The following is a 57,671-nucleotide window of genomic DNA, read 5'->3' on the forward strand; positions in this document are numbered from 1 at the left end:
GAAAAAGAGCTGCAAGCCGCTCATCAAAAGCTGTCTCGACATTCGAGCTACGCCGGCTTTGCGATTCATGAATACAAGAGCTGGGCCGCGATGAAATATGAATAAGATGAATCATATATTAGTTGAATGGGTTGAATGATAGGAAAACACCTCTTCATTTAGAGCGGAAGCGTCAAGCAAGAGCCGCCTAGCAGGAAGAGGTGTTCTGTGCATGAGTTACGATGTTACGCCTTCTTATCCCTGAAATATTCTTGATACTGGCTTGGCGTGACGTGGGCGTACTTTTTGAAAATGCTGATAAAGTATTTGTAGTCGCTAAATCCGATATCCTGCGCGATCGTATAGACTTTGTTATCGCCAGATTTCAATAGTTCCATCGACTTGTGGATGCGATAGCGGTTGAGAAACTCATTGAACGTGTAGCTTGTTTCAGCCTTGAATTTCTGATTCAAGTAATAGGCGCTTAAGTCAAGCTGGTCCACGAGGTCATGGATGCTGATTTTTTTCGCATAATTCTCCTGTACATAGGCGATCATTTGGGACACATACTTCGATGTCTTCGTTTCTTTCTCCAAAAATTTGCTGTGCAGAATCTCTTCGGTTTCTTGCGGATGATTGGAAATGATTTCGTATTTGCGTATGAGATCGACTTTTGCTTTGGCCGATTCCAGCGCCGCAATCAATTGGTCATCCTCTAATGGCTTCACGAGGAACTCGGTCACGCCTAATTGTAATGCTTGCTTGGCGAGATGAAATTCATTATAGCCGGAAATGATAATGCTGCTAAAGGTATGCTTCTGCAGTCCTTCTCGAATCATGGCGATGCCATCCATAATCGGCATGTTGATATCGGTAATAACAATATCCGGCTCAAGCTCGCAGATCTTCTCATAGCCGTCCTGTCCGTTAAGCGCTTCTTCAATCACGATACAATCGTATTCCAGCCAATCTATGCTGAAGCGTATTCCCCTGCGGATCATATCTTCATCTTCAACCAGCAGAACTTTGAACATCATGTCCACTCCCTTCGTAAGGAATTGTCAGGGTCACACAGGTGCCTTTTCCTTGCGTGCTGTCGATGTGGATGCCGGAGTCCTCGCCATAGAGAAGCACCAGACGGCGATGAACGTTGTACAGCCCGATATGCTGCGTCGTGTTATTTTGGCTTTGCAAGAGTTCGTTTACCTTCTGCAGCGTCTCTTCATCCATGCCTCGGCCGTTGTCGCAGACCTCCAGCATCAGCTTTCCGGCAGAAGGGTAGATCCGAATGTCAATAAGCACATTGCTTTGGTTCCGATAGCCATATTTGATAGCGTTTTCAATGATTGGCTGAAGCACAAGCTTGGGGACATATACATCCTGGGTTTCTTCCGCTACGGAAATCCGGTACTCCAGCCGTTCATTGAACCGAATGTGCTGCAGCTTCAAATAATCCCGCACATAATTCATATCATCCTTCAACTGGACGCTGCGATCAGGTCCGATGCTGTAGCGAAGCAGTCTGGATAGCAGCATGACGATTTCCTGCGCTTGCTTGGCATCGATCTTAATCGCATAGCGCAACGTCTCCAGCACGTTAAATATAAAATGCGGATGGAATTGGGATTGCAGCTGCTTCACTTCAATAATGGTGCGGAGCTCGGACAGCTCTTTATTTTTCTCCATCAAATCCTTTAACCGATCAAGCATCGCATTATACTCGCCGCCGAGAATTTCGAACTCGTCATTCGTCTGGATGTCGACATAGCCATTGAAATTCCCCTCGCGCAGCTGTGCCAGAGCCAGAATTAATTTCTCGATCGATTCGGAATTGCGGGCAGACATCTTGTTCGACAGAAAATGAATGATAACCCATAACAGCAGGCTGGCCGCAAGGACAAAGACAGACACCGTATAGTAGGTGTATTGCTCGGATTTGTAGGAGTTGAGCGTGAGCACTTGAATGGGCGTGTCCGGTATCCGTTTGGAATACATATAGTACTTGCCGCCGTTCAACAGAACATGCCCTTTACCGTCGAGCTTGGGGCTGAATTTGTTCAGCACGCCCTTGGTGACATTGCTGGTCGTGGCAATGATCGTGTTATGCTCGTCGGTGATCATCGCAATTTCATTATTTTGTTCAAAAATAAGCTTCTGCATGTCGGATTCATACAGTTGATAGACGATATAGCCTATCGTTTGCTTGTCTTTGACAATCGCTTTGCCGAACGTATAGCTCGTATCGCGATCATGCGAGTAACGAAAGCTGTTCATCTCGGTCAGGGTGTCGTCCGGTCTCTGATTAATCCGGTTAATGAGATTGCTGAAGGCAAAGCTGGCGTACAGTGCATCCGGCGACTCGGTGCTAGCCCGGAAGATGCCATTCGTATCGACGATATGGAAAATACTCTTGACCTTCTGGTGATTGTTGAATTCATAAAATTCGGAGTACACCTTTTCGCTGCCCAAATGCGTGGTCATATAATTCATCACAGCAGGCGAGGCGGCCATCCGATTGATTTCTTCGTAGTACTGTTGAAATACCTCTGCCATGGACTGGCTGATGGATTGGGCAGCCTCTGTTGTTTTTTGCGTCAAGTTCATTCTTCCATTAATGATGGTGAAAATGAAAAACAAGACGATTAAAATGGCAAACGGAATAATCGTATAGAGTCGAAATAAGTGACGGGTTGACTCTTTGAAGTTACGAATCTTTTTCTGTTCCATGTCATCCCCCTCCACCTATGATAAGCCCCTCGATCCTTATTATAAGGACTTGCCGTTGACAGCTGATCATCCAAATACAACCAAGCCGGCCCTCATGCTGCAGGTACCGGCTTGGATGTGGGTGAAGCTATAATGAAACTTCTTTTTGTCCGGATAATCGAAGGAAGACGAGCAGCGAGACGACCGTAATGACGGTAAGGATCGTGGACAGCGCTGCGGCCACGCCATAGTTCCCGCGTATGACCTCGGTATAGATAGCCACCGTAACGGTCTTCGTCTTGCCTGTATATAAGATGATAGAGGTGCTTAATTCGGTAATGATCGTAATCCAGCTCAATATCGCTCCGGACACGACGCCTGCCACCATCATCGGCAGGGTAATCTTGAAGAACGTTTTCATCTTGGAAGCTCCCAAGCTGATCGCGGCTTCTTCAATCCCATCGCTAATCTGATGCAGAATGGCTGCACTCGATCGAATCGTATAAGGCAGACGCCGAATGACGAACGAGATGATCATGATAAGTGCGGTTCCGCTTATTGCCAGCGGCTTATTGTTGAACGTAATCAACAAGGCAATCCCTAGAATGGAGCCAGGCACGATATAAGGGAACATCGTGAAAATATCAAGTGTGTTCGTTAACGCATTCTTCCGGCGAACGGTTACATAAGCGATCAGAATCGCTAACAGGATAATGACGACGAGCGACACGATGGCCAGGAAGAACGTGTTCGTAATGACGCCGCCAATATTAGTGAAGGCATCCCGATAGCTTTGCAGCGAGAATCCGTCAACGAAGATTCGGCCGTTCGATTTCAGGAAAGAAGTATAGATGACATAGAGCTGCGGCAAAAGCGCGATTAATGTATACAGGTAAATGACAGCATGTGCCGCAATGTTGCCGATTCCTTTTTTCTTCTTGGCTTCAATAGGGTGCAACGCACTCATCGTGAAGGCTTTGCGATTGGCCACGAATTTTTGCAGCAGGAAGATCGTGGTTGCGAACAATACGACAATGACGCTGATTGCGGCTGCAAAGCCGTCATCGCCGCCGACCTCACTGATGAATTCATTAAAGATCAGGACAGGAACGGTCTTGTATCCTTCCCCAATCAACATCGGCGTACCGAAATCGGCGAGCGCGCGCATGAATACGAGCAGGCCGCCTGCGAGCAAGGTTGGCGTAATGAGCGGAAGCAGCACCTTGCGCATTTTGCTGAAGCCTTTATAGCCCATGCTTTCCGCCGCTTCCATTAGCGATTGGTCGACATTCTTAAGCGCTCCCGATACATACATGAAGATAAGAGGCACCATTTGCAAGGTCAATACCACCAAAATACCCGTAAAGCCATATATGTCAGGCATCGTAATTCCAAATACATTGCTTACGAACTTGGTAATGACGCCGTTTCTGCCTAGCAGCAAGATCCAGGAGTAAGCTCCAATGAACGGAGCCGACATCGACGAGAGCAGGATCAATATCCGAATGGTTGAATTCCCTTTAATCTTAACGGTAGCCATGATATAAGCCAGTGGTGTTGCAATAATAGCCGCGAGGGCGGTTACACAGACGGTTACTTTTATACTGTTGAATAGTGCATTGGTATAGTAAGGCTTACTGAAAAACTTCGTGAAATAGGCGAGTGAAAAGTCGCCCGTCGTGCCGTTGTAAAAGCTTTTGAACAGCATCGTAAATAAAGGCAGGGCCAGGAACAAAATATAGAAAGCAAAGATCAGGAACGAAATGTTAGTCCAGACGTCAAATCGTTTGTGCGCCCCCTTCATAGCTGACCGCCCCTTGTATAATTCAATTCACCTGTAGCGTCATACACATTGATTTTATCCGTTTTCACTTTCAGATAAATGCTTTGGCCAGGCTCTAGTATTTGCGCGGTTTTCGATTCCTGTGTAATCTCTACGCGCTGGCCGGATTCCAGATCGACGAAGTAATGCGTGTTCTGTCCCAAAAATACGCTGTGCACAATCGTCGCCTTCATGCCGGTTTGATCTTCGGTTATGATGAATTCTTCAGGTCGAACCGAAATTTTAACGTTAAGCTCCGCTTGCTTATTCGATGCGGGCACTTGAATGTTAGAGAGCTCTTCGGAATAGGTTGAACCGATATGCAGGTGATAGCTGCCTGCTTCTTGCGACAAGCTTCCTTCGATAATATTCGTGCGGCCGATAAAGGTAGCAACGAATACGTTCGCAGGACGTTGATAGATTTCCTGAGGCGTGCCCAGATGCTGAATCACGCCTGATTTCATTACCGCAATGCGATCGGATACGGCCATCGCTTCTTCCTGATCATGCGTGACGTAGACGGTGGTGATTCCGACTTCTCGTTGAATGTCTTTGATCGCGTTCCGCATGTCGACCCGCAGCTTGGCATCGAGGTTGGATAGCGGCTCATCCATCAGCAGCACATCCGGCCGGATAACAATCGCTCTGGCAAGCGCAACACGCTGCTGCTGGCCGCCGGACAGGTTCTTCGGCATGCGATCCTTGTATTGTTCGATTTGAACGACCTTCAAGATTTCATCCACTTTTGAGCTAATCTCCGCCTTGGATAATTTTCGATTCTCCAGCCCGAATGCGATGTTTCCTTTGACCGTGAGGTGAGGGAAGATGGCATAGTTCTGAAAGACCATCCCGATATTCCGCTTCCCCGGTTCGACCTGATTAATGACACGGTCGTTAAAGTTGATCGTTCCGCCTTCAATACTGTTGAAGCCGGCAATCATGCGCAGCAGTGTGGTCTTGCCGCACCCCGAAGGACCAAGAAGGGTGAAAAATTCACCCTTCTTAATCTCCAGGGACAACTCAGGAATGACGGTGGTATCGCCATATTTTTTGACTAGATCTTTGATGTTTATTGTCACGCTCATTGTTGTCACCTAAATTCTCGTAAATTTTATTTGATGCTTGTGAACAGATTGATATACTGCTCGATGATTTCGGCTTTATGCTCACTCACATAGTCTGTATCTTCATCGATCATGTGGATGTCGGCAAGTGGCGTCATGTAGTCTCCAAGCTGCGTATCGATACGAAGCGGACGGTTCGTCAGCTGCGTGCCGAATGCGTCTTGCGCTTCTTTGGACAGGATGAAGTCGATGAACTTCTTGGCATTGTCCATGTGCGGCGCGTCTTTAATAATGGCGGATGCCGCATCCAGGAATACGGCGCCTTCCTTTGGATACACGACTTCTACGGGTGCGCCGTTTCTGACATAGGTGCTGGCAGGATCTTCATAAGTCAAGCCGACTACATATTCACCGTCAGCCACGCTCTTATGAACGGCGCCAGAACCGCTTGCAATTTTGCCGTCCAGGTTCATGATCAATTTGGCAACATAGTCCCAGCCTTCTTGACTTTCATAATCGCCGCCCATTGCTTTCAGCATATTGGTGAGTTGGGCGAAGGCGGAGCTGGAGCTTGCCGGGTCGGCAGACGCAATCTTCCCTTTCAGCTTTGGATTCAGCAAATCTTCATAGCCCTCGATTTTGATATCGCCGATCAGGTTCTTATTTACGAGCAGCACGCTTCCGTCTGAAATGTAAGGCGTGGCGAAGCCCGTCGTATTGCGGTGGCCTTCAAGTAAATATTGGTCTTCCGGCGATACGTAAGGCTCATAGAGGTCGGCATGCTCACGGAACCCCGCCATGGAGCCGCCGAACATCACGTCTGCGTAGGGATTTTGTTTTTCAGACTGTAAGCGCTTAAAAATCTCGCCCGTTCCAGCCGTTACAAGCTCAACCGTAATCCCTGTTTTCTTTTCGAACATCGGAATGATGGTCTTGATGATTTCTTCGCTATTCGGACTGTAGATAACGAGTTTATTGGATGATGCTGCATCCGACTCGCTATTTCCGCAACCACTAAGCGCCCCGACAACTAGCATGCAAGCTAACAGCAACATAGAAAACCTTTTCATATTTATTCCCCCCGAACGAAAATCGTTTAGTTGCAAGTTCATTGTAGCAAGCTTGGTATCGCTTACAAAATCCCACGATCCGAAAACATTGTCTAAAATTCGCAAGTGAATTTGGTAGACAGGATGATAGGGGCGTACTGATCACTTATGCGGATCTAGGTGTCCAGTTAGAGAGTGTCGGTTATTAATTTTACTCGACATAAAGTGAGTTGATGATCAAGAACTAATGGATAGTGTGATGGTGGTAAAAGAGGTATACGAAGAAAAACTTCGTATTAAAAGCAATTTTGCAAATGGTATGATAATTACAAATAGTTTTCGTGTCGAACTTACATTGAATGACAGGAACTATACCAAAAAAATTATTCCACAATGTATGTAGAATGATTAATGAAAACGCTAATGCGATGATGAGAGAAGCCTCGACTCTTAACAAGCAAGTGATCATTGGTGTAGAAACTGATAAAAATTTGGAGAGTTATCGGACATCATTCTATTCCAAGACTATAGAACTAATGAAAAAAGAGCTACGAGCAACTCATAAAAAATTGTCTTAACATTAGAGCTATGCCGGCTTTGTAATTTTGATTTAAGTAATTGGCGCTTAAGTCAAGCTGTTCTACAAGGTCATTAATGCTGATTTTTAGGGGAACATCAGGGCACGATTAGTATTGTAGGAAGGATCATTGTGTGTAATTAATTGAGAATAATTTGCATTTAAATTGGCAAGTTCAAAAGAGTCTAAAATAAATGATAAGTAAGGTTGATCATAATAAAATGGGATCATATTTGTTGAAAAAGTATTAAATTATATTGTAGATAATAAAATGTCGATTTTGAGCGAGAATTTAATTTCTTCGTCAATCTGTTTTATGGTTCAGATAACTTTTCTCATGTATACTTAAATTATTATGGTAAATATGGAGTGTTTATAATGGAAGCGGATCGTTACAACCATCTAAATAAAGAAGAATTAATTGCGCTTTTAAAAAAGAGAGATAGTTCACGCAAATTAGGACTTGTTTGGGAACGTGATGATATTGAGTATGAGAGAGCATTAAATGATGATTTTGTCGTACTTTCACTAGATGAGCAATTATCAATAGGTGAAGCCCCTTATGAGAACTTCTTGATTGAGGGAGATAATTTCGATGCGTTACGCTTTTTGAATATGACGTATAAAGGTAGGGTTAAATGTATCTATATAGACCCGCCGTTTAATCTTGGGCGCAGAGATTTTATATATAATGACAGGTATATTGACGAAGAAGATTCTTACCGACATTCCAAGTGGTTGGAATTTATGTATCGGAGAATGATTCTAGCAAAAGACTTGTTGTCAGATGATGGTGTGATATTTGTGTCAATTGGAGAAACTGAATACGCTCATTTAACATTATTAATGGATCAAGTATTTCCAAACATGCGAGTAACTACTTTTGTATGGCGTAGAAGAAGTGGTGCAAATGACTCGAAAGAAAGATTCGTCAGTGCGGATCATGAATATGTTCTATGTTATGCAAATAAAGGATTCACATTTTCTGGTACAGAAAAAAGTAGTTCATCTTATACAAATCCCGATAATGATTCACGAGGCAAGTGGATCAACGATAACTTAGTTCAAGCAAAAAACTATAAACAAAGACCGGAAGCTTATTATCCAGTTTACAATCCGGCAACAGATACATGGTATCCTTGTGACCCAGGAAATGTTTGGAGGTTTTCCACTAAAACAAGAGTAACAGGGAAGAAAATTAGAACTAAAACAATGGAACAGCTGATTGAGGAAAAACGAATACTCTGGCCCACAGATGAAGCAACTGTTGTATACAATAATTTATGTGAGTTAGAGACGGCTATTAAGAATGGAGATGCACCCAAAAATCTACAAGTTTATTTAGAATTGGACGAACTTATATCACAGGTATCTAAAGGTCAGGCACCAGAAAAATTATTGAACTATTTAGAACCTTTAGAAAATTGGGTAGGAAGAAAAATTGGATACGGAAAACCACGGTACAAGCGGTTTTGGTCAGATCTTAAACGTACAGAAAAACCTTTGTCAACTTGGCTTCTTCCTTCATCTATCAGCAAATCTGATTTAGAAAGCATTAACATAGATGAAATAGAGACAATAGAGGTTGGATATACAAGCGAAGGAACTACACTACTCTCCCAAATGCTTGGTAATAAGGATTTTCCTTATCCTAAACCTATGAGTCTTATTAAAGGATTAATCGCTCAGTCAACTGAGCCGGATAGTCAACACATTGTTATGGACTTTTTCGCTGGTTCTGGGACCACTGGTCATGCAGTTATGGCACTAAACGATGAAGATGGCGGAAATCGTAAATATATTTTAGTTTCTTCTACTGAAGCGAACGTAGAAGAACCAGAAAAAAACGTATGTCGAGATATTACGTCAAAACGCTTGCGTGCAGCAATCGAAGGCTATTCTTATCGTTCACCTAAGGGAGTAATAACTGTAGATGGTTTGGGTGGTGACTTTGCATACATGCGAGCATCTAGAGTTAAGCGTGAGAGATTAATTATGGATGTTAAACACGATCAAATTTGGTATGCATTGCAGCAGTTACATTCAAATTCCATTATCCCTTTCGTTGAAGATAAGTATTACCAGACACTAAAAAATGAACATGTTCATATTATATATATTCCAAAGCTGAATGAAGTGGTATTAAAAGAATTGAAAACTCATATAGAAAACTCATTAAAACCAACTTTCATTTATTCGTGGCAACCAGGATTAATAAAACAACACTTTGAAATAACCTATATTCGAATTGAGAAAATTCCTGACTTCCTGATTCAATGCTTTGGAGGGATCGCAAGATGAAGAGTGTCGAAATATTTGGAACTGTATTGAAGGGATTCCAACAAGAAGCTGTTAGAAATGGAACTGCTGTCTTAACTACCTGTCTAACACAAACATCAAAGCTAAACAGGGAATCTAAAAGATATGAATATAATCGGAGACAGGTAATCGGAGATATGGGGGCTGTACTTTTTGAAGCACCTACGGGCACTGGTAAAACACTTATGGCTGGGCATGTTGCCGAAAATATTAGTAAGCTATACACTATCCGAAATGTTCCCCGTGTTATTTGGTTTTGGTTTGCACCGTTCTCAGGACTTATAGATCAAGCAATTCAAACTATTAGAGCAGAGTATAAGACCTTACGTCCTAAAGATCCTGTTAATGATCGAGATCCCAATGATCTTAAATCAGGTGATGTATTCGTTACGACTTGGGCGACAGTGGCAGTATCAAAGGAAAGCAGTCGAAAGGCCAGAACAAGAACTGAAACTTTGTTATCGATAGATGATCTTATAGCATTTGCACGATCGCAAGGATTTATGATAGGTGCAATTATTGATGAAGCACACCATTCATTTAGAGGACAGACGCAAGCGTTTACGTTTTATAAAAACGTGATAGATCCAGAATTAACGTTGTTAGTGACTGCAACTCCGCGTGATAAAGATATTGTTTCGTTTACAAACAGCACTGGAGTGACTAATTTAAGACGTATATCAGTATCTAGACAACTTGCTATTGCTGACAGACTAATTAAAGAAGGGGTAAAAGTTGCGGTATTTAAGGCTCCTAATGATGTGAAAAGTCTCATCGATTTTAAGAAAACTGCTTTAAAACAAGCAGTCGCGACGCATAGAAGAATAAAGAAAATCCTTAAAGATTCTGGTCAGACAGTAATCCCTTTGTTGCTCGTACAAGTTAATTCAGAACAAGGTTCTGTTGAAGAGGCGGCTAATTGGCTAAAAGATATGGGATTTAAGACAGAAGGCGAAAATGAATTGATTCGGATACATACAGCGGATGAACCAGATAAATATCTCTCAACTATTGCGGCAGATGAAACGGTAGAAGTATTAATCTTCAAAATGGCTGTGGCTACTGGCTTCGATGTACCACGTGCTTTTACTCTTGTTTCATTTAGGCCAAATCGAGATGAAGATTTTGGAGTTCAAATTGTTGGTCGCATACTAAGAGTTGACCGTCGTTTGCAAATAGCAAGGGATTTACCTGAAGAATTAAACTACGGATATGTCTTCCTTTCTGATAATACAAGTCAAGTTGGATTAACACTCGCTGCTGATAGGATAAATCAAGTTAAAACCGAGTTTGCATCTGTTACATCCAATATTACTGTAGTTGAATATGATCCAATTTCATGGGAAATTACTAATGATGGATCGTCTACTTTTTTAATATTGGATAATCAAAGTGATGACAGGAAAATTGAGAACCAAAGCGTCGAGTCAACATGCAACCAGACATTTGAAAAAACGGAAGGTTCATCGAAGAGTAACAATTTAACGAATCAAGCTGATGAATGTTCGCAAGATTTTTTATTCAAAGAATGGGGATTTATAGATATAAGTGGGGATAAATTAAGCCAGAATGGTAGAAAGAATGTTAAATCTTATCGCTATGATCGAAACATAGAATTAGGCGCTCCGAATGTATTTCATCGAGCGATGCTTTCACTAAATAATGTAGATATTGTAAAACACATAGTATCAACCTTTAGATTTAATGATGATTTACTTTTAGTTGCGCAGCAGAGCGCAACAAAGATAATAAAAGAAGAAGTGGAGATATTCGGAAATAAAAAAGATCGCCCTGAGGAAATACGTGCTGACTTAGCACAAAAAGAGATAGATACACTTGCTCAAATGACACTGTTTACTGCGGATGATTTTGATGTTATTGATATGAAAGAATTATATACTGCACTGGAGAAACAGTTGAAAATTGAGGTTGAACGAAAGGGAGTAGATCATATTTTTGATAGTGAAGAAAAATTGAAAGCAGGTCTACATAAAATACTTGCCCTTCGCCCGCTCCAATTAAAACGCGCTATTTCAGAAACCGTTGCAAAGTTTACTATAAGTAGAGAGTCTGAGCCTATACCTGAGTTTTTACTCTCTCAAAAACAATTAGACCCAGCACGATTAAATTTGTATGGCATATTCCCAGATGATCTCAATACATGGGAGCGACCTTTTGCAGAATACCTCGATGATGATGTAACAGGAACGATTTTATGGTGGCATCGAAATCCACCGCGAAAACCATACTCGGTAACAATGCCCCTTCCCGGGCAACCTGATTTTTATCCAGATTTTATAGTTGGTGTTAAAGGTAGAATAAGGGGAAATGGTATTCTATTAATGGAAACAAAAAGAGTTATAAACGATCAAGAACGCAATGCTTTAGTAAAGGCACAGGCTGTACATCCCGATTATGAAAAAGTAATGATGATCTACTGGCATGACAAAAGAGAATGGCAAATTGTTGAGTACGATCCTAAAACAGATAAAAATTTTTTAGATCGTGTCTTCCGTATGGAATTGTTACTAAATTACTGATATATTCTTATGTTGCTTTTGAGATTTTTTAAATTTAAGATGAGTAGTAAGCTTCCAAAAGTAAAATAGGAAATTAAAGGACTCACACATATGCTGAGTCTTTTCTTTTATTACAACATACATAGCAATATAAACAAATTTTTGATAAATAATTATTTCAAAATTGTGATTTTGAAGGGTTGATGAATCTTCTTTCTTTGATAAGGAGTACATTCATTGTAAGGTAGCTTTTTGGCATATAAAGAATTTCTTAAAGCAGCAGAATTTTTTTTAATGTGCAACTCAAGCAAAATTTACAGGATCGTAATTTTGGTTTATTTATTAATTTTTATGGTGTATACTTTATATATGTCTTTAGGAGACAAACGGTAGCCCCTGTAAGTTGGTAATTTAATTACTAGCTTTTGAAAGTTGGTTTATCAAAGACCTGCTTAAGTGAGAACTTATTTTTAAGTGGACGGCAACCGTGGAAACTCTCGCGTTATACGCGAGAGTTTTTGTTATATCAAAGGGGGATGAATAATTTGCTGGAGAAGATTCTTAAGAAGATGATTGAAGATGAGTGTGATAAATTGGGTGCGAGATACCATAACTATCACAATGCCATGGAAATAGAATATCAAAGAAATAAAAGAAGAATCAGCAATCCACCCCCAAAAGATATTAAAAAGCCAAGATACTGGAGTATTGATAAAAAATATAATCCATTTTATGTAAAAAAACATAGCGCTCAAATTGCTCGTTCTTTAGCTCGTAAATTAGAATCAAAAACATACATGCCTTATAGTCCTTACATAATGGAAGTAGATAAGAAGGATGGTGGTAAGCGTGAAGTTGTGATTTTTCAAATACCTGACGCTGTTGTTTCTAAATATATTTATAGAAGATTGATATCCAAGAATAAACATAGATTTAGCTCAACATCTTATGCATATAGAAATGATCGCAATGTTCACTTTGCTATACAAGATATTTCTATAGAACTGAAAAATTACCCACGTGTTTTTATTGCAGAGTTTGACTTCAAAAATTTCTTTGGTTCGATTTCCCATGACTATTTATTCTCGCAGTTAGATAAAAATGGGTTTGTTATAAATAAATTCGAAAAATTCGTGATCTCGAAATTTCTATGTTTAGTTGATAGAGGTGTGCCACAAGGAACATCAATTTCACTTTTTTTAGCGAACCTGGCCTGTTGGAAATTAGATAGAAGGTTAGAAGATAAAGGACTACGTTTTGCCAGATATGCTGATGATACAGTTATTTGGTCGAATAGTTACGAAAAAATAACGAAAGCATATGACATAATATATGAGTTTTCTAAAGAAACTGGGATAGAAATAAACTTCAATAAATCAGATGGTATTAGTTTATTGTCCCCAAGCGGTATGCCTGCTGAATTTGGAGAAATAAAGTACCATATTAATTTTCTTGGTTATAAACTGTCTGGACAATCGACAAGTATTAAAGAGGAAAAAATATCAGAGATAAAGCAGCAAATTAGTTACATATTATACAGAAATTTAATTCAACCTATTAAGCCAGCTGTTTTTAGAGCATTAACGATACCTAATAATGATCAAGATCCAGCATTTGTTACTGCAATAATGCAAGTTAGAAGATACTTATATGGAAATCTTAATGACCAAATTATCCGATTGTTTTTGCTTGGACATTATAAGAGATTAAAATTTAAAGGTTTGATGAGTTTTTACCCATTATTAAGTGATGAAAAACAGTTAATTGAGTTAGATGGATGGCTTGTCTCTACAATTCTTCATGCAGTCAAGTTAAGAGGTAAAATTCTATCTTCAAGAGGTCACAGGGTAAATCATCAGTTTCCATTCAATCTTAATAAAGAAAACATATTGGAAGAATGTAGAAAGAAAAGGGTCAATAATAAAGTTGGACTAATTCAAATACCAAGTTTTTTAAGGGTTTATCGTGCTATACAGCTTGGTATTGAGAATGACGGAATAGAATATACAATGAATCCGAGTTCAAATGTATATAACTATTAGTGTGCTAAGAATAGATTATTTAGTACAAATTCTACGCATTATTCATTTTATCTAAGAAAAGACGAATGTTTAAGTGGGAGTTTGTGGATTAGTTTCACTTTAAATATATAAACTCAATTAATTACATGTGATTTATTAGTGGTACAAAATTGCATATCGGATTGAAACAGAGGCTGTATATATACTGAAGTTGAAAACAAACTGCTTTACCCGCTACTATAAAGTTTTTAAAAACGTAATAATTAAGTAGTAATATACCCCACTGGTGCACATAGTAGGTATACGTGTGGCAACATCCACCTATGGTATGACAGATAACTGGGTACGTAACCTGTTGGGTATTCTCGAATAATTTTTTCTCGTCTCGTCAGCGAGGTGGTAACTCATCAATAGCATCGTATACAATGTGATAACGAAGCCGAGTCTACCAGCAACGATCCAGTGGGCGTAATAAACATAAGTCTCTACTAAAATTTAATATATACGTGAAAGGTGGAGGAGTGAACGGAACCCAGTACTCCTCTTTTAGTTTTTTTATTAAAGTTTAGTTATATACGGTCGAATGAGCTCAAACTTATATTTAATGTACTTTTCACTTTAGGATATTCTTTTCCTATGTAAAATAGTACGTAAAAAGTGATATTCAGCATTCTTCTAATCTGTTAGTGTGACAAAGAGGGTAACTCTATTGATAGAGGTGACAAATGTCTAAGAAAATGTGGTTGGTTCGTGCTGGCGAGGGAGCCTATCTGATTAATGAGTTCAAAGATAAACAGGCCGTGGCTATTGGATGGGGAGAGTTAAAGGATATTAGCAATGTAAACTCGCTTCAAGACATCAAGGATTTGCTGAAATCTAATTATCCAGAATATAAAGACGGTAAGACTAATATCACTGCAGGACAAATTTATAGATTTGTCTCTGAATTTCAGGTAAATGATGAAGTAATAACCTACGATCCTGAAGAGCGTCTTTATTACATCGGTAATATCACTTCAGGTTATAGTTACAACCCGGAAATTATTACAGATAGCCCTCATGTTCGTAAAGTCGTTTGGCAGAGCACTATATCGCGAGATTCATTATCTGCTGGCGCTAGAAATACGCTAGGTTCTATTATGACGATTTTTTCTATACCTGATGGGGTGAGAAAAGAAATATACACCCAGTTAGGCAAGAAGCCGAGTCCACAGGAAGAGGAAGCCGAGGAAGAAGCAGCTGAACTGGATCTCATTAAAGATGATGTTACCGAGAAATCCAAAGAGTTTATTAAAGATAAAATTGTTAATCTTGATTGGGAACAGATGCAGGAGTTAGTTGCTGGTATACTTAGAGGGATGGGATATAAGACTCATATCTCTCGCAAAGGGCCGGATCGAGGAAGAGATATTCTAGCTTCGCCAGATGGTTTAGGATTAGAGGAGCCAAGAATTATCGTTGAGGTGAAGCACCGAGCGGGTCAAATGGGTTCACATGAGATACGTAGCTTTACTGGGGGACTTCGTTCGGGAGATCGCGGTATTTACGTTTCTACAGGCGGCTTTTCTAAAGAGGCAAAATATGAAGCAGATAGATCGAATCATCCTTTGTCTTTACTAGATTTGGATTTTTTGGTTAAGCTGGTAATACAATATTACGATCAATTTGATTCGGAGACTCGAACATTAGTGCCTTTAAAGAAAATTTATTGGCCCGTTTGATGGTTTCAGAAATATAGTCAGTCTTGGAATAATAAAATTATGTATACGTAATCGAATTATTACGTAAGGGCAGTTACATCAGAGATGAATTTCGGAATTAAAAAAGAGGGGGAGCCCCCTCTTTTTTATTGAATCTTTCCTAGGAATCTCCGCCGACTGTCCTATTTTTTTGACAAAACATACAATACGCCGTTACATCGATTTGTGTTTCTCTGCTTAATGTAAATCCAAACCTCCGTAAATTTTTACATTCTCTTTGTTTTCCGTATCGAGACCGACTCCCTGCGATTTCTGGTCCGTATTTACTGTATTCATCAGGTGATGCAGCAGGGCTTTATCGATTCCTTTGCCTTGCTCTTCCTGTTTTACTCCAACCATAATCAAGTAGTGATGCATGAATGGAGGAGCAGCGGATCTGGTGACTCGTATATAGGAATTCAGGAGACTCAACGTTTTGCCGGATAATTGAAATAACAAAGGAATTAACCTCGCGATAAGCAGTAAACCTTTCATTTTCTCCAGCATGCTTGGATGCGGTTTCTCCACGATGTAAGCACCCAGAAGTTTTTCATAGAGACAGAATGTGAGCCTTAATCGCCCGCAAGCAGTAGGCAAAAATAAAAAAGAGGGGCAGCCCCCTCTTTTCGAACTCCTTAATCTGTGTATTGACCCTTATTCGGGCTTATTCATGCCTCCGCATCTGCAAACTTCTCGAATAGATTATTCAACAGAACAAAGGTCTGTTCGTAGGTAAGCACTCCGTCGGGATTGAATTTCTGTCCGTTCGCTCCCGACATCAACGATAGGCTGACCGCCTTGTACACATTCTCCTTCGCCCAAGGCGCAATAAGGGCATCATCGGCAAACGCCGGCTTCACGGCCTGCAGCGCGGAGGCGCTCTGCCCCGTCCGCTCCGATAACAGCGCATGCGCATTCATAAGCAGCGTTGCCGCCTGCTGGCGTGTAATGCTGCCGGATGGCGTGAACTTCGTCTTGGAGGTTCCGTTCATGAGCCCATTGGTGTACGCTTTGGCGATGTCTGCGTTCTTCGTATCCTGGAAGGGCACTGTCCCTTGAGTAAGCGGCGTGCCTACAATATTTTCGCAGAGCTTCACCGTTAACTTGGCAAAATCGCTCCTTGTGATGGGTGATTGGTAAGCATAATCATAGTTCAGCGGAATGAGGCCGTTGCTCTTCGCTTGTTGATAGCCGGGCAAGGCCCATGAACTGACGGCATCGCCCTTGGCAGGCTCCCGGACCTCCACCTCGATCCATTGATCCTCCTGGAAGTAATTCGTGATGGCAAGCTGCGTACTTCCCGGGTTCTTGCCTGTAATATATCCTTCCTCATCGATCGACGCTATCTTCGGATCGTCAACGACAAATTGAACATTCGCCATCTTCGGATCACCCGGAGAACGGCGATAATTCAGTTTCATTTTCTCCCCTGGCTGGAGAAGAAGCGAAGTAGCTCGCAGCGACACTTCCGGAACCATATCGAAAAAGACCGTATCGTATTCAATGACGGCGGGCTGCCCCGCCTTGTCATAGATCCCGTTAATCTTCACATGAAACCGATCGTCGTCCTGGAACCGTTCAATCCCGTCCGGTCTGAACGTGATATTGAAGGGAATCCCGTAATAATTGGTATCGACATGAAAGTATTTCCCTTCCTTATCCGTATCCCGTTGGTCAAAAACCCAGCGCTTCCCGTCTCGTTCTCGAATCAGCGTGACTTCGATCTGATCCGTGCGCGATTTATCATATTGCTCCATGTTAAGGGAGAGCGACCACGGATCGTTTGGCGCGAATATCTCCTCTGGAAAGTACCCCGCAGCGGGCCAACTGATGTATTCATACTTCACCTGCTCCGTCCGGCCCTTATCGATCGCATACATCGCCGAGTATGGGTACCCTTCCGAGGTGTATGCGATGCCGAACATCGTTTTGCTCATGGCGGGATTCAAGATCCAGCGGCGGTGCCCCACGCGATCAATATTGCTCGTGCCGCTATCCGACATATAGCCTTCGATCACGCTTTCATAGAAGGTAGAGCGCCCCGCCGATATATTGCTTGTGCGGGCTCCCTTTTCCCCAAGCTTGTACAGCGTCTCCTCCATGCCAGGAGGTTGGACCGGATAATGCGTTAGCATGTTGTTCGCCGCATTGACCAGCGCAGCGGCCTGTTGTTGAGTCTGCAGCTCCCAATCCGGCTGGATATCGTCAGGCAGTCCGGCTAAATATCGGGCGAAATTCGTCGCGTTCACGCCGTCCGCGATATATTCCGGCTTCAGCTTGCCCGGAGCATAAGGAACGCTCATCTTCGGCATCACCTCGTAGATGTCCTTCTGCTTCATATACTCATTAGAGACACCCATTGGTTTATACTGCAGCCATTTGCCGCTAATCTCTTGCTTCGTGCGATTGGCCAGCGCTGCCTTCACATCATGCGAAGCGGCATACGCGTTGCCGCTGCTCATCCATACCCATGATGTCAATGCAGCCAACGCGGCCAGCATCGATTTCCCAAGCCATTTCATACTGATTGTCCCCCGTCTGTTTACAATAGGATTAAGATACAGCTACAAGAATTCGCGTTAATCCTGCATTTTCCTTTATCTTTCGACAAAAAATCTGCGGCTTCAGCTCCCAGATGGCCAGAGACGGCTATATTACGGACAGAGACTATAGGATAGCGGAAGAACAATACCGGGTATGGATCAAGGAACAAGCTGTGTCGTTATCGATGTATATGCTGACTGTGGAGGGAGTGAGACTTCGATGATGTTCATTCATCGGGAAGAGCCCATTTTTGTAAAAAGTGGTGGAGCAATTTTTTGCGGGCTCTCGCCAAACGTTGGGTGAGGACGGATTCGGTTAATTGCAGCTCATGGCAAATTTGCCGATAAGATTTGTTTTCGATATAGAACAGCATCAGTATGGTGCGGTAATCCTCTTTGAGCTCGGCAAGCGCTTGGTGAAGCAGCTCATCTCTTACTTTGGTTTCTACGGCGCTTGCCACGCTCACCTCATGTGATGCCTTGGCATCTATATACGCATGCGCTAAATTAGTGATTTGACGGTTTTTGTTTATTTTTCGCAGCCAATCCAGTGCGGTAGTCCGTGCGACTTGCTTCACCCACCCCGGTATATTGATGTCGGATTGCAGGTGCGGACCCTGCCTCGATGCCTTAAGGAAAGCCTCTTGAATAATATCCTCGGTAAGGGAACGATCATGCGTCTTGAAATATACGTCCTTGTACACGAATTGATAGAAGGAACGATATACCCATTGTTGCGCGGCAGGATCTAGGCTGGCAAATGGGCTTCGCAACAGATAATACCACTGTTCCATAAAAACCCCCCTTATTGCCATTTCTCCTTATTTTCGACTTTCAGCTGCGGATAGACGCAGACTATCTGATCGCAGTATACAACAAAAAACGGAAAAAATCATAATATTTACATAGTTTCTTTATTGTAGTCGATATTTCTGTTTGATAAAAATAGTAGAAAATTTTGGAGATTTAGCGTTAGTTTTTGATAAATTCCAACGTTATATAAGTAAGTTGTTGAACAATGGCTGGTCTGATGAGTGTGCCGACGAGACAGGTCATTGATCGCAACACGCTGCAATGAAAGGGGGGAAAGCTCGATCCGAGTAGATTCGCCGTATCAAAATAGGAAAACAAAGGGAGGATTTTGTAATGAAGAAGAAGCTTGCTATTCTATTTGCGTCGCTCTTGCTCCTTGTGTCTGCCAGTCCGATGTATGCAGCAGGTCATAGCGGTCATGATCACGACATCAACGCAGCAGTCAACAATACGTTAGAAGTAAAGCTGAAGATACCTGGACAGGCTGTGCCTTATGTCGGGGAGGCCATTTTTGAATATGATAGACCGGCTTTCAGAATGGCGAACATTACCGTCAATGTCACCTCTCCTGTCGATCAGAAATGGCGCTCTACGTACCAAAACTATGCCTATGAAGCAAATCGAGTAGTTACCCGTGCCGGTACGGCCTTGAAGGAGCAATTCGGCATCAACTTCTTGTCCGTGGCTCAACCTCTATGGCAATCTTCTTCAACCACCAGCTCCGGATTATTGAACGATGCGCGGAACAAACACGGTTTGACTTACAACGGCAATCAAAAGGCGGATATCATGATTGCGTTCTCGGGGCTCAAACCTAGCGATAATTCCAATATTGCGGGGATCGCAACGCTTGGCAATCCTTATTCTACTATTTTTGACAACGGGTATAGTACAAATGCGGAAACGACACAGCATGAAGCGGGGCATATGTATGGTCTGCGCCACGATGAAGAAGAGAGCGGCTCGAATTATGACGGGAAAAATTGCGTGATGACGGCCGTTGGCTTTGGGTTTATCGATCGGTTCTGCAAAGGGCATCATGCCGATTGGTATGCTGCCAGGAACAAGTATTAATAGGAGGCGGTAACGATTCTTCCTTCTCAATTCATAGAATTGGGAAGGAAGTTCTTGTTCTTATCATAAGGGGGTGTGATGATGCACTTCAAAGGAAAAAAGATCGTTTCTTGTCTTTTTGTTTTTCTGCTGTGCTTTATCATCATCAGTTGTTCGAGCAAGTCTGACTTTTCGCTGATTCAGGTGAATGGCGAGATCATTTCCCATGAGGAAATTGAAAGTGTGTTAGAGCGCTATGAGGATAAAGGGGAATTCGTCAAGGTCTCCGAAGAAGACGTCGTGAAAAGCGCAATTGAAGAGGTGCTTGTGCTCCAGGAAGCCGGCAAACTGGGAATTACGGTGGATGAAGCCGAGTTAGATCATAAAATCGATGCTTTAAAAAACATGAATCAAAACTTGTTCTACGATCTGGCCATCAAGCAATACGGGGATATCGACAATTATAGGGAGGCATTGAAGCTGCGAATGCTGTATCAAGGGGCGAGAGACAAAATCATGTCTGATTATGTAAAGGACAACCCCATTGATGTTGAACTTGTTAAAGCGGAAATGGTAGCCGAAGGGTTAATTCAGGAACAAAGCGAGTATGATAAAGAGGAAAATCGCGCTTTGGTCAGTCAGTTTACTCACAGCTATGTCCAGAAGAAAGGGAACGCGTACTTCGATGAATGGGTTCATTCCCTAGTGGAAAATGCGACTATTGAATATGTTTATCAATAATCCCCGTTTAATGCGGGGTATTTTTACGATGACAGGGGGATGTGAATGGGGAAATTATGGGGTGCTCTCGTGACGGGCATCGTCATTCTACACGGATGCTCCTATTCGCCATCGAATCACGATCTAACAGGTCAGACGGGAACCACTTCAAATCATGACACCGTTGGTGAGACAAAACAAGCGTCGAGCGAATCGGAAGCTCACGAGGATGAGATTTTCTGGAGCCATAGAGAAATTCGCAACCTGCAGCGGTTGGATCAGTTTGTGGAGAACGTGAAGCATAAAGTAAAGGACGAAATCAAGGTTTTGGCGAGCACCAAAGAAGGCGGAGTCATCCAAACGAATCTCGCATTCGATGGAAATGCCGTTCAAGTCACCGTGAACGGCACGCAAGAAGCTTATGATCGGATATCGGTTGAGGAGCGGTTCAGTGCGCACTATAACGCGACTTTCATTGAATACTGGGTTAGCCGGAAAGATGATGAGAGCAAGAAAAAGCTCATTCTCCAAATTCATCCCGACCTTCAGCACAGCCCATAATCCCCTTTACATCGCCGGCATTTTCCAACATACTGAGAATAGAAGGAAGCGAGCTGTACAAGATAAAGAAGGATACAGCCGGCACATAAGGCTTGCTCGGGGCTTGCGTGCGGCGCTTGTACAAGCGGGATGTGCTTGCTTCTCATCCAGACAAGCTAATTAGGGGAGTGATCCGATGTTAAGCGACAAGCTGCTTGCGAAGTTGAACGATCAAATGAATTATGAATTTTATTCTTCCCAGGTGTACCTGGCGATGGCGGCTTATTGTTCGTCGGAGAGCTTTGACGGGTTCGCGAACTTTTTCATCGTGCAGTCGGAGGAAGAGAAATTCCACGGGATGAAAATTTACCACTTTATCAATGCACTGGGCAAACGGGCCATTGTCAGCGGCATGGACCATCCGCAGAATGAGTACGGCTCCTTGCTGGACGCCTTCGAGCATTCCTATGAGCATGAACAGACGGTGACCAAGCGAATCTATGAATTGTCGGATATCGCGTGGGATGAGCGGGAGCATGCGACGATCAACTTCCTCAAGTGGTTCATTGACGAGCAGGTAGAGGAAGAAGCGACCTTCGACGGCATCATTCAGAAGCTGCGCCGCATCGATAATGATAGCAATGCCTTCTATATGCTCGATGCCGAGCTCGCGAAGCGCACCTTCACGCCGCCGGCCGGCGAAGCGTAAGGTGCATTCACCGACGAGAAGCTGCTTTCCCTGAACAAGTTCATGGGAAAGCGGCTTTTTTGCTGTGCCCGTCTATTATTTTCTTGGCAGCACAATTCGGAATATCGTGCCATGCCTGCCGGCTGTGCTCTCCATTCCGCTATCTAACACATGCAAGCGAATCCCGCCCCGGTGCTTCTCGACGATATGCTTGCAAATCGTCAGGCCGAGCCCGCTCCCGCCATCGCTTCTCCGGGATTGATCGCCGCGGACGAAGGCATCGAATATTTTGTCCTGCAGCTCCTGCGCGATGCCGATGCCGTTATCGGCGATGATAATCTCGATCTCTTCGTTCCTCTCCGCCAATTCAAGGGATACACGAGTACCTTCCGGATTATATTTCAGTGCGTTAGCCAGCAGATTGGAGATGGCCCGGTTTACCAATTTCGCGTTGAACGGGATGTTCACTTCATGCGCAGGAATGGCATATTCGAAGATGAACTGCTTGTCCTCGAACGGGCCATACCATTCGGCGGCGATCTCGCGCAGACATTCGGCAATGTCCGACACTTCGGTCGTAAGCGGATAGTCCGGGAGCTCCAGCTTGGACAGCTCGAACACATCCTCGATCAAGGACGCTACCAGCTGTGTCTTATCTTGAATCAGGGTCAACGTTTTCTGCTTCTTGTCTTCATCATGAATGAGCCCCAACTGCAAAGCCTCCACGTAACCCTGAATCGTGGTGATCGGCGTTTTCAGATCATGTGAAATATCGACAAGCATCCGCTGCTTGTTCGCCTCCAGTCTTTTCTTCTCCTGCTCCGCCTTCTCCAGCCGGTCAGCCATTACGTTAAAATGCTCCTGAATTTGCGCGATTTCGTGGTTCGCTTTTACATTCAGTCTTTTATAGTAATGGCCGTTCGCCACGTTTTTGATGGCTTCCGCGACAGCGCTTAGCGGATTCGTAATTTTGCGCGCTGTCCATCGGCTGTAGAAATAAGTATTAAGGCTGAACAACACGATGAATAACGCCAAGATTTGCAGCATGATTTTGGTGAATATCTTATGTTCATCGCGGTTCATTTCCTTAAGCTCAATATTTTGGGCCGCATATTGGGCAGGAATTTTGACAAGAACATAGCGGTTCTGTCCGTCATGCGCCGTAAACGGAGCGAGCGAGACCGTGTACGTCTTGTCTTTTTGATCGTATAACAGGGCGTTAAGATCTTTTTCCGTATAGGCAGTCGCCTGATCCAGCTTCTTGCCCTCGACATGCACGATCTCCAACTGTTCATTCAGGATCTCCACCCAACCGCCGAAGGATTGGATCGCCTCCGATGGAATCTCCTCCACGTGCGGCCGGACAATCTCACTGGCCGTCAGATACGCGGGCCGCGGCCCGTTCAACTCGCGATCCAGCTGGTAAGCGAGCAAGCTCAGTAGCCCGAACATAATCAGTCCCAATGTAAAAGAGAAGAATATATAATTTTTCATCAAAAGATTAAACAGCTTATTGCGGTTGCTCACGGCACTCTTCCTCTTTCGCAAACCGGTAACCGAGCCCCCGGATCGTTTTGAGATAGACCGGATTTCTCGGCTGGTCCTCGATCTTTTCCCGCAATCGGCTGATTTGCACCATGACGGTGTTGTCATCGGCGATATACGGCTCGGACCAAACCTTCTCGAAAATTTGCTTTTTCGTGAAAATACGTCCTGGTGAACCCATCAGCAGCTTCAGCAGCTTGTATTCGTTCGCGCTAAGCGCAATAGGTTCGCCGCGTTTGTAGAGAGCGCAGGAATGGTGATCCAGCACGAAGGCGCCGACGCGCGTATGCGGGCTGTCCTGAACAGCCGGATTATCGTTGAATTCATACGTGCGGCGCAGTTGAGCCTGAACGCGCGCCACCACTTCCAGAGGACTGAACGGCTTCGTAATGAAATCATCCGCCCCCAGGCCCAGTCCGATAATTTTATCCGCGTCCCGATTTTTGGCGGAAATAATGATGATCGGAAGCTTACATTCCTTCCGGACGCTCTTGATCAATTGATATCCGTCCAGTTCCGGCATCATAATATCGACGATCGCAAGATCGACAGGCTCGTTGCGCAGCATATCCATAGCCTCCGCGCCGTTCCCCGCTTCCAGCACGGATAAGCCCTCGGCTTCCAAATAGAGCTTGAGCAGACTCACGATGTCCGGCTCGTCATCGGCGATTAACACCGTGTTATGCATCCGTTATTCCCCCTGTCTGCCTGATTAGGAATGATTCGCTCTCTGCCTGCGAACTCCTTCTCCCTGGATGCATCGTAAGGTAATTGTAAGATTCGGGCGCAGGCTTTGGCATCTCATTATAAGCTATTCAACTCCACCACGTCCCCGCTAGCGGCCATCACGCCGTAGTGACAATCCAGCTTGCCGCAGAGCAGATACTTTTTCCGCTCCGGATCATACACGTACACTGGCATTAATTCGAGCCGACCCTTGAGCTTGTCATAGGCCTCCTCATGGCTGATGGCAACCTTCTCTTCGAATTGGAACTCATCGAACATGGAGAGCAGCGGCGCGTTATCCATATAATTGATGACTGTGTACGAATGGGGATCGATGAACAGGAGCAGCTTTCGCTGGAAAACCCGCTTGCTGGGCGTGCTCTGTCTCAAGACCGCTTGAATGCAGCCTCGTTCCCGCTGCAAGCTCTTGAGCACCCACTGTCCCGAATCCTGCGGATAGAGCTGGCGCAGGGCGGCTTCGGCAGCGTCCATACACTTGACTTGTTCCTCCTCCGTAATCGGAAAGGTATCGGGATGCGGCTCACGGGATGCCGCTTGTTCCAGCGTAACGGTCTCGTGAAAATCCAGCTCGATTCTTTCCATAGGTTCCGGTTCCGTAGCCGCAGTCGGCTGCTCCCAAGTCATCAGCTTGTCGATATTCACGCTCATTCCTGCATTCCTGTTGAGCTCGAACGGGATGGCGGTTAACCCATCATTGGCAATATAGATTTCCTCCAGACCGTACACCGAAATGATCCGCTGCTCCTCCAGCAAGGGAAGCTCCAGCAGCTTCAATTGCCTTCTCGCCAGCGGCTCCACCGCTTCCAGCGTAAGCGAATAGTCTGCTTCTTCGAGAAGGGAACGGGATGGGAACGTTCCGTACACGCTGTAGAAGGTAAGCTTGCCCTCTGCGTCGAACCGAAGCTCTGCCCGCCCGCCGGGAGAGATGGGCACGCCATCGATGCATTCGGTAAAGTGATATTCTCCTTCCTGTTCCTTGTCCAGGCGGAACTGCTTGCCATACACGATCCCGGCTTCCGCCTCAATCCAACGGATAACGTCATCCCGACCGGCATGTTGGAACGGCGTCCCCGCAGCAAATGACTTCCCGCCCACGAAAATGACGCTTTTATATTGGCCGGTATGCAAATGAACCGTAATAACCGCAGTCCCCTCCGGATTGCAATCCTCCTTCCATTCCGTGATATGGGAAGGGAACCATTCCATGCTGAGAACATAGTCGGTTTCGTTCAGCGGGGTGACTTCACGGTACACTTCATGGGAATGCAAGTCATAATTGTCCAATCCGAATTTCTGCTGCGCGGCATCAATCCATTCTTTAATTCGCTTATCCATGGCGGGGCCCTCCGATAATCTTTGTTGCCTTCATCATACCATTCCGAATCGGTGAACATGAAGCAGAGGCCGACGGTGAGCTTGCTTGTTATGACGGAGTTCCTATTTTCCGGGAAATAAGGGCTTCACGTTAGACGGAATACAGGGCACGGTTTATACTAAATTCTGAAGCAGGGGAAGAGTTTACTTTGAAGTTGGAGACTTTATCATATATAACCTGTGCGTGAATCAAAGGAGAGCGAGGCCGATATGGATAAGCCCAAAATATTGATCGTCGAAGATGAAGAAAAAATTGCCCGCGTACTGGAGCTGGAGCTGACGTATGAAGGGTATGAAGTCGGCAAGGCATTGGACGGCCTGGAGGGGTTCCGGCTTTTCCAGGAGCAGTCCTGGGACCTGATATTGCTGGATGTGATGCTCCCCGGCATTAGCGGAATCGAACTGCTGCGCCGCATCCGTTCCCATGACCCGCATACGATGGTCGTGATGCTGACCGCGAAGGACTCCGTGGAGGATAAAGTATCGGGCCTTGATCTCGGGGCCAATGATTATGTGACGAAGCCGTTTCAGATCGAAGAGCTGCTGGCGCGCATCCGTGCCTCGCTGCGAATGAGACGGCTGCCCCCGGCCGCCGAGATCGAGCCCGAGTGGATCACGGTCGCCGATCTGAGCTTGAGCGAGCTGACGCATGAAGTGAAGCGCGGGGAAGACCGCATTGAACTGACGCCCCGCGAGTTCGACCTGCTCGCATATCTGATGAAGCATGCCCGGCAGGTCCTGAGCAGGGAGCAGCTATTGGATGGAGTGTGGGGATACGACTATTACGGGGATACGAATATTGTCGATGTCTATATTCGCTATCTTCGCCATAAGGTCGACAAGCCCTATGATACGGCGCTGATTCATACCGTGCGCGGAGTAGGCTATGTGCTGAGGGATCCGAGATGAAGCTGAGAAATAAAATCAATCTCTATACATCGGTATTGTTCATCGCGCTCATCCTGATTGTAAGTGCGGCCATTTATTATATTTTCAGCGGCATGATGTTGGATAGCGAGGCGGACAGAGTGGCCGCCGAAGCGCAGCAAGCGCTGGCGGGAATCAATCAGGCCGGCACGTCGATTCCGCCGGATGATCTGTTGCGGGCTTATGCGCCGCTCCATGGCATTCTCCAGATCGTCAATGCGGACGGAAGCCGGGGTGCGGCGGTTGCGCCGCCGGAGCTGAAGGCGCTTCGTGATCTCCCCGTTGCTTATTATCGGCAGGAAGTGCGCGACATTGTCACCTATCAGGGGATTCCGCATGTCTTTGTGTCGCTTCCGATCGTATGGCATGGCGGAGAGGTAGCCAATCTGCAAGTAACGGAAAGCTTGAAGCCAACCGCCGACATGCTCAATATTTTGCGAGTGGTCCTGATTCTGGTGTCGGGGCTTGCCATCCTTCCTGTCCTGATCTCGTCCAAGCTGCTGAGCAACTTCATCACCCGGCCGATCTCATCGATGATTGCGACGATGCGCGATATTCAGCGAAGCGGGCAGTTCAAGCGGATTCCGCTGCCGAAGAAGTCCAAAGATGAGCTCTACCAAATGGGCGACACGTTCAATCATATGATGGATCTGCTCGAGGTGAACTATGAGAAGCAGGGCCAATTCATTTCCAATGCATCCCATGAACTGAAGACGCCGCTTACGATTATCGAATCCTATGCATCCCTGTTGCAACGAAGGGGGAGGGAGCAGCCCGAGCTGTTCGACGAGTCGGTCGAGGCGATACATTCGGAAGCCATTCGAATGAAGGATCTGACCCAGCAATTGCTGCTGCTGGCGAAGCATGATGAGATGTGGAAGGTCACGATGGAGCCCATTGATCTGGGGCACATGGTTGAAGAATGGGTCCGCGCTTTTCAGAAGGCGTACCACCGTGACATCACGCTCCAGCGGGAAGCGGACGTGATCATCGAGACGGATGTTCAGAAATGCAAACAGTTGTTCTATATCGTGATGGATAATGCGCGCAAATATAGCGAGGAAGCGATCGGAGTCTGCATCAAAAAAGAAGGCCGAACAGCGGTGGTCGAGGTTAGCGACAGGGGCATCGGCATCCCGGCGGATTCGTTGGACAAAATTTTCGACCGGTTCTACCGGGTCGATAAGGCCAGAACAAGAGCGAAGGGAGGCTTCGGCCTGGGCCTGGCGCTTGCCAAGGAGATTGCCGACGCGCTGGAAGCCGATATTCGTATCGAGAGCATTGAAGGCCATGGCACCAAGGTTCGAATCACATTTAAGATGACCCCTTCACGCAATCTTATCGGTGCTGAGAGCCGGCCGTTTTGAACTCGCACATATATAGAGTAGCGCAAGCTCAAGCTCAGCGATTTCTCATGTTGCTCATGTATACTGTAGCAAAACCGGTAAGGGAGTCTGGAAATAGGGAGGCGCAAACATGAAAAAAGCATGGCTGGGCGCAGCCGTCATTGCGTTCTTTGCCATTGTGATCTGGCAGCTTGTTCGCCTGATTACCTTTGCCGAGCCTTTGTCCGCGGCCGAGGCGGCCAGCAAAGTGAAGGAGATGTACAAGGGCGAAGTCGTGGAAGTCAGCGAGCTTCCGCATGCCTACCGGGTGACGATGGAGCTGAATACGGGAACGTATGAAGTCGATATTGACAAGGATAAAGGAAGAATCGGCGGGATGACAAGGACAAAAGCTGCACCAGAGCCGGAAGCCACACCGCCCGCCGTGGAACCGGATCAGCAGAAGCCGCCCGCTGAATCGAAGCCGAAGCCGAAGCCCCAAAAACGGATTACGAAAGAGGAAGCGGCCGCTATCGCGCTCAAGACGGTAGACGGTAAAGTCGATGACATCGACCTGATCCAGTCGGGCGGCGTCGCCTATTACCTGGTCGAAATCGATCGGGAAGACGGCGAGGATGGAACGGTTCAGATCAACGCGATAACCGGGGAAGTCAAGTCGGTCACCTGGGATGATTGAGGCCGATCGGGAAGTTCGGCTGCTTCTCAGCAAATTCTCATTTTTCTATCCGCGTATCCTCATTTTCGTTGTCTATAGTAAGGGTAACACCTTATGAAGGAGGCAATAGGATATGAAGCGCACATTTATCGCCAGCATGGCAGGCTTATTATTGCTTGGAGGGGCCGTAGGGGCGGCCGCGGCCGCAGGCACGGCGAACGGCTCCGTGAAGAGCTTGACGAACGGGAGCCAAATCCTGACTTCGAAGCAGGCCGAGGAGATTGCTCTTCGGGAAATCAACGGCGACATCCGAAGCGTCGAGTTGAAAAAAGAGAACGGCCGTACGGTATTTGAGGTCGAAATCATGACGGCAGACGGCCGTGACGACAATGAAGTGACCTTGGATGCCGTGTCCGGCAAGGTGCTCAAGGTCGAACGGGATGATGACGATGACGCGGACGATCGTCAGCGTGAGCGCCGCCAAGGCCAAGCGCAGGAGCGGACAGCAAGCATTTCGAAGAAGCAAGCGATCGCCATCGCTCTTCAAGATACGCCGGGCAAGGTGATTGAGGCCGATTCCGACAAAAACGTCTACGAGATCGAAATTCGAAGCGGAAATCGCGACATCGAATATAAAATTGACAAGTATACGGGTAAAATTGTGGATAAAGATGTAGATGACGCCGACGATGATGATGAGTGGGACAATGATTAAGGCGGCATAGATGGCAGAGGGGATTGGCTCCCCTCTTTTTTTATGGCCGAACCTGTGTCAATCCAACTGCCGGGAAGTCCGGGTCATCGGTACGCTCGACTCCCTCACGATAAGGCGCGGTTCGAATTGCACCCGCTCATACACGCCCTGCTTCTGCTCGATTATCCGGTTCAGCAGCAGCTCCGCGGCCACTCTTGCCGCTTCCGCGCCCATAATCGAGACGGAGCTCAGCTTCGGCGTCGTAATTGTCCCCCAAAAAATATTGTCGATCCCGACAACGGCGATATCTTCAGGCACGCGGACGCCTAACTCCTTGAACCGGTTCAGCAGCCCGATCGCAATCATATCGTTGCCCGCATACACGGCGTCCGGCATATTCGCCAGTCCGGCGAAGTAATCCGCGGCCTTCATTCCGGTCTGCAGCGAGAAATCGTCGCCGAAATAGACGAGGGAGATATCGACTTGATGCAATGCGTCCTCATAAGCGAAAAACCGCTCCTCGATAATGTCCTTGGGCGCGCCCGCATACGCGATTCGTGTGCGGCCGATGCTGAGGAGATGCTCCATCGCAAGCCGGCCTTCCTGGGCTGACATGCTCACGATATCGGCTTTGATATCCGCGTCCAATTTTTTGCCATAGTTAATGATCGCAATCGGGAGTCCGGATTTGTTGATCCAGTCCTTCAATGTTTTCGGATAGGCGAGCGGCAGCAGGATCAGGCCATCGACATGCAGCTTTTTGGCTTCCTTCAATATTTCCAGCTCTGCGCGCGCGTTGCCTAGCGTATTGATTTGAACGACGCGATAATCATAATGCTTGGCGGCCTGCTCGACCGCATAGGCGATTTCCGGAACGAACGCATTCCGGATATCCGGCACGGCGAGCGCGATTTGCTTCGTCTGGCGCACTTTCAAGCTCTGGGCAGAGGTGTTGGGAATGAATCCAAGCTCCTCGACGGCGGCCATCACCTTCGCCTTCGTCTTCGCGCTAATGCCTTCCGCATCGTTAATCGCCCGCGAGACGGTAGCGATCCCGACCCCCGCTCTTGCGGCTACGTCCTCTATCGTTACTTTGCTGCGGCCCATCCCTCTATCCCTCCTGCCTTTTCCGGAATTGCTTCCAGCTTCCTCATGTGAACAAATCAAGAACATCATACCATAGAATCGCTATTCTTCATTATTATTTCACAAAAACTAGGAACAGATTTGACATTAGCGTGACGTTGTGACATATTTAATATCGGAAACGTTTCCGAAATGATCATTCATTTTCCACACATTCAATCTATCGAACCACTCATTATCTACACGTCCAGGGAGATGATCGCAGTGAAAGCTTTGAGATGGCATGGCGTGAAGGATTTGCGCCTGGAGAACATCGAGGAACCGAAGGCTCTCAAAGGCAAAGTGAAAATCAAAGTCGAATGGTGCGGAATTTGCGGCAGCGACTTACATGAATATACAGCAGGACCTATCTTCATTCCGGAAGGCGCCCCTCATCCCATTACGGGAGAGAAAGCGCCTATCGTTATGGGTCATGAATTCTCGGGACAGGTCGTCGAAGTCGGAGAAGGCGTGACCAAGGTGCAAGCGGGAGACCGCGTCGTCGTCGAGCCGATCTACGCTTGCGGCGAATGCGAAGCCTGCAGACAAGGAAAATACAATCTGTGCAGCACAATGGGCTTCCTTGGCCTGGCCGGAGGCGGCGGAGGCTTCTCCGAGTACGTGGCGGCCGAAGAGTATATGGTGCATAAGATTCCGGACAACGTGTCCTATGAGCAAGGCGCGCTGGTAGAGCCATCGGCGGTTGCCCTGCATGCCGTCCGCCAGAGCAAGCTGAAGGTCGGCGATCGGGCTGCCGTGTTCGGAACCGGGCCGATCGGGTTGCTCGTGATTGAGGCGTTGAAAGCGTCCGGAGCCGCGGAAATCTATGCCGTGGAGCTGTCCGAGCAGCGCCGCAAGAAAGCCGAGGAATTGGGCGCCATCGGGCTGGATCCATCCCAAGTGGATGTCGTCAAAGAGCTTCACGAACGGACCAATGGCGGCGTAGACGTCGCTTATGAGGTGACCGGCGTTCCCCCTGTATTGACGAACGCGATTCATTCCACCTGTCTCGGCGGCGAAGTGATGATTGTGAGCATCTTCGAGCGCGAGGCTCCGATCATGCCGAACGATATCGTCATGAAGGAGCGGACGATGAAGGGAATCATCGGTTACCGCGATGTATTCCCGGCCGTCATCAGCTTGATGGAAAAAGGCTATTTCCCTGCCGACAAGCTCGTGACGAAGCGCATCAAGCTTGACGAAGTCGTAACCGAGGGCTTCGACACCCTCCTGTCCGAGAAGAACCAGGTCAAAATTTTGGTCAAAGCGGAATAATAAAGATAGACCGGATATAGGCCGGATCTCTGCGTGAGCGGGGATCCGGTTTTTTTTGTTATCGCTCAGCTTGATCTATACATCCGGCGGCGGGAAAAGCGGCGGAAGATGGAACAGGCAGTGAATCCTGCGTTAATGCAGCAATTTACGCTATTTCAGCCCCGATCTGATGCAATTCCTGCAAAAGTCAGGCTGTTGAGAAAGAAGTTTTGAGTAGGGAATGGATATTTCTACCGGCCTGAAAACTGCACCATTTCCCTAGACACGCCCATCCGGCAGGCGAAATCCGCAAAACTCCACGAATTCTCCAGACACGCCTATTCCGGTAAGCGAAATCCTGCATAAATACAGCAATTCGATATGGACGACTTTTCCAGAAAGGGAATCCTGCAAAATTACAGGAATTTCCCCGGTTTCGCTTCGGCTTGAAGCAAAAGGGCTTAAAATGATGTAGATTTGCAGCAATTCCTCGGGATGTGGACTCATTAAGCCGAAATTCCTGTAAAATAGCAGCAATTTCCTCCGCACGTCCAAGCCCCAGGAGGCAACGATGCTTCCAGCAGGCCGATAATGCTTCCTGAAGGCGATGATGCCCCCAGCATCCGACGCGGTCGCTTGGATCCCGTAAAATCAGGCTATTGAGTAGTATGTGGGACTTTTTACCTGTGATGGATCTCTTCACCCGGTAGAAAAAATCGATTTAAAAACGCTCTGAGAGCCAAGTTTGGATGAGGAAAATGGACCATCTCCACCCCTTCGCAAAAAAACAGGGGTTTTCCAACAGCCTGAAAAGTGCAGCATTTACGCCGATTTTTGCTTCCCCTCTATTGTACAAGCTGAAATTGATGCAGTTTTGCAGGAATTCATGTAACGTAGTTAACGTCATAATGAAAAGCTGCATTTTAGCCGTAATTTCGGCATGTTGAGCATGGAGAAGCAAACTTTCACTATAGCTAGAAACTGTTTATGAGACATCCCCTTCATATGGATGGATATCATAGGCAAGAAAATAGACAGAGGGGCGAAAATGCCCCTCTTTTTCATAGGAATGGCAGGAGGAACTACTGCGGATTCGTCGTCCAGATGCCGGCGGTCTTGACGAATACGCGCTGCGGCAGCTTCAATGCAGCCAGCGCGAGCTCGGCGACATCCTCAGGCTGCATCATCCGGTCTTCATCGCCGATGTTGAGCCCGGCGTTCACGGCCAGTTCGGTATTGACGGTGCTTGGCGTGAGCGCCGTGACGCGAATGTTATGCTTGCGCACCTCCTGCATCAGCGCCTCGGTCAAGCCCATGACGGCGAACTTGGATGCATTGTAGGCAGAGCCGGTCGCGAAGCCGCGCTCGCCCGCCGTCGAGGAAATATTGATTATGCTGCCTTCGTTCTGGGCGATCAGACCCGGCAGCACGGCGCGTGTGACATAATAGGTGCCCATCAGGTTCACCTGAATGATGCGCTCCCATTCCTGTACCGGCATGTCGACCAGCTTGCCGAACGAGGCGATGCCGGCGTTGTTGATGACAATATGAATCGCGCCGAGCTGCTCCTGAATGGAGGCGACAGCCCGCTCCACTTCGGCTTGCACGCCGACATCGGCTGCGGTGATCGCAACCTTGACATCGTATTGCCCGGCCAGCTCGGCCTTCAGCGCCTCCAGGTCAGACTGCGTGCGGGCAATCAGCCCGAGATGCGTGCCTTCCTTGGCAAGCGCGACAGCTAATGCTTTGCCGATTCCTTTTCCTGCCCCGGTAATGAGGGCCGTCTTGTTCGCGAGATTGTTCAGTTCCATAGGTACATCTCTCCTTTTTTGGGTTCATCATTTACGCGATAACGCATGGTACAGCCAAGTAACTCCGATCCGCAGATCCCGCGGAGCACCGCGCATGGATAGTCCGCTGTCTTCGGATGACTAGGTTCACAAGGAGCGTGTTCTCTTTATTATAGGTGAACCAAAGGACAAGATCATATCCATCGTTCAGCCTAATGCATCTTATGAACAGAACGGCATCATACGGCGCGGCGCCAGGATGCCAGGGCCGGTTCCAGCCCCTGCGGGCAGGGACTCGTTTCAATGATTGAATTTGTATGATAGTATATTGCTATCTGCACTACTGTTTATTTTTGCAGGCAAGAAGCCAGGATGAAGAGAATAATTCCACAGAAGCGGGTTGTCATTGATGGATCAGGATAAACGCCGGCTAAGTATCGAAGCCGCAAGAATGTATTACATGTCAGATTATAGTCAAATCGAGATCGCATCCATGCTCGGCGTCTCCCGTCCGACGGTATCGAGGCTGCTGCAATATGCCAAAGATCAGGGCTATGTTCGCATCAATATCGTCGATCCGCTCGAGGATCTGGATGAATTGGGAGAGCGCGTCAAGCAGAAGTATGAACTGGATACGGCGCTCGTATGCTATTCCCCCGTGAATGAGTACCACGAAATTCAGAAAAATATTAGCCAAAAAGCGGCCGACTATTTACAGGAGACGGTCCAGGACACGGACATTATCGGCGTAACCTGGGGGAGAACGATGCACGCTGTGGCGGTTCGGCTTCAGGAGAAGCAGGTGCGGGGCGTAGAGGTTGTTCAATTAAAAGGCGGCATCAGCTACTCCCATGTCAACACGTATGCGGCGGAGACGGTCAATTTATTCGCGGCGGCGTTCCAGACGATTGCCAGATATTTGCCGCTTCCCGTTATATTCGACAGCGTTGCCCTGAAGCAGATGGTGGAGGAAGATCGGCATATCCACCGGATTATTCAATTGGGGAAGCAAGCCAATATCGCGGTCTTTACCGTAGGCACCGTGAATGATGATGCGCTGTTGTTCCAGTTGGGATATTTGAGCAAGGAAGAGAAGAAGCTGCTGCAGCGCACCGGTGTCGGCGACATCTGTTCGCGCTTCTTCGACAAGGACGGGAATATATGCAGCGAAGATATTAACAACCGGACCGTCGGCATCGATTTGCCGGATCTGCGGAAGAAGGAGAAATCGATTCTCATTGCCGGGGGCCAGCATAAGGTCGAAGCGATTCGGGCCGCGCTCGTCGGCAAATACGCCAATATTATCGTAACCGATCAATTCACGGCGCAAGCGCTGCTGCAATCATAGCATGCCACTAGGGGAGCACATCAACAAATACGACTTTTCATCCCGATGTATTGGATGGAAGTCGTATTTTTTTGTGTACAGAATCCATGGAAAGGAAGCAGAGTTCACAAAACGTATAAAATTTCTTAATATGGAAATCTGAGTATTATCCTTGACCGCTCTCATTCTTTGTAATATATTGGGATAAACAGGAATAAACTACTACTTATCGGTATATCATCAGACGAACTATGAACTCCTCCGCTACCAACATCGCAAGATAACATCACCGCATGTCATCGCATAATGAAGCAGCAATGGATAGAGATTACGAAATTGAGTTACCCATAGGGGCTGGATACCCAGCCCCCTTCCTATTGGTCATGGCCGGAAGCGGTCACGGCTTTAACGATCATTGATATGTACGAACCAGTGCCTCTATTGCCTCCATAATAACATTTTTTCGCAAAGAGGCCTAGTTTTAACATATAAAGTTCATTGTTGTATTTTGCTAGAATATTTCGATAAAAGGTTGTGATTTCTTGACATGGTAAAGGCGCGGGAATGCAGGATCAAAGATATGGAAACATTGGCTTCTTGTCTTGAAGCCCATCGGGCAGAGGTGCGGTCGATGTTAACCCGAATCTCTACATACCGCAGCGCAGAAGCCGAGATCGATTCCAGTATTCAAGTACTAAGGGGAGCTGCGGAGGAAATTGCCTTGTATCATCCCTCTTTTATCGATAAAATGGCAGTTTTCCATTCGTCCAACAACATTTTGTATTCATACATACTTTACGGGGTTGTCCCAAGCGCTTACTGCAAGCGGATTTGCATCCGGCCCTCTTCCCAAGTGAGCTTGCCGACCATGGATATCCATCGCTGGATCGGCGGGCAGGTTTCCTTGCCGATCGAGATGCATCCTGTAGGGCAGGTTGAGTTCCGGAGGAATATGCAGGGTGCCGATGTCGTCGTCTTTACGGGAGACTATTACAACAGTTTGGAGGTTCAAGCCGAGTTTCCGTCTTCCTTGTTTCTCTTTTTCGGATCGGGCGTCAACCCGTTCATTGTCGGAGCCCAAGCGGATATCGGGCAAGCCGTCGAAGCGGCGGTTCAATCCCGCCTGTACAATTCGGGACAAGATTGCATGTGCCCGAATGTCTTTTTTGTCCACCGGGAGGTGAAGAGCGAATTTGTCGCCGGACTCCTTGACCGGGTCCGTCAAGTGAAGACGGGCGTAACCGTGGCTAGGGACACGGAGGTGAACCCGCTCATTTATGATGAGATTCCGCTGCTGGCCTCGCTCTTCTTGGACAAATACAAGGATCGGATTATCCATGGCGGTCAGGTGGATGTCAGCCGCAAGCTGGTCGAACCGACGATTCTCCTGTCTGCGATGGATCGGATGCCTGAGGTGGAGGAGCATTTTTGTCCCATTTTTAACGTGGTTGAGTACGGCAGCGCGCAAGAAGTCGCGGATTGGATTTTCTCGGAGCAGCGGGTGGAGTCCTCCTTCGGCGCCTGCTTGTTCGGGGAACCGGAGTTGATTGAGAAGCTGAAGCCGAGTCATATGCTTGCGCTCAATTCAACCTTGTTCGATATCGAAAATGGCAACCGGCCTTTTGGCGGCTACGGCATGAAAGCGAGCTATGTTCGGTATAAAGATCGCACGATCAGCCAACCGCTGCTTATTTCGGAACAGGTGTCGCGTTTTTTCCGCAACTCTCCAAATATCACGACAGCAGGGTACAGCAGCATCTAAACTATTGCCATTTTTCAGGATAAGGGGTCGAACAATGTCTATGGATGGTGAAATTTGGGATCTGTATGCGAAAATTCTAAAAAAGTCAGGAATCTCTTGCGTGTTTGGGATGGTAGGAGAAGGAGAAGGGCTGCTTGAGGCTGCCTCCCAATGCGGCGGACTGGAAGCTTGCACAGCACGAGATCAGCGCATCGCGGTCGGCATGGCCATGGGGTACGCCCAGATAAGCCGGGGGCCTGCCGTGTATGCCGCCAGTCCAGGGCCGGGTCTGGTCAACGGTCTGGTCGGCGTATTGGAAGCCTATTCGGTCAGCGTTCCTCTTATTGTCATCTCCAGCGGCACCTCGCGGGAAGCCAAGGGAACGGGCGCATTCCAGGAGTTCGACAGTCTTCCGATGATGCAGGCCGTGACGAAGTGGTGCTACCGCGTCGAGCATGAGAGCAAAGCGATCTGGGCGCTTCAGCGGGCCTTTCATATGGCCGTGAACGGAAGGCAGGGCCCGGTCTATCTCGAAATACCGCATGATCTTGTGAAGGGTCCGTATTCATGGGAGCTGGAGGCTGGCGCATTGCCGCTGGCACCCGCTCGTGTCCAACCGGACGCCGATACGATCGATCGGTTATCCGGGCTCCTGCGCGAGGCGGAGAAGCCGGTCTTTATCGCCGGCGGCGGATGCAACGACAAATCCACGGGGGCATTCTTTACCCGTCTAGCCGAGCATTACGGAGCGGCGATGTTCACGACGGCTTCCGGCCGGGGAGCCGTGAACGAACAGCATCGCCAGGCGTTCGGCAATGTCGGCTTATATACGCTGCCGGAGGCCAGGGAACTGCTGGAAGAGGCCGATCTGTTCCTCGTGATCGGCTCGCAGCTGGAGGAGACGGCGCTCTTGGGCTGGGAGGAGGCAGCGGCGGGCCGCTTGCTGATTCATGTGGATTGCGATTACAGCAGCCTCATGCGCGCCCTGACCGGAGAGCTTCCGGTGCTCGGAGACGCATCCTTGACGCTGCAGGCTCTGCTGGACGCCGTCCCCGCCGATCGCGGGCAGAGGTCAAGGGAGAGGTGGCTTGAGCGCCAGCAGCAGGCCAAAGCCGCGTTAATCCGGCAATGGGGGCAGGCCGATTATGAGCGTTCGCCGGTTCGCAGCACGTATCTCGCCTTGACGGAGTTCGATGCTGACGGAGTCATTCTGGTGCAGGATAACGGATTGCACGATATGTGGGGCTATTCTTACCCGATCTTCACCTCGGCTGCCGGGAGAACGCTGGTTCCGGGAGAGCAGACCGCCCTGGGCCTGCCGATGGGAGCGGCGATCGGAGCCAAGCTAGCCTCTGCCAAGGCCAGCGTCGTCACGATCATCGGCGACGGATCCTATGCGATGGGCCAAGGGGCATTGATTACGGCGGCGGAGCGCAGATTGGGGATCACGTTCGTCATCATTAACAATCAAGGGTATTCGTGGCCCCGGTTCCAGCAAGCCAAGGCGGGGGTTGAGGTTGGCTGCGAGTTCGTGCTGGGCTCCGAATTGGATCCGTATGTCCGCAGCCTGGGAGGATACTTTGCCAAGCCGGGCAACCGTGAGGAGCTGGCGGCAGCCCTCAAGGAAGCCAAGCGGAGGAATGAGAACGGAAGCTTCGCGCTCATTGAAATCGCAACGGGATGGGATCAGGATCTTCCTGTGACGGTCCTCGATCAGTACGGTGACATCCAATGAAAAGGGAACCATTGCAAATTTACATAGGAACCCGTCGTTACTCGGATCAGTTTCAACGTCTTTTGGAATCATTTATCGAATCCTTGCATCGGGAACAAGTGACCGCGCGCTCACTGGTCGGGCTGTCGGTTCAAGATCCGCTGTTGTTCCTCGCCGCTTATCTCGGATGCCGGCGCATCGGCGCGGTTCCGGTCATTATCGGCATTCTTCCCGATGCGCAAGCGCGGCTGCGGGAGCTGCAGCTCGCCTATTACTGCCATGAACAAGAGGGGGCCTTGCGCTTGGAGCGGCTCGGCTTCGATGCCGGCGCCAGCCTGCCTGATGACGTCGCGGTCATTATCCGGACGACCGGCTCGGTCTCCGGCATCCCCAAGTTCGTCATGTGGACCGAGCAGGGGCTTCAGTACCAGCATAGGGAAACGGTCAAGCGCCTGACCTATACCGTTCATGATCGGCTCTGCTTATGTGTTCCGCTGTGGGGGGCTTATGGCGCTTCGGTCGTGAACATACTGGAGCATCACGCCTTGACGCTCATCCTGCCGGAGAGCATCCGGCCCGCTTCGCTGATTCGCCTGTTCGAGGAAATGGAAGTCACCCTGGTGGAGGGCGCTTCTTCGTTCTACAGCATGCTGGCGGAGTACTTCTCCAAGCACCCGGAGGCCGCGCGCGGCGTCGAACGGGTTCGCAGCTGGGGATGCGGCGGAGACATCCTCCCGGTGTCCCTGAACCGGAAATGGATCGAAGCCGTCGGCCTGCCGCTGCTGGACGGATACGGGCTGTCCGAAGCGGGTCCGAATGTAGCGCTCAGCGCCGTGAACGATTATAAGCTGGGCTCTGTCGGCCGGCCTTTGGACGGTACGGAGATACGGATAGACGGAGGTGGAGAGCTGCTGCTCCGCGGCCCTGGCATCATGAAGGGCTATTATCCTTTGGACTATGACGGGGAGCAGCCTTTTACCGAAGACGGATGGCTTCGCACCGGAGATTTGGCCACGGTGGACGAAGAGGGATATCTGACCATTCAGGGCCGGATCAAAAACATTATTGTCGTCAAGGAAATGAACGTCAGTCCGGAGCATGTGGAGCAAGCCCTTCGCCAATGCGGCGGAATCCGGGATGCGGCTGTAGTCGGCATTCCCCACAAAAACGGCGGAAGCCGCCTGGTTGCCCTGCTTCTGGCAGAGGAGAGCGGATATAGCCTCGAACGGGTGAAGCAGCATGCCCGAGAACATTTGGAGCCGGCAAGCCGCCCTTCTCAATATAGAGTAATGGACCAATTTCCGATGCTCCCTAACGGGAAAATCAACCGTCCGGCCATGAGAGAGCTGGCCGCGAAGCTTTGTGGAGAAGAAGTGATGACGGCTCCGATGTCATGATGGAGGGAAGATGTATGGACCAATCCCCAGCAATCTCGGTCGTGATGGGTGTAGACATGACCATTGTGAATGACGTGCCAGTCTGCGCCTGGCATACCGGCGCGTCATTTTCCGGCAAGAGACCGTCCGAGTTCTCGATGCCGAAGAGCAAGTATGCCGATGCCGTGGCCAAGCATGTATGCCAAGGGCTGCATGCGATCATGGAGGAACTGGACCATCAAGGGATCCTTCCTCCCCCTGCCGAGCGGGGGCTTATGCTCAATATTTCCAACTCGACCTGGATCGATATTGCACGCTATGCCCAGGCGTTGGACCAAGGAAAGCGGGCGGTCCGCCCGCATATGACGATTTCCTTCGAGAGCAGCTTGCCGACGGCGCAGACGAACATACTGATGCGAATTAAGGGCCCTTCCGCTACGCTTGCAGATGGCTACGGCCTTAGCGGCAATAAGGTATGGGCGCATAATCTGCTGATCGATCGAATGGCCTCCCTCATGTTCGCGGCCGATGTGGAACGAGATTATGCGCAGGAGGACAGCGGCGAGCCATTTTCCGGCAAAGTAAGCATCTCCGCCCTGATGAGAACAGCCGATCTAGGCTCCTGCGAGCCGATTGCAAGCTATGAACCGCAGGCCGGAATCCCACGAGAGGCAAGGGAGCCGGTGGCGGCTGCCCTGCCGGCCAACGATCCGGAGCGGGGAGGGAGCGAAAGATGAAGAATAGAGTGGCCATCAGCGGCATGGAAGTGATTTCTCCCTTTGGTTACGGACGGTCTGTCTTCGAGAACGGATTATATTCGGGCACGTCCGCCATTGGCGACATTACGCGTTTTGATACGGCTGCATTCCGCAGCCGCCGGGGCGGGCAGGTGCCGGATCACGGCCCGTCTGCGGAGAAGCCGTCCAGCCGCTTCCTGTCCTATGTCATGAGTCAAGCTCTCCATTCCTCGGGACTGACCGGGGCAACCGATAGCCGGGAGTTGGAGGCCGGTCTGATCCTCCCCGTGGTGACGGGGCAGACCGAACATTCTCTGGGCGAAGCCGCGGACGATTGGCTGGAGGATCCGATAGAAGCACTCGCCGATCCGGGCCCGTTCCTTCCTTTCGGGACGATTCACCGGATCACGTCAGCCTGCGCTTCCATCAGTTCGGCCCTTGCGATGGGGCGGAGCATGATACGGCACGGGCAATTGGACATCGTTGTCGTCGCGCGGGCGGAGATCTTGAATAGGTATGATTTCGCCTCGATGGATATTGTAAGGGCGATTTCTCCCACAGACGCGAGACCGTTTGATGCGGGGCGGAACGGAATCATGATCGGAGAGGGCGCCGGTGCGGTGATTCTGGAGTCGGAGAGAAGCCTGGCGGCAAGGGGCGGTCAACCTCTCGCCTGGCTCGACGGCGCTGCCAACTGCGTCGGCGGCGCGGATTTGAACATGATCGACTTGGACAAGCAGTGCGTCGTCGATTGCATGAAGATGTCTCTAGCCATGGCGGGGACGGAGCGGGCGGACTATATCCATGCGCATGCTACGGGGACGCCGCAGGGCGACGCTTATGAGTCCGAGGCGTTGTTCGAGGCGATGGACGATGCCGGGAATATTCCGGTCAGTTCGCACAAAGGCGCTACGGGACATCTGCTGCGCTGCTCCGGATTTCTGGGGATCGCCGCCGGCATCGCGAGTCTGCGGCTCCAGTGTCTGCCGCCTACGGCGGGGCTGGAGGTTCAGGACCCGCTTATTCGGGCGCGGCTGGTAACAGAACGTCTTCCGTATAAGACGTCAAGCGTTCTGGTGAACAATTTCGGATTTTGCGGCAATTACGCTTCCGTGCTTTTGCGGCACAGCCAATCCGAATCCATGCCCGGGGGAGTGTAATCTGATGCATTTTCCTTCAATAGAGAGCTTGATCCCGCATCGAGCCCCTTTTCTGTTTGTCGATCGGCTGATTCATTTGGAAAAAGGAAAAAAGGCAGTCGGGATCAAGCATATTTCGTTAAGCGAGCCGTATTTGCTGGAGGCCGGGGGGAAGAACGTGTTTCCCGGCACGCTTGTCTTGGAAGCGCTGGCTCAAGTGAGCGCCATCGCCGAAGGGAAGGAAGCCGCGGACGGATCTTTGCCGCTCTTGGCAGGCTTGAACGGCTTCGAGTTCACCCGTCCGGTCTATGCGGGCGACACGCTGCGGCTGGAGGCGGAAATTATCCGCAAACGTAGAGGCTTCGCCATTTCCACAGGAACGATCTGGATCGGCGAGAGCATGGCCGCGCAAGGAGAAATCTTGTCAAAAGACTAAGTTGGAAGGTGACTTCATTGCAAACCGCAGGAAATCTGGCCATCAATTTGGAGCAGGCTGCTTTGGGACTATTGCTGGTGCTAGGAATTTTCGTCATCGCCCTGCTCGTTGTAATGGGCAAAACATGGGGGCAAATCGCGCGGCAGGAGCGCAAGTTCGGCTTCGGGGCCAAAACGGCCATCAAAATCGTGCTGGGACTCATCATCTATGGATTATTTCTCGTCGTCTGGGATCGTGTGCCTGCCCTGCTCAGCAGCGATTATGCATGGGCGCGGCTCGAGGAGTGGGCTCCGGCCCGCATGGTCTATGTATATTGGCTGGCGCATGCCTTTGCGGGCTTGCTCCTGTTGTATTACGTGATCACGTCATGTTTTCGGACCGCTGACGGCAAAAACTTGATCCCGGTCATTCTTGGCAGCTTAATCAGCGGCTTAACCAACACATTTGTCATTTATATCATCAATCAGACCTTCAATTACGAGAACAATTTCGTTAACGGCCTGTTCTATTATTTTATTTTCGGATTGCTGGTCCACGTCATTGCCGAACGCTTTATCCGCACCCGGATTGCTATCATCACGAATAAGCTCGTGTACGAGAAAAGGGTGCAGCTGATCGATAAGACGCTTCGCATCCCTTTCGAGAGGCTGGAGCATTTCGATAGAGGGAAGATCAATGCGTGCCTGAATAACGATACCGAGAAAATCAGCGAAGGCATGCATATCGCCGTTACCGGCGTGACCAGCATGGTGACGATTTTCTTCTGCCTGATTTACTTGGGCATGATGAGCATTTGGGGGCTGCTGCTGTCGCTTGGAATCATCGTCGTCACCGTCGTCATCAATCTGATCATCGGCGGCCAGGCCCACAAATTGTACGAGCAAACCCGCGATATTCAAAATGTGTTCTTCAACTACATCCATGATCTGCTGCACGGCTTTAAAGAGCTGACGATGAACAAAAAGAGAAAGAAAGATTTTCAGCGCGGAATGGAAGGCGCCTGCGACGATTACCGGAATAAAGGAATGAAGGCCGATTTGAAATTCGCCAACGCCTTCATCGTGGAAGATTTAATCTTTCTCTCGGTCGTCGGATTAGTAGCCTTCGTGTTCCCGCTGCTTTTTGCGGAAATCCGCGGCGAGGTGCTCTATAACTACATTTTTATTTTTCTATATATGACAGGACCCGTAACTTATTTGCTCTATTCCTTTCCGCAAATTTTGCAAATCCAGGTGAGCTGGAAACGGATCCAGGCCTTATTGAAGGAAGTCACGGAGCTGGAGGAACAGGGCTATGAAGAAGCCGGTCCGTCCGTGCCAGCTTCCTCCGCGGCCTTGAAGCTGGAGCTGGATGGGGTCAAGTATGCGTATAAGCATGCCGAGGGCGACCAGTTCTCCATCGGGCCTATCGATTACGAGTTCCGTTCGGGCGAAGTGACGTTCATTACGGGCGGGAACGGAAGCGGCAAATCGACCCTGGCCAAAATTGTGACGGGGCTGTACCGGCCGGATGAAGGAACGGTCAAGATCAACGGCGTCCCCCAGGATCCGGGAAGCATCCGGGAGCATATTTCGGCGATTTTCAGCGACTTTTATCTGTTCGACCGGTTATACGGCATCGATATCCAGGGACGGGAAGAAGAAATTCAACGGCTGCTGGAAATTCTCCAAATCAATGACAAGGTCCAGATTACGCAGGGAGAATTCAGCACGACCAAATTATCGACGGGACAAAAAAAGCGCCTCGCTCTTCTGGTCGCTTATTTGGAGGATCGCCCGATCTGCTTGTTCGACGAGTGGGCTGCCGATCAAGATCCTGAATACCGGAAGTACTTCTACCTTCACCTGCTCCCCGAATTGAAGAAGCGGGGGAAATGCGTCATCGCCATCACGCATGATGACGGCTATTTCCATACGGCCGATCATGTCATCAAGATGGAGCTGGGCAAGCTGACCGGCTTAGAGGTGCGGAACGCCTAAATACAGTGCGGAGGGATGCGCGGATGGAGAACTATTTTCCCTTATCCTATGGACAAAAGGGCATCTGGTATGTAGAGCAGCTGTATCCTCATACCAGCATTTCTAACAATGGAGCGGTAATCAAGCTGAACTCCGGGGAAGGTATCGACTTCCCCGGCCTGAATCAAGCCATTCAAGCCTACATTGCAGCCAATGACAACATACGGCTGCGAATAAGCGGACGGCATACAGGCGAGCCGATGCAATATATAGCCGCATACACGCAAGCGGAAGTGCCTTTATTGGATTACAGCGGGGCGGAGGAGCGGGAGGCGGCTATCCAGGAACGGATTTACGCCCAACTGAATACGCCGTTTCCGCTGTTCGACGCGGATTTGTTTTATTTCGCCATCTTCAAGCTGAGTGACAAGGACGCCTGGGTATATCTCAATATCCACCATGTCATCTCGGATGCGGTATCGGTCATGCACGCGATTACGAGCATTCTTGATATTTACCTGGACATCCGGCGCGGAGCGGAAGGACAGCCGAAGCCCTATGCCTCCTTTCTGGAGTATATGGAGCATGAAAAGCAATATGAAAGCAGTGCGCGATTCAGGAAGGACCGCGACTATTGGGAGAACATGTTCGCAACGTCGCCGGAGGTGACCTCTCTCAAGCCGACCGACTTTTACCGTACAAATCCGGCGTCGAAGCGTAAAACGGTAGTCGTCCCGGAAGACAGCCGGCGGTTGTTGGACAGTTACGCGCAAGAACATCAGGTCTCGATATTGAATCTTTTTCTATCTGCCATATTCATCTACCTGCATAAAATGACATCCAAAACGGATATCGTCATCGGGACGATGTACGCGAACAGAACCCGGCCGAAGGAAAAAGACTTGTTCGGCATGATCGTCAGCACGATCCCTCTTCGTTCCGGCGTGAACCCGAATATGGCATACCAGGATTATTTGAAGACGTTGTCCGTTCAGCAATTGGGCATGATGCGGCACCAAAAGTATCCGTATCCTTTGATTTTGAATTCATGGAGAGAGCGCCATCAGGAAACGGGCTATTTGTATTCCATTTCCTTTCAGCATATCGAGTTGAATTTGCCGCCGAAGGACGGCATTCATTATGAAGTCGACTTTCTGTATAACCAGGCCGAGATCAATGACCTGGCTTTCCATCTCATCCGGCACGGGAAAAAGGAGAATATGCTCAGCTTCGACATAGATTATCGCATCGAGCTGTTCTCTGATTCCGAAATCGACCAGATGATGTCCCATATTATGACCCTGCTTCACAATGCGGTGTCCTCTCCCGAGCGAAAAATCGCCGAGCTCGACATGCTTACCGAGCAGGAACGGCAGGCATACCTGGATTCTTCGCATTCGACACGGCGCAGCTACGACCTTACCCGTCCTTTTCACTGCCTGTTCGAACGGCAGGCCGCACAGTCCCCCGACAGCGTGGCGGTCGTATGCGGGGAGCGGACACTGACATACGAGCAGCTGAATTCCAGGGCGAATCAAGTGGCGCGGTACCTGCGCAGAAGAGGAGTCGTACCGGAGAGCCGGGTCGGGATATTGGCCGATCGCTCCTTCGCCATGGTCATCGGGGCGCTGGCGGTCATGAAGGCGGGCGGAGCGTACGTGCCGATCGATCCCGAATATCCGCTGGAGCGCATTCAAGCCATCCTGCGGGATAGCGAGGCGGGGCTTCTGCTGTGCGAGCAGGGGCTTATCGATCCGGACGAGGTTCCTGCCGAAGCCGTATATTTCGAACAGCCGGAGATTGAGGCGGAGCGCCGGGACGACCCGGAGAACCGGAATACGCCGGACGACCTATGCTATGTCATCTACACTTCGGGAACGACTGGCACCCCCAAAGGGGTAATGATCGAGCACCGCAATTATGTCAATTTGTCTTTCGCATATCAGGATACATACGGCCTGTCGGAATCGATTCGGCTGCTGCAGCTGGCGAGCTTTGCCTTCGACGTATTCGCCGGAGACATGGCCCGGGCGTTATTGAACGGAGGACAACTGGTGCTGTGCCCTGCGGCAGTCAAAACGGATCCCTTGGCGCTGTACCGGATGCTGGAAGAGCACCGGATTACGATGATGGAATCGACGCCGGCTTTGATTGTCCCGTTTTTGGACTACATATACGAGAACCGAATGGCCCTATCTTCCCTCCGGCTGATCGTGATGGGGGCCGACAGTTGTCCGGCGGAAGATTTCAAGCGCTTGATCGGACGCTTCGGAAGCCGCGTCACCATCTTGAACACATACGGCGTGACCGAAGCGACGGTGGAGACGAGCGTGTACGACGTGGAGCCGGAAGCCATTGCCGACTCGGGCATTACCCCGATCGGGAAGCCGCTTCCGAATATGTCCATGTATATCATGAACGAGCATGGCAACCTCCTCCCTCCGGGAGTCATCGGGGAACTGTACATCGGCGGGCTGGGAGTCGGACGCGGTTATTTGAATAAGCCGGAGCTTACGGCGGACAAATTCATTCCGCACCCATATTCGCCTTCCGAGAGGCTGTATAAGACCGGAGATATGGCCAAATGGCTGCCGGACGGCAACATTCACTTTGTGGGCCGCAATGATGATCAAGTCAAAATCCGGGGCTACCGGATCGAATTGGGAGAGGTCGAGTCCAGGCTGCTGCAGTGTGAACCTGTCAAAAAAGCGGTTGTCACCGCAGCGGAAAGCAAAACCGGACAAAAATATTTGGCCGCTTACTATGAGGCGGAAGCGGAGCTTCCTGCGGAGCGGTTGAAGGAGCATCTGCTAACTCAGCTGCCTTCCTATATGGTGCCTTCCGTCTTTATGTGGATGGAGCGTCTTCCTCTCACATTGAACAACAAGATCGATCGGAGGGCGCTGCCCGCACCTGATCAGTGGATGGGCGCCGAGGCGGAGGCTGGCCCGATGACTGACGCGCTTGAACTGGACCTGGCGCAGTTGTGGACAGAGATACTCGGTCAGGATGAGGTAAGCAGGTTCGACGACTTCCTTGATCTGGGCGGGCATTCCTTGAAAGCGGCGCTGCTGATTACCCGGATCCAGAAGCGGTTCGGGATTCACATGGCCCTGCGAGATCTGTTCCTGAACACGAGGTTCCAGGATATGGCCGCCTTTATCCGCAGCGCGGCGCCCGCGGCTTATGCGCCTATCGCCAAGGCCGAAGCAAGGGACGCGTATCCGGTAACCGCGGCCCAGCAGAAGCTGTATCTTCTGTCGGCTCTGGCGGACGATTCCATCGTGAACAATATGCCCTTCATCATGAAGATAGAGGGCAAGCTGGACCGGCAGCGCATGGAGCTGGCGCTGCAGCAGCTGATCCGCCGCCATGAAGCGCTTCGCACGTCGTTCGACATGATCGGCGGAGAGCCCGTCCAGCGCATTCACGAACAAGTCGAGTTCAGCCTGGCATGCCAGACATGCCAGCCAGAGCAGGCGGAACACATCATCCGCGAATGGATCCGGCCGTTTCCGCTGCATGAGGCCCCGCTATGGAGATCGCAGCTTCTCCGGCTGGAGGAACGGACGCATTTGTTCATGCTGGACCTGCACCATATCATTTTTGACGGTTTTTCGCTCCAATTATTTATGCAGGAGCTGCTCCATTTCTACCGGCATGAGGGCGGCGGGGATCTCCCTGCGCCCCGCATCCAATATAAAGATTATGCCGTATGGGAACAGAGGCGGCTGCGGTCGGGGGAGCTTCAGGCGTCGGAGCAATACTGGCTTGACGCCTTATCCGGGGAGCTTCCGGTTCTTCAATTGCCGACAGATTATGCGAGAACGCCGTTTCAAGCTTATGAAGGGGCTTTGTTTGAATTTGATTTGAGCGCGGCTGCGGTGCGGGCGCTGCGGCACACATCCGCCGAGCAAGGGATGAGCGTCTACACGATCCTCCTCGCCGCCTACTTCCTTCTTCTACATAAATATACCGGACAGCAAGACGTTGTCGTGGGAACGCCAGCGGCCGGAAGGACTCATGCCGATGTGCAGGACGTGCTGGGGATGTTCGTCCGCATGCTGCCGCTTCGGGGCCGGCCGCAGCCCGGCATCTCTTTCCAAACGTTCCTGGAAGAAGTGAACGGGATCGTCATCGGTGCGCATGATCGCCAGGACTATCCGCTGGAGCTGCTGCAGGACCGTCTTCCCCTGCAGCGGGACCCGAGCCGCCACCCTGTCTATGAGACAGTCTTTGCGTGGCAGACGGTGGAAGCCTTCTATCACCGGACGGAGGAGCTGGTCTTCTCTCCGTATGAGTTCAGCTATAACGTGTCCAAGGTGGATCTGACCCTGGAGGGAGCGGAGCTGAACGATACGATCGGCTTCCGCTTCGAGTACAGCACGAGCCTGTTCGCGCGGGAGACGATCGAGCGGATGGCCGCGCACTTCGAGCAGATTATCCGGGCGGCGCTGGCGCGGCCGGAGGCGCGCATCGCGGACATCGAGATCGTCACGGACGCGGAGAAGGCGCAGCTGCTGGGCTCGTTCGCCGGCACGGCGGCGCGCCCCCTGCCGTACCGTACGCTCGCGGAGCAGTTCGAAGCGCAGGCGGAGAAGACGCCGGACGAGCGGGCGGCCGTGTTCCGGGACGATGTTATGACGTACCGGGAGCTGAACAGCCGGGCGAACCGGCTGGCCCATGCGCTGCGCGCCAAGGGAGTCGGGCCGGACGATCGCGTCGGCCTGATGACGGCGCCGTCGTTCGGCACGCTTGTCGGCATCGTCGGCATATTGAAGGCCGGCGGCGCTTACGTGCCGATCGACCCCGACTATCCCGCGGAACGGATCGGCGGGATGCTGGAGGACAGCGGCGCCCGGCTGCTGGTGACGCAGCAGGGGCTGCAGGAGGGGGCCGCGAGCTTTGCGGGCGAGGTGCTCCTCCTGGAGCATGTGGAGGCTCCGGCGGCCGAAGCGCTGCGCGAGAGCTGCAGGCCCGGTGGCGACGCGATATCCGAGCCCGGCAACCCGGAGCCGGTGAACGGCCCGGATGATTTGGCCTACGTCATCTATACGTCGGGCTCCACCGGCACGCCCAAGGGCGTCATGATCGAGCACCGCAGCGTGCTGCATCTGGCGGACTGGTTCGGACGGCTGTACGGCTTGGCGCCGGGGCAGAACGTTCTGCATATGACGAGCAGCTCGTTCGATGTCAGCGTGGAAGAGACGCTGGTATCGCTGCTGCACGGGGCGAACGTCGTCATCGCCGAGAAGCCGCATATTTTGGTGAGGGAGCAATTTATCCCGTTCCTGAACAAGCATCAGATCCATCTGGCGCAGTTCGTGCCGGCCACGCTGCAGGAGCTGCTGGCGGATCAGGCGGAGCAGGCGCCGAGCCTGCGGGCGGTGCTCTGCGGCGGGGAGCGGCTGGATCCGGTCGTCGCGGAGAAAGTGCTGGCGCAAGGGTACCGGCTGTATAACCACTATGGCCCGACGGAGACTACCGTCGACGCGACGCGCTATGCGTGCGTTCCGGGAGGAAAGGCGCTGCTGGGGCGTCCGGTCGAAGGGACGGAGATCCTTGTGCTCGACAGGCACGGGAAGCTGGCACCGATCGGGGTGCCGGGCGAGCTGTGCATCGCGGGAACGGGCCTGGCGCGCGGCTACCTGAACCGCCCGGAACTGACCGCGGAGAAGTTCGTGCCGCACCCGTACAAGACGGGCGAGCGGATGTACCGGAGCGGCGACGAGGCGAGATGGCTGCCGGACGGCAACCTGGAGTACCTGGGACGCCTCGATCAGCAGGTGAAGGTGCGCGGTTACCGGATCGAGCCGGGCGAGGTGAGCCACCAGCTGCTCCAGCATCCCGTAGTCAGAGAGGCGCTGGTGACGGCGGAGCGCGAAGAGGGAGGGCATGCCTATTTATGCGCCTACCTCGTGACGGAGCGGGAGTGCACCGCAACCGAGCTGAGGGCGCATTTGTCGCGCACCATGCCGGAATATATGATCCCGTCGTATTTCGTGAGGCTGGGGCAGTTCCCGCTCCTGCCGAACGGGAAGATCGATCTCCAGGCGCTGCCGGCGCCGGACCGGGACCTGGCGGGGACGGAGTACGCCCCGCCGGAGAACGAGATCCAAGCTATTTTGGCCGAGGTATGGCAGGACGTCCTCGGCGTCGAGCGGATTGGCATCTTGGACCGCTTTTTTGATTACGGCGGCGATTCGATCAAGGCGATCCAGATTGCGGCCCGGTTGAACCGGCACTCGCTCAAGCTGGAGATGAAGGACTTGTTTTTGCATCCGACGATAGAGCAGCTTTCACCCTTGGTGAAGCGAAAAGAGCTGCAGTTCGACCAGAGCCCCGTGGAGGGCAGGGTACGGCTCACCCCGATTCAGCATTGGTTTTTCGAGCAAAACTTCCGCAACCGGCAGCAGTGGAACCAGGCGGAGATCTTTTTCCGCCAGGAAGGCTTCGATCCCGAGTTGCTCGAACGGGCGCTGCACAAGATCGTTGAGCATCATGACGCGCTCCGTCTCGTGTTTCATGAGCAGGAGCGCGAGATCGCGCAGATCAACCAGGGCACGGACGGCACCCATTTTACGCTTGAGGTGATGGACCTGCGCGGGCACGCCGATTGGGCGGAGCGCATCGAAGCCGATGTTCTCCGGCTGCAAGGCGGCATCGATCTGAGCACAGGACCGCTCGTCAAGGCAGGCCTGTATCAGACGGCGGAAGGAGACCATCTGGCGATCGTCATTCATCATCTGGCCATTGATGGCGTATCGTGGAGAATCCTCATCGAAGATGTAAGCGCGGCTTATGAAGCGGCAGCAGCCGGGCAGCCTATCGCACTGCCGGATAAAACCCACTCCTATCAGAGATGGGCGGAGGAACTGAGCGTATTTGCGGCAAGCCGGGCACTGCTTCAGGAAATTCCCTATTGGGCGAATATCGAGAATGCGCCGGCCGATCCGCTGCCCCAACGGCGCTGCGCCGCATCCAATACGCAGGAGGACAGCGCCACTGTCACCTTCCGCCTGTCCGCGGACGAGACGGAGTGTTTGCTGAAAAAGGCGAATCAGGCTTACCGCACCGAGCCGAACGATATTTTGCTGGCTGCGCTTGGCCTGGCGTTGAGAGACTGGGGGAAGATGGAGCGGATCGCGGTGGAATTGGAAGGCCACGGAAGGGAAGAGATCGTTCCCGATCTGGACATTACCCGCACGATAGGCTGGTTTACTTCCGCCTTTCCGGTCATTCTGCATCTTTCGCCGGAGGATGATGCCAAGAGCGCGCTTATCCGGACGAAAGAAACGCTCCATCATATCCCGCGCAAAGGGATAGGCTATGGAGTGCTGAAATATTTGACTCCGCCGCAGCATCTGGGCGGCTTGAACTGGAAGCTGAAGCCGGAGATCAGCTTCAATTATCTCGGCCAATTCGGCGGGGAGGAAGAAGGAGCGCTCTTCGCCGCCTCGCCGCTGACGGCGGGCGGTTCCATGCATCGGCTGTCGGAGCGGACCCATGCGCTGGACATTACCTCCGTGACCATGGAGGGGCGGCTGCTTACAGCGATTCAATATAACAGCCGGGAATATTCCGAGCACGACATGCAGGAGCTGGCGGAACAGTACCGGAACCAGCTTCTGCATCTGATAGATCACTGCATGAGCATCGACGAGGGCGGGCTGACGCCGAGCGATCTCGACGATCAGGAACTGACGGTGGAAGAACTGGACGATATTTTGGAACTGGTCAAGGAGTTATAAAGACTGTGGAAGGAGAGGCAGCCGCCCCTCCTTCCGCTTCCAATACGCGATGGGTCAGGAGTGAGCTTCATTGGATAGAAATGAAATCCAGAATGTATATCCGTTATCCCCTATGCAGGAAGGGATGCTATTTTACTCACTGCTTCAGGAAGATCCCGGCATGTATTGCTTGCAATTATCGTTAACGATCGAGGGAGATTTGAATCTGGACGCAGTTCAGCGCAGCTTCGATGCGCTGCTGCGCAAGCATGACATCCTCCGGACGATCTTCGTGCATGAGAAGCTGCAGAAGCCGCGGCAGATTGTCCTGAAGGAGAGGACAGCCCAGGTTGCGTTTGAAAATTTGCTGGACCTGTCCCCGGAGAAGCGGCAGGAGCGATGGGAAGCCTATGAGCGGGAGGACCGGAGCAGAGGCTTTGATTTGGCCAAGGACGTGCTGTTTCGCTTGGCGGTCTTTCGCACCGGCGAACGCAGCTGGCGAATGCTCTTCACCCATCACCATATCATTCTGGACGGCTGGTGCTTTCAGATTGTGATGCGCGATTTTTTCGACATCTACGCAACCCTGCTGGGCAACGGCATGTGCAGCGGAGAACCGTCTCCTCCTTACAGCAGCTATATTCAATGGCTGGACAGGCAGGATCGGGATGAAGCCTTGCAGTATTGGCGGAAGCGTCTGGAAGGGTACGAGCAGCCGAGCACGGTACCCGCGCGCCATGCTGCGAAGGGCGGAACGTATGAAAAGGCGGATTACGTGCAGCCCCTGGACGAGGAACTGCAGCACAGCTTGACAAGGCTGGCCCAGACCTGCCAAGTCACCTTGAATACCGTCATGCAAGCAGCGTGGGCGATTGTGCTGCACCGGTACAATCAGGCCGATGACGTCGTATTCGGCGCCGTCGTGTCGGGGAGGCCGCCCGAAATCGAAGGAATTGAGCGCATGGTCGGCCTCTTTATCAATACCGTTCCCGTCCGCGTGCGTCTTCGCAAGGAAGAGGCCTTTTCTTCTCTCGTCCAAAGAGTGCAGCGGGACATGGTGGAAGCGGAAAAATATATGTATCTATCGCTTGCGGACGTGCAGGAGCAGTCGCCGTTAAAGCATCGCCTGCTGGATCATATTATCGCCTATCAGAACTATCCGGCGCAAGCGTCCGATCCGGAAGAAGAGGCGGCGCTGTTGAAGTTTACGATCACGGGCATGCATTCCCGCGAGCAAACGAATTATGATTTTAATTTGACGATTGCGCCCGAGGAAGGGCTGTTCATGATCAATTATAACGCGGCCCTGTATGGCCCCGGCCCGGAGGAGATTCAGGCCATCGCGCAGCATTATATGGCCGTTCTGCGGCAAGCGGCGGCCGATCCGGCGCTGCCCGTAGAAGCAATGGAGCTAGCCGACGGCGAGGAGCGGCGGCTCCTGCTTGAGCTGGCGGCTCTTGAGGGGCATGGCCGGCCGGCGCAGCATACGCTGGATGAATATTTTGAGCGGCAGGCGGCTGCCCGCCCGGAACATGCCGCATTGATTGAAGGCGGAACGAGCATGACCTACGGAGAGCTGAATTCACGGGCGAACCGGCTCGCCCGCCGGCTGCGGCTGAAGGGGGTCCGTCCGAATGTGGTCGTAGGGATGATGACCGGACGCTCGGCCGACATGATCGTCGGCATATTGGCCGTGCTGAAGGCAGGAGGCGCTTATTTGCCCATCGACCCGGCCTATCCCGGCGAGCGGATCGCCTATATGCTGGCCGACTCGGCTGCGGCTCTCCTGTTGAGCGATCGCGCTTCCGCCGCCAGCCGGGCGCTAGCGGATTTCGCCGGAGAAGTCATTCAGATAGAAGAAGAAACCGCGCTGGAATGCGACGATTCGAATCTGGAGCGTCTCGCTGCTCCCTCCGACTTGGCCTATATCATTTATACGTCGGGCTCGACCGGCCAGCCCAAAGGGATTTTGACGGCTCACCGCAATGTCGAGAGAGTAGTAATCGATCCAGGATACATAGATATTTCGCCGGACGACCGGATATTGCAGTTGTCGAACTATGCCTTTGACGGCTCGATCTTCGATATTTTCGGCGCCCTGCTCAACGGCGCTTCGCTGGTGCTGGTTCCGAAGGAGCTCATGCTGGATATGGAGCAGTTGTCGGCGTACATTTCCGCTCAGAACATCACGATGTTTTTTACGACGACGGCTTTGTTCAATACGCTGGTTGAAGTGAACGCTCATGCGCTTCGCGGGCTTCGCCATGTGCTGTTCGGCGGGGAGCAGGTCACGATGTCTTATGTGGACAAGGCGTTCCAGGTGATGGGGCCGGGCAAAATCATTCATGTATACGGCCCGACGGAAAGCACGGTCTTCGCGACTTTCTATGTTGTAGACCGCCTCGCATCGGATAGCCGGACGCTTCCGATCGGCAGTCCGCTGCGGAACACCGGAGCGCTCGTCTTGAACGAGTACGGACGGCTGCAGCCGATCGGCATTCCGGGAGAGCTGTGCATTACCGGCGAAGGCTTGGCGTCCGGGTATGTGAACCGTCCGGAACTGACCGCCGGCCGCTTCGTCCCTTGTCCTTATCTGGATGGGGAGCGGATGTACAAGACGGGGGATTTGGTGCGCTGGCTGCCGGACGGCAAGCTGGAATATATGGGGCGGATCGATCATCAGGTCAAAATCCGCGGCTTCCGGATCGAGCCGGATGAAATTGCCCATAAGCTTTTGCTGCACAAGGCGGTCAAAGAAGCGCTGGTCATCCCTTACAAAGATGAAGCCGGGCATGCCAGCCTCTGCGCTTACCTCGTTCCGGAAGGGGAATGGAGCAGAGCGGATATCCGGGCGCATTTGTCCCGCGCCTTGCCGGATTATATGATTCCCTCCTGCTTCGTGGAGTTGGACCGGTTTCCGCTGACGCCGAACGGAAAAATCGATCGGCGCTTGCTTCCGGAGCCCGATGCTGCTATGCGCGCCGCCGCCGAATATGAGGCTCCCCTTACGGAAGCCGAACAGAAGCTCGCCGGCCTGTGGCAGCAGCTTCTCGGGGTGGAGCGGGTCGGAAGACACGATCATTTCTTCGAGCTGGGAGGGCATTCGCTGAAAGCCACGATGCTGATTGCGCGGACCGCCAAGCTGTTCGAGGCGCCGCTGCCTCTCCAGGAAGTATTCGCCCGGCCGGTGCTGCGCGACATGGCGGCGTTGCTGGACCGGACTCCGCGGCAGCGGTACGAGACGATCCGGCCCGCCGAGCTTCGGGAGCTGTATCCCGCATCTCCGGCCCAGAAGAGGATCTATGTGGCGACCCAATTGGACGGAGCGGATCTCAGCTACAATATGCCTCTTCTGCTCCGAGCGCCTTATCCGCTGGACCGGCAGCGGGTAGAGCGGAGTCTGGAAGCATTGGCGGCGAGGCATGAGAGCCTCCGCACCTGCATCGTGCGTGACGGGGAGGAATTGTTCCTCAGAGTGCTTCCCGGGGTAACGGTTCCGCTCGCTTGCCAGACGGCCGCGGAGGAGGAGGTCCGGCAGATCGCCGCCGGGTGGATTCGGCCCTTCGATTTGCGGGAGGCGCCTCTGCTGAGAGCGGGTCTGATCGAGACCGGCAGCGGGGATTCCTTTTTGTTTTTAGACATGCATCATATCATTTCGGACGGCGTGTCTCTTGATATTTTGCTGCGCGAGTTCGCGCAGCTCTACGACGATCCGCATGCGCCGCTCGATCAACTGCCTGTTCAGTACACAGATTTTGCGGTCTGGCAGCACGAGCAGATGGAGACGGAGCCGATGCGGAAGCAGGAGCGGTACTGGCTCGACCGATTCGCCGGGGACCTTCCCGTTCTGCAGCTTCCGACCGATTTTCCGAGACCTTCCGTGCAGCAGTTTATGGGCGATACGGTAGAGTATGCGTTATCGAGGGACATGACGGAACAATTGAAACGGCATGCCGCCGAGAACGGGACGACCTTATTTTTGCTGCTGCTGGCAATGTACAACGTTTTGCTGCACAAATATTCGGGGCAAGAGGATCTCGTGGTAGGCACGCCGGTTACGGATCGTCCGTTCGCTGAGCTGGAAGGCGTCGTCGGCCTGTTCGTCAATACCGTTCCGGTGCGAAGCTTCCCGCAGCCGGATAACACGTTCGGAGCGTTCCTCGAAGAAATGCAGCGTACCGTAATCGAAGCATACGAGAACCAGGCTTATTCCGCCGATCAGTTGGCGGAGAGCTTGAATCTGCGCAGGGACGTCAGCCGCAGCCCGTTATTCGAGACGATATTCGCGCTGCAAAATGTCATTGAAGATGCCGGGGCAAGCGGGACAATGGGCTGGACTCCCGTCGAAATGGATCATCACGCGGTTCAGTTCGACTTGGCGGTGGAGGCGGCTGAATACGACGGCGCGTTGGTGCTGCGGTTCGAGTATAGCACAAGCCTGTTCGCACGGACGACGATCGAGCGGATGGCCGCGCATTTCGAGCAGATTGTCCGGACGGCGCTGGAGCGGCCGGAGGCGCGCATCGCGGACATCGAGATCGTCACGGACGCGGAGAAGGCGCAGCTGCTGGGCTCGTTCGCCGGCGCGGAGGCGCGTCCCCTGCCGTACCGCACGCTCGCGGAGCAGTTCGAAGCGCAGGCGGAGAAGATGCCGGACGAGCGGGCGGCCGTGTTCCGGGACGATGTTATGACGTACCGGGAGCTGAACAGCCGGGCGAACCGGCTGGCCCATGCGCTGCGCGCCAAGGGAGTCGGGCCGGACGATCGCGTCGGCCTGATGACGGCGCCGTCGTTCGGCACGCTGATTGGCATCGTCGGCATATTGAAGGCCGGCGGCGCTTACGTGCCGATCGACCCCGACTATCCCGCGGAACGGATCGGCGGGATGCTGGAGGACAGCGGCGCCCGGCTGCTGGTGACGCAGCAGGGGCTGCAGGAGGGGGCCGCGAGCTTTGCCGGCGAGGTGCTCCTCCTGGAGGATGTGGAGGCTGCGGCGGCCGAAGCGCTGCGCGAGAGCTGCAGGCACGGTGGCGACCCGCTATCCGAGCCCGGCAACCCGGAGCCGGTGAACGGCCCGGATGATTTGGCCTACGTCATCTATACGTCGGGCTCCACCGGCACGCCCAAGGGCGTCATGATCGAGCACCGCAGCGTGCTGCATCTGGCGGACTGGTTCGGGCACCTGTACGGCTTGGCGCCGGGGCAGAACGTCCTCCACATGACGAGCAGCTCGTTCGACGTCAGCGTGGAAGAGACGCTGGTATCGCTGCTGCACGGGGCGACCGTCGTCATCGCCGAGAAGCCGCATATTTTGGTGAGGGAGCAGTTCATCCCGTTCCTGAACAAGCATCAGATCCATCTGGCGCAGTTCGTGCCGGCCACGCTGCAGGAACTGCTGGCGGGTCAGGCGGAGCAGGCGCCGAGCCTGCGGGCGGTGCTCTGCGGCGGGGAGCGGCTGGATCCGGTCGTCGCGGAGAAAGTGCTGGCCCAAGGGTACCGGCTGTACAACCATTATGGTCCGACGGAGACTACCGTCGACGCGACGCGCTATGCGTGCGTTCCGGAAGGAAAGGCGCTGCTCGGGCGTCCGGTCGAAGGGACGGAGATCCTTGTGCTCGACAGGCACGGGAAGCTGGCACCGATCGGGGTGCTGGGCGAGCTGTGCATCGCGGGAACGGGCCTGGCCCGCGGCTACCTGAACCGCCCGGAGCTGACCGCGGAGAAGTTCGTGCCGCACCCGTACAAGCCGGGCGAGCGGATGTACCGGAGCGGCGACGAGGCGAGATGGCTGCCGGACGGGAACCTGGAGTATCTGGGACGCCTCGATCAGCAGGTGAAGGTGCGCGGTTACCGGATTGAGCCGGGCGAGGTGAGCCACCAGCTGCTCCAGCATCCCGCGGTAAG

38 protein-coding genes (2 of these 38 only partly in view) are annotated in these 57,671 nt (G+C 51.0%); 24 read left to right on the top strand and 14 right to left on the bottom strand.

What is annotated here, in order from left to right:
* Positions 1-105, top strand: the 3' end of a protein-coding gene (locus NNL35_RS07230; RefSeq protein ID WP_254553975.1) for a copper amine oxidase N-terminal domain-containing protein. The gene continues 1,128 nt to the left of window position 1, outside the view; 105 of the gene's 1,233 nt are visible here — the last part of the coding sequence; the start codon falls outside the window, past its left edge; it ends in the stop codon at positions 103-105.
* 119 nt (positions 106-224) lie between these two features.
* Here NNL35_RS07230 and NNL35_RS07235 read toward each other — a convergent pair whose 3' ends face one another.
* The 5 genes from NNL35_RS07235 to NNL35_RS07255 all read right to left on the bottom strand — a co-directional run bounded on the left by NNL35_RS07235 (position 225) and on the right by NNL35_RS07255 (position 6,641).
* Positions 225-1,013: a response regulator transcription factor gene (locus NNL35_RS07235; RefSeq protein WP_006678965.1), complete on the bottom strand. Its 789-nt coding sequence runs from the start codon at positions 1,011-1,013 to the stop codon at positions 225-227.
* Positions 991-2,706, bottom strand: a complete 1,716-nt coding sequence (locus tag NNL35_RS07240) for a sensor histidine kinase (protein ID WP_254553072.1) — start codon at positions 2,704-2,706, stop codon at positions 991-993. Before NNL35_RS07240 ends, NNL35_RS07235 begins: the two co-directional genes overlap by 23 nt.
* Positions 2,707-2,833: 127 nt before the next feature.
* Positions 2,834-4,489 (bottom strand): ABC transporter permease, encoded by a 1,656-nt coding sequence (locus tag NNL35_RS07245; protein WP_254553074.1) that lies wholly within the window; start codon positions 4,487-4,489, stop codon positions 2,834-2,836.
* Positions 4,486-5,592, bottom strand: coding sequence for an ABC transporter ATP-binding protein (locus NNL35_RS07250; protein ID WP_254553076.1), 1,107 nt, complete (start codon positions 5,590-5,592; stop codon positions 4,486-4,488). The genes NNL35_RS07245 and NNL35_RS07250 overlap by 4 nt, the downstream gene beginning before the upstream one ends.
* A gap of 26 nt (positions 5,593-5,618) precedes the next feature.
* The gene (locus NNL35_RS07255) at positions 5,619-6,641 is read right to left on the bottom strand and encodes an ABC transporter substrate-binding protein (protein WP_040733718.1); all 1,023 of its coding nucleotides are present in this window, start codon (positions 6,639-6,641) and stop codon (positions 5,619-5,621) included.
* Positions 6,642-7,575: 934 nt separating this feature from the next.
* Between NNL35_RS07255 and NNL35_RS07260 the strand changes: the two genes are divergently transcribed.
* The 4 genes from NNL35_RS07260 (at position 7,576) to NNL35_RS07275 (ending at position 15,777) form a co-directional block, all read left to right on the top strand.
* The gene (locus NNL35_RS07260; protein WP_254553078.1) at positions 7,576-9,498 is read left to right on the top strand and encodes a site-specific DNA-methyltransferase; all 1,923 of its coding nucleotides are present in this window, start codon (positions 7,576-7,578) and stop codon (positions 9,496-9,498) included.
* On the top strand, positions 9,495-12,056 hold the full coding sequence (locus NNL35_RS07265; RefSeq protein WP_254553080.1) for a DEAD/DEAH box helicase: 2,562 nt from the start codon (positions 9,495-9,497) through the stop codon (positions 12,054-12,056). The genes NNL35_RS07260 and NNL35_RS07265 overlap by 4 nt, the downstream gene beginning before the upstream one ends.
* Positions 12,057-12,571: 515 nt before the next feature.
* Positions 12,572-14,077 carry a reverse transcriptase domain-containing protein gene (locus NNL35_RS07270; protein ID WP_254553082.1) on the top strand — a complete coding sequence of 502 codons (1,506 nt, stop codon included), beginning with the start codon at positions 12,572-12,574 and terminating at the stop codon, positions 14,075-14,077.
* Positions 14,078-14,781: 704 nt separating this feature from the next.
* Positions 14,782-15,777: a restriction endonuclease gene (locus tag NNL35_RS07275; RefSeq protein WP_254553084.1), complete on the top strand. Its 996-nt coding sequence runs from the start codon at positions 14,782-14,784 to the stop codon at positions 15,775-15,777.
* 216 nt (positions 15,778-15,993) lie between these two features.
* Here the strand turns inward: NNL35_RS07275 and NNL35_RS07280 are convergent, their stop codons facing one another.
* The 3 genes from NNL35_RS07280 to NNL35_RS07290 form a co-directional block, all read right to left on the bottom strand.
* On the bottom strand, positions 15,994-16,323 hold the full coding sequence (locus NNL35_RS07280; RefSeq protein WP_254553086.1) for a hypothetical protein: 330 nt from the start codon (positions 16,321-16,323) through the stop codon (positions 15,994-15,996).
* A 140-nt stretch (positions 16,324-16,463) separates the two neighbouring features.
* Positions 16,464-18,317: an S-layer homology domain-containing protein gene (locus NNL35_RS07285; protein WP_254553088.1), complete on the bottom strand. Its 1,854-nt coding sequence runs from the start codon at positions 18,315-18,317 to the stop codon at positions 16,464-16,466.
* Between the two features lie 248 nt (positions 18,318-18,565).
* A complete protein-coding gene (locus tag NNL35_RS07290; RefSeq protein ID WP_254553090.1) occupies positions 18,566-19,132 on the bottom strand; it encodes an RNA polymerase sigma factor in 567 nt (188 codons plus the stop codon).
* Between the two features lie 352 nt (positions 19,133-19,484).
* Between NNL35_RS07290 and NNL35_RS07295 the strand changes: the two genes are divergently transcribed.
* The 4 genes from NNL35_RS07295 to NNL35_RS07310 all read left to right on the top strand — a co-directional run bounded on the left by NNL35_RS07295 (position 19,485) and on the right by NNL35_RS07310 (position 22,173).
* Positions 19,485-20,225 (top strand): M12 family metallo-peptidase, encoded by a 741-nt coding sequence (locus NNL35_RS07295; protein WP_254553092.1) that lies wholly within the window; start codon positions 19,485-19,487, stop codon positions 20,223-20,225.
* An 81-nt stretch (positions 20,226-20,306) separates the two neighbouring features.
* On the top strand, positions 20,307-20,945 hold the full coding sequence (locus NNL35_RS07300) for a SurA N-terminal domain-containing protein (protein ID WP_254553094.1): 639 nt from the start codon (positions 20,307-20,309) through the stop codon (positions 20,943-20,945).
* Positions 20,946-20,990: 45 nt separating this feature from the next.
* Positions 20,991-21,485, top strand: a complete 495-nt coding sequence (locus NNL35_RS07305) for a DUF4362 domain-containing protein (RefSeq protein ID WP_254553096.1) — start codon at positions 20,991-20,993, stop codon at positions 21,483-21,485.
* A gap of 175 nt (positions 21,486-21,660) precedes the next feature.
* The gene (locus NNL35_RS07310; RefSeq protein WP_006678978.1) at positions 21,661-22,173 is read left to right on the top strand and encodes a ferritin; all 513 of its coding nucleotides are present in this window, start codon (positions 21,661-21,663) and stop codon (positions 22,171-22,173) included.
* Positions 22,174-22,248: 75 nt separating this feature from the next.
* On the opposite strand, the gene NNL35_RS07315 is transcribed toward NNL35_RS07310, so the two are convergent.
* From NNL35_RS07315 to NNL35_RS07325, 3 genes are all read right to left on the bottom strand, one after another.
* Positions 22,249-23,646: a sensor histidine kinase gene (locus tag NNL35_RS07315; protein ID WP_254553098.1), complete on the bottom strand. Its 1,398-nt coding sequence runs from the start codon at positions 23,644-23,646 to the stop codon at positions 22,249-22,251.
* Between the two features lie 16 nt (positions 23,647-23,662).
* On the bottom strand, positions 23,663-24,385 hold the full coding sequence (locus NNL35_RS07320) for a response regulator transcription factor (protein ID WP_006678980.1): 723 nt from the start codon (positions 24,383-24,385) through the stop codon (positions 23,663-23,665).
* Positions 24,386-24,501: 116 nt separating this feature from the next.
* Positions 24,502-25,779 carry a hypothetical protein gene (locus tag NNL35_RS07325; protein ID WP_006678981.1) on the bottom strand — a complete coding sequence of 426 codons (1,278 nt, stop codon included), beginning with the start codon at positions 25,777-25,779 and terminating at the stop codon, positions 24,502-24,504.
* 249 nt (positions 25,780-26,028) lie between these two features.
* Between NNL35_RS07325 and NNL35_RS07330 the strand changes: the two genes are divergently transcribed.
* The 4 genes from NNL35_RS07330 to NNL35_RS07345 all read left to right on the top strand — a co-directional run bounded on the left by NNL35_RS07330 (position 26,029) and on the right by NNL35_RS07345 (position 29,461).
* Positions 26,029-26,727, top strand: coding sequence for a response regulator transcription factor (locus NNL35_RS07330; RefSeq protein ID WP_006678982.1), 699 nt, complete (start codon positions 26,029-26,031; stop codon positions 26,725-26,727).
* Positions 26,724-28,112: a sensor histidine kinase gene (locus NNL35_RS07335; RefSeq protein WP_006678983.1), complete on the top strand. Its 1,389-nt coding sequence runs from the start codon at positions 26,724-26,726 to the stop codon at positions 28,110-28,112. Before NNL35_RS07330 ends, NNL35_RS07335 begins: the two co-directional genes overlap by 4 nt.
* Before the next feature lie 109 nt (positions 28,113-28,221).
* Positions 28,222-28,767, top strand: a complete 546-nt coding sequence (locus NNL35_RS07340; protein ID WP_006678984.1) for a PepSY domain-containing protein — start codon at positions 28,222-28,224, stop codon at positions 28,765-28,767.
* A gap of 112 nt (positions 28,768-28,879) precedes the next feature.
* Positions 28,880-29,461: a PepSY domain-containing protein gene (locus tag NNL35_RS07345; RefSeq protein ID WP_006678985.1), complete on the top strand. Its 582-nt coding sequence runs from the start codon at positions 28,880-28,882 to the stop codon at positions 29,459-29,461.
* Between the two features lie 57 nt (positions 29,462-29,518).
* On the opposite strand, the gene NNL35_RS07350 is transcribed toward NNL35_RS07345, so the two are convergent.
* A complete protein-coding gene (locus tag NNL35_RS07350; protein WP_006678986.1) occupies positions 29,519-30,547 on the bottom strand; it encodes a LacI family DNA-binding transcriptional regulator in 1,029 nt (342 codons plus the stop codon).
* 243 nt (positions 30,548-30,790) lie between these two features.
* Between NNL35_RS07350 and NNL35_RS07355 the strand changes: the two genes are divergently transcribed.
* Positions 30,791-31,840 (top strand): 2,3-butanediol dehydrogenase, encoded by a 1,050-nt coding sequence (locus NNL35_RS07355; RefSeq protein WP_006678987.1) that lies wholly within the window; start codon positions 30,791-30,793, stop codon positions 31,838-31,840.
* A gap of 258 nt (positions 31,841-32,098) precedes the next feature.
* On the opposite strand, the gene NNL35_RS07360 is transcribed toward NNL35_RS07355, so the two are convergent.
* Positions 32,099-32,326: a hypothetical protein gene (locus NNL35_RS07360; RefSeq protein WP_254553100.1), complete on the bottom strand. Its 228-nt coding sequence runs from the start codon at positions 32,324-32,326 to the stop codon at positions 32,099-32,101.
* 575 nt (positions 32,327-32,901) lie between these two features.
* Entirely contained in the window at positions 32,902-33,630 is a 729-nt protein-coding gene (locus tag NNL35_RS07365) for a 3-ketoacyl-ACP reductase (protein ID WP_006679151.1), read from the bottom strand.
* A gap of 388 nt (positions 33,631-34,018) precedes the next feature.
* Between NNL35_RS07365 and NNL35_RS07370 the strand changes: the two genes are divergently transcribed.
* The 10 genes from NNL35_RS07370 to NNL35_RS07415 all read left to right on the top strand — a co-directional run.
* Positions 34,019-34,957 (top strand): DNA-binding transcriptional repressor DeoR, encoded by a 939-nt coding sequence (locus NNL35_RS07370; protein ID WP_006679152.1) that lies wholly within the window; start codon positions 34,019-34,021, stop codon positions 34,955-34,957.
* 832 nt (positions 34,958-35,789) lie between these two features.
* The gene (locus NNL35_RS07375; RefSeq protein WP_254553102.1) at positions 35,790-36,698 is read left to right on the top strand and encodes an aldehyde dehydrogenase family protein; all 909 of its coding nucleotides are present in this window, start codon (positions 35,790-35,792) and stop codon (positions 36,696-36,698) included.
* Between the two features lie 40 nt (positions 36,699-36,738).
* A complete protein-coding gene (locus NNL35_RS07380) occupies positions 36,739-38,412 on the top strand; it encodes a thiamine pyrophosphate-binding protein (protein ID WP_276540124.1) in 1,674 nt (557 codons plus the stop codon).
* 62 nt (positions 38,413-38,474) lie between these two features.
* Entirely contained in the window at positions 38,475-39,788 is a 1,314-nt protein-coding gene (locus tag NNL35_RS07385) for a class I adenylate-forming enzyme family protein (RefSeq protein WP_006679155.1), read from the top strand.
* A 14-nt stretch (positions 39,789-39,802) separates the two neighbouring features.
* Positions 39,803-40,504 carry a hypothetical protein gene (locus NNL35_RS07390; RefSeq protein WP_006679156.1) on the top strand — a complete coding sequence of 234 codons (702 nt, stop codon included), beginning with the start codon at positions 39,803-39,805 and terminating at the stop codon, positions 40,502-40,504.
* Positions 40,501-41,664 carry a beta-ketoacyl-[acyl-carrier-protein] synthase family protein gene (locus NNL35_RS07395; RefSeq protein ID WP_006679157.1) on the top strand — a complete coding sequence of 388 codons (1,164 nt, stop codon included), beginning with the start codon at positions 40,501-40,503 and terminating at the stop codon, positions 41,662-41,664. Before NNL35_RS07390 ends, NNL35_RS07395 begins: the two co-directional genes overlap by 4 nt.
* 76 nt (positions 41,665-41,740) lie before the next feature.
* Positions 41,741-42,079 carry a hotdog family protein gene (locus NNL35_RS07400; RefSeq protein WP_254553104.1) on the top strand — a complete coding sequence of 113 codons (339 nt, stop codon included), beginning with the start codon at positions 41,741-41,743 and terminating at the stop codon, positions 42,077-42,079.
* An 8-nt stretch (positions 42,080-42,087) separates the two neighbouring features.
* A complete protein-coding gene (locus NNL35_RS07405; RefSeq protein ID WP_254553106.1) occupies positions 42,088-44,058 on the top strand; it encodes a cyclic peptide export ABC transporter in 1,971 nt (656 codons plus the stop codon).
* Between the two features lie 23 nt (positions 44,059-44,081).
* Positions 44,082-51,788 carry a non-ribosomal peptide synthetase gene (locus NNL35_RS07410; protein WP_254553108.1) on the top strand — a complete coding sequence of 2,569 codons (7,707 nt, stop codon included), beginning with the start codon at positions 44,082-44,084 and terminating at the stop codon, positions 51,786-51,788.
* A gap of 70 nt (positions 51,789-51,858) precedes the next feature.
* On the top strand, positions 51,859-57,671 hold the 5' portion of the coding sequence (locus NNL35_RS07415) for a non-ribosomal peptide synthetase (RefSeq protein ID WP_276540125.1). It continues 4,771 nt past the right edge of the window; 5,813 of the gene's 10,584 nt are visible here — the first part of the coding sequence; its start codon is at positions 51,859-51,861; the stop codon falls past the right edge of the window.

It is taken from the genome of Paenibacillus dendritiformis (assembly GCF_945605565.1).
GTDB classification, from domain to species: Bacteria; Bacillota; Bacilli; order Paenibacillales; family Paenibacillaceae; genus Paenibacillus_B; species Paenibacillus_B dendritiformis_A.

Excerpts from the sequence above, each read along its gene's own strand:
- NNL35_RS07235 (WP_006678965.1), bottom strand. The coding sequence starts at position 1,013 with ATGTTCAAAGTTCTGCTGGTTGAAGATGAAGATATGATCCGCAGGGGA.
- NNL35_RS07240 (WP_254553072.1), bottom strand. The coding sequence starts at position 2,706 with ATGGAACAGAAAAAGATTCGTAACTTCAAAGAGTCAACCCGTCACTTA.
- NNL35_RS07245 (WP_254553074.1), bottom strand. The coding sequence starts at position 4,489 with ATGAAGGGGGCGCACAAACGATTTGACGTCTGGACTAACATTTCGTTC.
- NNL35_RS07250 (WP_254553076.1), bottom strand. The coding sequence starts at position 5,592 with ATGAGCGTGACAATAAACATCAAAGATCTAGTCAAAAAATATGGCGAT.
- NNL35_RS07255 (WP_040733718.1), bottom strand. The coding sequence starts at position 6,641 with ATGAAAAGGTTTTCTATGTTGCTGTTAGCTTGCATGCTAGTTGTCGGG.
- NNL35_RS07260 (WP_254553078.1), top strand. The coding sequence starts at position 7,576 with ATGGAAGCGGATCGTTACAACCATCTAAATAAAGAAGAATTAATTGCG.
- NNL35_RS07265 (WP_254553080.1), top strand. The coding sequence starts at position 9,495 with ATGAAGAGTGTCGAAATATTTGGAACTGTATTGAAGGGATTCCAACAA.
- NNL35_RS07270 (WP_254553082.1), top strand. The coding sequence starts at position 12,572 with ATGAATAATTTGCTGGAGAAGATTCTTAAGAAGATGATTGAAGATGAG.
- NNL35_RS07275 (WP_254553084.1), top strand. The coding sequence starts at position 14,782 with ATGTCTAAGAAAATGTGGTTGGTTCGTGCTGGCGAGGGAGCCTATCTG.
- NNL35_RS07285 (WP_254553088.1), bottom strand. The coding sequence starts at position 18,317 with ATGAAATGGCTTGGGAAATCGATGCTGGCCGCGTTGGCTGCATTGACA.
- NNL35_RS07290 (WP_254553090.1), bottom strand. The coding sequence starts at position 19,132 with ATGGAACAGTGGTATTATCTGTTGCGAAGCCCATTTGCCAGCCTAGAT.
- NNL35_RS07295 (WP_254553092.1), top strand. The coding sequence starts at position 19,485 with ATGAAGAAGAAGCTTGCTATTCTATTTGCGTCGCTCTTGCTCCTTGTG.
- NNL35_RS07300 (WP_254553094.1), top strand. The coding sequence starts at position 20,307 with ATGCACTTCAAAGGAAAAAAGATCGTTTCTTGTCTTTTTGTTTTTCTG.
- NNL35_RS07305 (WP_254553096.1), top strand. The coding sequence starts at position 20,991 with ATGGGGAAATTATGGGGTGCTCTCGTGACGGGCATCGTCATTCTACAC.
- NNL35_RS07310 (WP_006678978.1), top strand. The coding sequence starts at position 21,661 with ATGTTAAGCGACAAGCTGCTTGCGAAGTTGAACGATCAAATGAATTAT.
- NNL35_RS07315 (WP_254553098.1), bottom strand. The coding sequence starts at position 23,646 with ATGAAAAATTATATATTCTTCTCTTTTACATTGGGACTGATTATGTTC.
- NNL35_RS07320 (WP_006678980.1), bottom strand. The coding sequence starts at position 24,385 with ATGCATAACACGGTGTTAATCGCCGATGACGAGCCGGACATCGTGAGT.
- NNL35_RS07325 (WP_006678981.1), bottom strand. The coding sequence starts at position 25,779 with ATGGATAAGCGAATTAAAGAATGGATTGATGCCGCGCAGCAGAAATTC.
- NNL35_RS07330 (WP_006678982.1), top strand. The coding sequence starts at position 26,029 with ATGGATAAGCCCAAAATATTGATCGTCGAAGATGAAGAAAAAATTGCC.
- NNL35_RS07335 (WP_006678983.1), top strand. The coding sequence starts at position 26,724 with ATGAAGCTGAGAAATAAAATCAATCTCTATACATCGGTATTGTTCATC.
- NNL35_RS07340 (WP_006678984.1), top strand. The coding sequence starts at position 28,222 with ATGAAAAAAGCATGGCTGGGCGCAGCCGTCATTGCGTTCTTTGCCATT.
- NNL35_RS07345 (WP_006678985.1), top strand. The coding sequence starts at position 28,880 with ATGAAGCGCACATTTATCGCCAGCATGGCAGGCTTATTATTGCTTGGA.
- NNL35_RS07350 (WP_006678986.1), bottom strand. The coding sequence starts at position 30,547 with ATGGGCCGCAGCAAAGTAACGATAGAGGACGTAGCCGCAAGAGCGGGG.
- NNL35_RS07360 (WP_254553100.1), bottom strand. The coding sequence starts at position 32,326 with ATGAGTCCACATCCCGAGGAATTGCTGCAAATCTACATCATTTTAAGC.
- NNL35_RS07365 (WP_006679151.1), bottom strand. The coding sequence starts at position 33,630 with ATGGAACTGAACAATCTCGCGAACAAGACGGCCCTCATTACCGGGGCA.
- NNL35_RS07370 (WP_006679152.1), top strand. The coding sequence starts at position 34,019 with ATGGATCAGGATAAACGCCGGCTAAGTATCGAAGCCGCAAGAATGTAT.
- NNL35_RS07380 (WP_276540124.1), top strand. The coding sequence starts at position 36,739 with ATGGATGGTGAAATTTGGGATCTGTATGCGAAAATTCTAAAAAAGTCA.
- NNL35_RS07390 (WP_006679156.1), top strand. The coding sequence starts at position 39,803 with ATGGACCAATCCCCAGCAATCTCGGTCGTGATGGGTGTAGACATGACC.
- NNL35_RS07395 (WP_006679157.1), top strand. The coding sequence starts at position 40,501 with ATGAAGAATAGAGTGGCCATCAGCGGCATGGAAGTGATTTCTCCCTTT.
- NNL35_RS07410 (WP_254553108.1), top strand. The coding sequence starts at position 44,082 with ATGGAGAACTATTTTCCCTTATCCTATGGACAAAAGGGCATCTGGTAT.